This window comes from Nonomuraea sp. B12E4 (assembly GCF_039871825.1).
GTDB lineage: Bacteria > Actinomycetota > Actinomycetes > Streptosporangiales > Streptosporangiaceae > Nonomuraea.
On record NZ_JBDPME010000002.1, the window covers coordinates 112,358 to 168,772 of the forward strand.

Here is a 56,415-nt window from a genome sequence, read left to right on the forward strand (position 1 = left end):
AGCGCCAGTACGGCGGCCACGACACCGGCCAGTGCCTTGGCGCTGTAGACGACCGCGTGGATCTCGCCCGCGCGCTCCGCGCCGAAGAACTCCCGCACCAGGCTGGCGAGCAGCGGGTAGAAGGCGCCGCCGCCCAGCCCCGTGAAGAGGGCCCCGAGCCACACCAGCAGCCCGCCCGCCCCGAGCCACACCAGCGGCTCTCCGGGTACGGCGCCCGCCTCCGCGAGCGGGGTCGTGGCTGGGGCGTTCTGCGCGGCGGCCGCGAGCAGGAGCTGGCCGATCGCGAGCGAGGCCAGCACGGCGGCCAGCACCCGGCGGCGGCCGAACGCCTCCGACGCGCGCATGGCGACCGACCGGCTGGCCCCGTTCAGCGCCACCAGCAGGGCCAGCGCGCCCCACGAGCCGGTGCCCGCCACCACGATCACGTCGAAGACCGACACCGCGCCCGCGCAGGTCAGGATCAGCGCCAGCGCCGGCAGCGTACGCGTGCGCAGGGCCTGGCCCAGCAGGAACTCCTTGGCCGCGTCCGGGGTCGTGCGCAGCCTGGCGGCGTCCAGCGCGTGCGAGCGCGGGTCCAGGTCGCCGGGCCACCACTGGGCCGGCGGCAGCCGCAGGTAGCGGGCGGCGGCCCCGATGACCGCCACCGCCAGCACGGCGGCGACCAGGAAGGCGGTGCCGGTGGCCGCCGGGGCGATCCCGGCCCAGAGCAGCAGGGGCACCGCGCCGTAGCCGAAGGCACCGGTGATCAGGCCGACCCGGGCCGCGGGCCGGTCCGGGTACCAGGAGGAGACGACCTCGCCGCACACCCCGTAGACGAGGCCGGCGCCCAGGCCGCCGAGCAGCGCGTAGCCGACGAGGGCGACCGACGGTGCCGGGCCGGTGAAGGTCGCGGTGGCCAGGCCCAGGCCGCTCAGCGCGGCCCCGGCGGCCAGGCAGGCGCGGACGCCGAGGCGGCCCCGGCGTACGAGATGGAGGGCGGGCAGCGCGCCCGCGGCCTGGCAGGCGATCCAGACGGCCAGCAGGGTCGGGCCGCCGGGCTCGGTGGTCAGCAGGGCGGCGTAGCCGTACTGGAGGGGGCTGATCGCGGCCATGGCCGCCAGGGCCAGCCAGAACATGCGGGAACGGTCGGCGGGGACGGGTCCCGGCAGGTAACAACGTCCCCGCCAGTCCCTGATTGCATTCTCCATACCGTATGGAATATCCAGAAGACAGGGCCCTGTCGAGACCCTAGACGACGAATATTCCATACGGTATACCGTCTACAAAGAGGAGGCTCGAATGGACCTGTACGAATACCAGGCGAAGGAGCTCTTCGGGCGTCACGGCATCCCGGTCCCCGCCGGCCGGGTGGCGGCCACCCCCGCCGAGGCCCGCGCGATCGCGGCCGACCTGAACGCGCCCGTTGTCATCAAGGCCCAGGTGAAGACCGGTGGACGCGGCAAAGCCGGCGGCATCAGGACCGCCGCGGGGCCGGTGACCGCCGAGCAGGAGGCCGAGCGGGTCATCGGAATGGACATCAAGGGGCACGTCGCCGACACCGTGCTGGTGGAGGCGGCGACCGTGCCGTTCGAGGAGTATTACGCGGCTTTCCTGGTGGACCGGGCTGAGGGCGGGTTCCTGGCGATGGTGTCCGGCCAGGGCGGCATGGAGATCGAGGAGCTCGCGGCCAACAACCCCGACGCTCTGGTGAGATTGCCGATCGACCCGGTGGCGGGCGTCGACCCGGACACCGCCCGGGTGCTCGCCGCCAAGGCGGGGCTGCCCGAGCAGGCGGCCGAGGTGCTGGAGAAGCTGTGGCGGGTGCTGGTCGCCGAAGACGCGGTGCTGGTCGAGGTGAACCCGCTGATCTGCACCACCGACCAGCGCATCGTGGCGCTCGACGGCAAGGTCACCCTGGACGACAACTCGGCGTTCCGGCACTCCTGGGACTATGCGGAGGAGTCCGACAGCCTGGAGGCCCGCGCCAAGGCCAAGGGCCTGAACTACGTCAAGCTGGACGGCACGGTCGGCGTGATCGGCAACGGCGCCGGGCTGGTGATGAGCACTCTTGACGTGGTGGCCGGGGCGGGCGCCGCCCCCGCCAACTTCCTGGACATCGGCGGTGGCGCCTCCGCCCAGGTCATGGCCGACGGGCTGGAGATCATCCTGGCCGACCCCGACGTGCGTTCGGTGCTGGTCAACGTCTTCGGCGGCATCACGGCCTGCGACGCCGTGGCCAACGGCATCGTCACCGCGCTCGGGCTGCTCGGCGAGCGCGGCCACGGCACGCCCATCGTCGTACGGCTGGACGGCAACAACGCCGAGGTGGGCCGGCGCATCCTCAGCGACGCCCGCCATCCGGCGGTCCGGCAGGTCTCCACCATGGACGGCGCCGCCGATATGGCGGCCAGACTCGCGGTAGGTGCTTGATGGCGATCTTTCTGACCAAGGACAGCCGGGTGCTCGTACAGGGCATGACGGGCTCGGAGGGCAGCAGGCACACGGCGCGCATGCTCGCCGCGGGCACCGACATCGTGGCCGGGGTGACCCCGGGCAAGGGCGGGCGGTCCGTGGACTTCGGCGACCGCACGGTGCCCGTGTTCGGGTCCGTGGCCGAGGCGGTGTCGGAGACCGGGGCCGACGTGTCGGTGATCTTCGTGCCGCCGCGGTTCACCGGCGGGGCGGTGGAGGAGGCCGTCGCGGCCGAGGTGCCGCTGTGCGTGGTCATCACCGAGGGCGTGCCGGTGCACGACGCGGTGCGCTTCCGCGCCCTGGCCGCCGGCCGGACCCGGATCATCGGTCCGAACTGCCCCGGCCTGATCAGCCCCGGCCAGTCCTCCGCCGGGATCATCCCCGCCGACATCACCTCCGCCGGGCGCATCGGGCTGGTCTCGAAGTCGGGCACGCTGACCTACCAGCTCATGTACGAGCTGCGCGACATCGGCTTCTCCACCGCCGTCGGCATCGGCGGCGACCCGGTCGTCGGGACCACCCACATCGACTGCCTCAAGGCGTTCCAGGAGGACCCGGCGACGGAGGCCATCGTCATGATCGGCGAGATCGGGGGCGACGCCGAGGAGCGCGCCGCCGCCTACATCGCCGAGCACGTCACCAAGCCCGTGGTGGCGTACGTGGCCGGGTTCACCGCGCCCGAGGGCAAGACCATGGGGCACGCGGGCGCGATCGTGTCCGGCTCGTCCGGCACCGCGCAGGCCAAGAAGGAGGCCCTGGAGGCGGTCGCCGTCCGCGTCGGCCGCACCCCGTCGGAGACGGCCCGCCTCATGCGCTCGGCCCTCACCCGCGAGGGCGCGGCGTATGGCGACTGAGCCCGCCTCACGGAGTGAGGCCATGAGAGCCAGATTCGATGTCAATCTGTCCATTCTGTTCACCGACCTGCCACTCCTGGAGCGACCGGCCGCGGCGGCCAAGGCCGGGTTCGACGCGGTCGAGCTGTGGTGGCCGTTCGGCGGGCCGGAGCCGGCGAGCGCGCGGCTCGGGGAGCTGCGGCAGGCGATCGAGGACGCCGGGGTGCGCCTGGTCGGCCTGAACTTCGACGCCGGCGACATGGCCGCGGGCGAGCGCGGCCTGGTGGCCAGGCGCGACGGCTCCACCCGGTTCCGGGCCAACATCGACGTGGCCGTGGAGCTGGCGGGCGGGCTGGGCTGCCGGGTGCTGAACGCCCTGTACGGCAACGGGCCGGACACCGACCGCGGGCTGGCCGTGGCCAACCTGCGGCGGGCGGCGGACGCGGCGGCCGGCATCGGCGCGACCGTGGTCGTCGAGGCCCTCAACTCCCACGAGAACCCGAAATATCCGATCACGTCGTCTCAAGCGGCGTTCGACCTGATCGACGAGGTCGACAGGGAGAACGTGGCCTTCCTGGCCGACCTGTACCACCTGCACCGGATGGGGGAGGACGTCCTGAACCTCATCGACCGGCACGCGGCCCGGTTCGGCCACGTGCAGATCGCCGACGATCCCGGCCGCGGGGCACCGGGCAGCGGGCGGATGCCGTACGAGGAGATCTTCACCCGGCTGGCCGCGGCGGGTTACGGCGGCCACGTCGGCCTGGAGTACCGGCACGAGGGGCCGGGCGCGTTCGACTGGAGGCGATCATGAACATCGGGTTCGTCGGCTTGGGGATCATGGGCAGCCCGATGGCGGCCAACCTTCTCAAGGCAGGACACGCGGTGACCGGCTACGACGTGAGCGCCGAGCGGGTCGAGCAGCTCGTCGGCCTGGGCGGCAAGGGCGCGTCGAGCGTGGTCGACGCGGTGGGCGGCGCCGAGGTGGTCATCTCCATGCTGCCCGACTCGCCGCAGGTCGAGGAGGTCGCGCCGCTGGTCGTCGAGTACGGCAAGCCGAACCTGCTCTACATCGACATGAGCACCATCAAACCGGAGACCTCCCGCTGGGTCGCCAGGCAGGCGGCGGCCGTCGGCGTACGGGCGCTGGACGCCCCCGTCAGCGGCGGCGAGCGCGGCGCGATCGACGGCACGCTCTCGATCATGGTGGGCGGCGAGCAGGAGCACTTCGAGGCGGCCAGGGCGGTGCTGGGCACGCTCGGCACGACCGTCGTCCACGTCGGCCCGGCCGGCGCCGGCCAGACCGTGAAGGCGGCCAACCAGCTCGTCGTCGGCGGCATCTACGGGCTGGTGGCGGAGGCCATCGTGCTGCTGGAGGCCTCCGGCGTGGACCCGGCCCCCGGGCTCGACGTGCTCGCGGGCGGCCTGGCGGGCTCCCGGATCCTCGACCTCAAGCGGCACACCATGGTCAGACGGGAGTTCGTCCCCGGATTCCGGATCGACCTGCACCACAAGGACATGGGCATCGCCGTCGCGGCCGCCCGCGAGGCCGGCGTCAGCCTGCCGCTGACCGGCCAGGTCGCCCAGCTCGTGGCCGCCGCCAGGGCCCAGGGCCACGGCTCGCTCGACCACTCCGCCCTGCTCAAGGTCGTCGAAAGGCTCAACGGATGAAGCGAATTCCCTGCATGGAGGCCGTGGTCTCGGTGCTGGAGTCGGAGGGGGTGGACACCGTCTTCGGCATCCCCGGCGCGGCGATCCTGCCGCTCTACGCCGCGCTCCAGCACAGCTCGATCAAGCACATCACGGTACGCCACGAAGAGGGCGGCACCCACGCCGCCGACGGCTGGGCCCGCGTGACGGGCAACGTCGGCGTCTGCATCGGCACCTCCGGCCCGGCCGGCACGAACATGATCACCGGCCTCTACACCGCGCTGGCCGACTCGATCCCGATGATCTGCATCACCGGCCAGGCCGCCACCAGCAAGCTGCACCAGGAGGCGTTCCAGGCGGTCGACATCGTGGAGATCGCCCGGCCGGTGACCAAGTGGGCGGTGCAGCTCAAGGAGCCCGCCCAGGCGCCCTGGGTGTTCCGGGAGGCGTTCCGGATCGCCCGCTCGGGACGGCCGGGGCCGGTGCTCATCGACCTGCCGATCGACGTCCAGCGCGGCTCGTGCCTGTACGACCGGGACGTGGACGCGCCGCTGCCCGTGGACGTGCCGCAGCCGCTGCCCGCGGCCGTGCACAAGGCCGTGGACCTGCTGGCCGCGGCCAGGCGGCCGATCATCCTGGCCGGCGGCGGCGTGATCATCGCCGAGGCCGCCGACGAACTGCGCGCGCTGGCCGAGCACCTCCAGGTGCCGGTGCAGGTGACGCTCATGGGCAAGGGCGCCTTCCCCGAGGACCACCCGCTGTTCGCCGGGATGGCCGGCACGCAGACCCAGACGCGCTGGGGCAACGCCGCGTTCCTGGAGAGCGACCTGGTGCTCGCCGTGGGCGCCCGGTTCGGCGACCGGCACACCGGCGACCTCGACGTCTACCGCAGGGGCCGCAAATTCGTCCACGTGGACATCGAGCCCATGCAGATCGGCCGGGTCTTCGAACCCGACCTCGGGATCGTCGGCCACGCCAAGCCGGTGCTGGCCGACCTGCTCACCGAGGCGCGCCGGCGCGGCGGGCCGCAGGAGCCGGGCAAGTGGGTGCGCAAGGTCGGCGACCTGCGGCGCACGATGGCGCGCCGGGACGACTTCGACGACGTGCCGATCAAGCCGCCCCGGGTGTTCAAGGAGATCAACGAGTATTTCGGCAGGGACACGACGTTCGTCACCGCGATCGGGCTCTACCAGATCTGGTCGGGGCAGTTCCAGACGACGTACCTGCCGCGCCGCTACCTGGTCTGCGGGCAGGCCGGGCCGCTGGGCTGGGAGGTGCCCGCGGCCATGGGCGTCAAGGTCGCGCACCCCGAACGCCAGGTCGTGGCCGTGGTCGGCGACTACTCCTTCCAGTTCCTCATGGAGGAGGTCGCGGTCGCGGCCCAGTACCGGATCCCGTTCGTCATCGTCATGATCAACAACGAGTATCTGGGTCTCATCCGGCAGGCCGAGCTCCCGTACGACATGAACTTCGCCGTGGACCTGCACTACGGGGAGGGCGGCATCGACCACGTCAAGGCCATGGAGGCGTTCGGCTGCCCGGCCCGCAGGGTCGAGCAGCCCGGCGACATCGCCGGCGCGCTGGCCTGGGCCTCGGCCGAGTCCGCGCGGGAGCGGCTGCCGGTGCTCGTGGAGGTGATGGTCGAACGCGAGGCCAACGCCGCCATGGGCCCGTCGCTTGAGGCGATCAAGGAGTTCGAGCCGCTGCCCGAGCTCATCACAGCCGACTGGTCCGACTGAGAGGAGCACTCATGCAGCTCAAGCCGGGTACGGCCTGGCGGGACGCCTACAACGGATGTTGCACGGCGGCGCCCGAAGCCTTCCACGACGACCGGGTGCTGAACCACTGGGGCGGCATCTGGCACCGCGACGGGCGTCCCGTGCCTGGCTTCTCGCCCCTGGACGGCACCGCCATCGCGGGCCTGCCCAGGCTCGACAGGGCGGGCGCCGGGCGGGCGGTGGCGGGAGCCGTCGAGGAGCACCGGCGGTGGCGCTACCTGCCGCTCGCCGACCGTAAGGCGATGGTCGCGGCGGCCGTGGAGTCCATGGCCGAGCACCGCGACCTGCTGGCCCTGCTACTGGTGTGGGAGATCGGCAAGCCGTGGAAGACGGCCTGCGCCGACGTGGACCGCTGCCTGGACGGGGTCCGCTGGTACCTGACCGAGATCGACCGCATGATGACCGGGCGCATGCCGCTGCCCGGCCCGGTCAGCAACATCGCGAGCTGGAACTATCCGATGAGCGTGCTCATGCACGCCATGCTCGTGCAGGCACTGGCCGGGAACGCCGTGATCGCCAAGACGCCCACGGACGGCGGGCTGTGCTGCCTGACCCTGGCCACCGCCCTCGCCGTGCGGGAGGGGCTGCCGTTCACGCTGGTCAGCGGGGGCGGGGCGGACCTGTCGCCGGTGCTGGTGTCGGGCAAGTCCCTGGGCTGCGTGTCGTTCGTGGGCGGCCGGGACGCGGGGGGCCAGGTGGCGACCTCGCTGGCCGACCTCGGGCGACGGCACGTGCTGGAGCAGGAGGGGCTCAACTGCTGGGGTGTGTGGGAGTACGGCGACTGGGACCTGCTCACGAGGCAGATCCGCGCCTCCTTCGACTACGGCAAGCAGCGCTGCACCGCCTACCCGCGGTTCGTGGTGCAGCGGTCGCTGTTCCACGAGTTCCTGGGCGCCTATCTGGAGGCGGTCGGCTCGTTGCGCTTCGGGCACCCGCTGGCGGTCGAGGACCCGGAGGATCCGCTGCCGCAGCTCGACTTCGGGCCGCTGATCAACGCCTCGAAGGCCAAGGAACTGGCCGACCAGGTGGACGAGGCGATCGGGCGGGGCGGCGTGCCGGTGCACCGGGAGTCGCTTGCTGACGGACATTTCCTGCCGGGGCAGGATATGTCGGCTTACTTCGCTCCGACGGCCCTGCTCAACCCGCCCCGGTCCTCACCCCTCTTCCACGCCGAGCCGTTCGGCCCGGTGGACACGTTCGTCCTGGTGGACACGGAGGCCGAGCTGCTGGCCGCGATGAACGCCAGCAACGGCGCCCTGGTCGCCACCCTGTCCTGCGGCGCGGAGGAGACCTTCCAGCGGCTGGCCCCCGAGGTGCGGGCGTTCAAGGTGGGCCACAACAAGCCGCGCTCGCGCGGCGACCGCGAGGAGCTGTTCGGCGGGCTCGGCGCGTCCTGGCGCGGCGCCTTCGTCGGCGGCGAGCTCCTGGTGCGGGCCGCCACCTCGGGACCCGAGGCCGAACGCCTGCCGGGCAACTTCCCGCACTACACGCTGCTGCCGTAACAGCCTCACCCGGGCACGGGGCTCACGGGGCCCACCAGACGCGCGCCTCACCCGGGCTGCCGCACCGGGCCCACCAGATCGGGGAACGGCTCACCAGGCCCCGAAACGGCTCACCAGATCCCGAAGCGGGTCGCCATCAGCAGCACCAGAAAGATCAGCACGGCGATCCGCAACACCTTCCCGCTGATCCCCAGCGACGGCCACGACAGGAATGCCAGCCACCCCACGAACGCGAGCACCAGCAGCGCGGCCACCCCACCCAGCCAGTTGGCCACGGCGAACCCGGCCAGCAGCAGGATCACCAGCACGACAGGTGCCACCCACCGGGGCACCTGCGTGAACAGGAACGTCATCGGGACCGCGCTGCGCCGCTCGACCGCCTTGCGCAGGCCGGTCGCGCCCGGCGTGAAGAACCGCTCCCCCTGGGGAAGCGGACGCTTGTTGTCAGGGGCCACAGACAGAGCCTACGGGAGTTTGCCGTGACACCCGGGCACGACGGGCGAGCGGAAGCGGGTGATCGGGCGACTGGAGCCCCATCCGGGTGATCGGGCGGCTGGAGTCCCATCGCGGGCAGGCATACCTGCCCTGTCCGCCCGTGACGACACTGCGGCCCCTTTAGGCTGGTCACGTGCTCGCCGTCATCCGATACACCGTCCCAGAGTCCCAGTCCCAAGATTTCGTCAAGCAGGGCCACGCCATCCTCGACACGCTCGCCGCCCAGCCGGGCTACCGCCGCGGCAGGCTGGCCCGTTCGGTCGATGAGCCCAATCTGTGGGCACTGGTCAGCGAATGGGAGGGCGCCGGTTTCTACCGAAGGGCGCTCTCCGCCGCCCGAATGGTGATGTATCCACTGATGATCCTCATGGTCAACGAACCCAGCGCGTTCGAGGACGTCTACACGCAGGACGGGACGTAGGAATACTGGCGCGCGAGAGCCGCCGCGCGTCCCCTAAGCTGGGAGCTCACCAATCACACTCGCCGACCTCCAGCCGGAAAGAGAATCAACCAAAATGGCACGACGCAACGACGTCATGGACACCATTGTCAGCCTCGCCAAACGCCGCGGGCTGGTTTATCCGTCGAGCGAGATCTACGGCGGACTGCGCGCGTCGTGGGACTACGGTCCACTGGGTGTCGAGCTGAAGAACAATGTCAAGCGGCAGTGGTGGCTGTCGATGGTCCAGTCGCGCGATGACGTGGTGGGCCTCGACTCCTCCGTGATCCTGGCGCCCGAGGTGTGGCGGGCCAGCGGCCACGTCGACACCTTCACCGACCCGCTGACCGAATGCCTGTCCTGCCACAAGCGCTTCCGGGCCGACCATCTCATCGAGGCCTACGAGGAGAAAAACGGCAAGGAGCCCGAGGGCGGCCTGGCCGACATCACCTGCCCCAACTGCGGCAACAAGGGCACCTTCACCGAGCCCAGGCAGTTCAGCGGCCTGCTCAAGACGTTCCTCGGCCCGGTCGAGGACGAGTCGGGCCTGGCCTACCTGCGGCCCGAGACCGCGCAGGGCATCTTCATCAACTACCTCAACGTGCAGCAGTCGGCCCGCAGGAAGATCCCGTTCGGCATCGGCCAGATCGGCAAGTCGTTCCGCAACGAGATCACCCCGGGTAACTTCATCTTCCGCACCCGCGAGTTCGAGCAGATGGAGATGGAGTTCTTCGTCAAGCCGGGCACGGACGAGGAGTGGCACCAATACTGGATCGACGAGCGTTTCCGCTGGTACTCCGATCTCGGTATCAACAAGGACAACCTGCGCCTCTACGAGCACCCGAAGGACAAGCTGTCCCACTACGCCAAGCGCACGGTCGACGTCGAATACCGCTTCAACTTCACCGGCTCGGAGTGGGGTGAGCTGGAGGGCATCGCCAACCGCACCGACTTCGACCTCACCGCCCACTCCAAGGCCTCGGGCGTCGACCTGAGCTTCTTCGAGCAGGACACCGGGGAGCGTTACGTCCCCTACGTCATCGAGCCGGCGGCGGGTGTCGACCGGGCCACGCTGACGTTCCTGCTGGACGCCTACAGCGAGGACGAGGCGCCCAACGCCAAGGGCGTCATGGAGAAGCGCACGGTCATGCGGCTCGACCACCGGCTCGCGCCGGTCAAGGCCGCGGTGCTGCCGCTGTCGCGCAACGCCGACCTGTCGCCGAAGGCCCGCGACCTGGCCGCGCAGTTGCGGCGCAGGTGGAATGTGGAGTTCGACGACGCGGGCGCGATCGGCCGCCGCTACCGCCGCCAGGACGAGATCGGCACGCCGTTCTGCATCACGGTCGACTTCGACACGCTCGAGGACCAGGCCGTGACGATCCGGGAGCGCGACTCGATGGCCCAGGAGCGCATCTCGATCGAGGGCGTCGACGCCTATCTGCGGCAGCATCTGAACGACTAGTTCGTCCGGGCCGCTCGCCGTCGGTTCGCGGGCGGCCCGTTCAAACCATGGTCTCTTACGGCGAGGCCAAGTGCGCTCCAGCCGCCGTAAGGTCGTGGTCTTTTACGGCTGAGCCAAGTGGGCTCCAACCGCCGCACTCCGCTGAGGGCCTTCCAGGGAGACGCTCCTCCGCTTCACCGCCGCGCCGCCGTTACGCGCGCAAGCTTCACGAGGTTGGGCGGACTTTGGCCGGATGTGGCCGTCCTGATTGACAATTCCCGCGCGCACACCGACATTGCGGGCATCCCTAGCGGCAAATCGGGGGCTGATTTTTCGGAGGCGCGATGAAGCGCGCGTTAATCATGTTCGCCGGCACACTCCTGTTACTAAGTTCGTTCACGATCCCGCCCGCCTCGGCGGTGCCGAAGCCCGCCGCGGGCCCTGACGGGGTTTTCGTCTACACGGGCGAGCTCACCGCGGACCAACTCGCCCAGCTCGTCGCGGCAGGGGTGGACCGCGAGGAGATGCGGATCGTCAAGCGCACCGACGGCAAGGTCACCATCGAGGTGATCCTCGCCTCCGCGCTGGCCGACTCGCTCACCCAGCAGGGCCTCGCCCTGCGGGCCCAGACCGTCGCCGCCGCCAGGTCGGCGCAGAAGGCCGACGGGGTGTTCAAGCGTTACGCGGGCGCCGGAGGCATCCGCGAGGAGATCATCGCCGCGGCGAACGCCGAACCCGGCATCGCCAAGGTCGTCGAGCTGGGCAACACCCTCAACGGCACGCCGCTCACCGCGATCAAGGTGACCAAGGACGCCCGTAAGCTGGGCGACGGCAAGCGCCCCGCCATGCTCTACCTGGCCGCGCAGCACGCCCGCGAGTGGATCACGCCCGAGATGGTACGGCGCCTGCTGCACCACTATCTCGACGGCTACGGGACCAACGCCGAGCTGACCCAGATCGTGAACACCACCGAGCTGTGGTTCGTCCCGGTGGCCAACCCCGACGGCTACGACCACACCTTCACCCCCGACAACCGGCTGTGGCGCAAGAACCTGCGCGACAACGACGGTGACGGGCAGCTCACCAGCAACGACGGCGTCGACCTCAACCGCAACCTCGCCTACAAGTGGGGTTACGACGAGGAGGGCTCGTCGAGCCTGTTCTCCAGCCAGACCTACCGTGGCAGGTCGCCGCAGTCCGAGCCGGAGACCGTGGCGATCGACAACCTCGCCAAGCGGGTGCGGTTCACGTACCTGCTGAACTACCACTCCGCCGCCATGCTGCTGCTGTACGGCATCGGCTGGCAGCAGGCCACCCCGTCGCCCGACGACCTGATCTTCGAGGCCATGCTGGGCGACGACGCGACGCCCGCCGTACCGACCTATGACCCGGACATCGGTGCCGAGCTCTACACCACCAACGGCGAGACCGACGGGCACATGACCAACCGGCGCGGCGTCATGTCCATCACGCCCGAGATGTCCACTTGCGAAGCGGCGGTCGAGAAGGATCCGAACGACGAGTGGACGCTCGAGGACTGCGCGGGTGGCCAGGGGTTCACGTTCCCCGACGACGAGGAGCTGATCCAGGGCGAGTTCGCGATGAACGTCCCGCTGGCGGTGGCCGCCGCCAAGAGCGTGCACTCGCCGGACAAGCCGGTCTCCGTGCTCGGGCGGACGGTGCCCGACTTCGCGCCGGACTCCTTCCGGGTGTCGTACGGCGACCCGCAGCCGGTGGCCGTCACCGCGCGACGGTCGCTGCAGTCCAAGGTGATGCGCTTCCGCATCAACGGCGGCCCGACGCAGACGCGGTCGCTGTCGGAGTGGAAGGGTGGCGAGCGCTACGGCGACGAGAACGACCTGTACTTCGCCGAGTACCGCGCCACCGTCAGCGGCGCGAAACCCGGAGACCGGGTCCAGGTCTGGTTCCAGGGCGTCAAGAAGGGCGCCGGCGTCGTCTCCAGCGCGCCCTTCACCTACACCCTGGCCAGGGACTCCAAGGCCAAGGTCCTGGTGGTGGCGAACGAGGACTACACCGGCTTCAACCCCGACTACCCACCCTCGGTGGCGGCGCCCAAGTACGCCGCCAAGTACCGGCAGGCCCTGCAGACCGCCGGCTACGCCTCCGAGACGTGGGACGTGGACGCCCAGGGCGTGCCGCACCACCTCGGCGTGCTGTCGCACTTCCAGGGCGTGGTCTGGGAGCTGGGCGACAACCGGCTGTCCATGGACCAGCAGGACCTGGTCACCGTGACCCCGCTCGGCAACCTGCCCGACGCGGACGTCAAGCGGTCGCAGCAGGACCTGACCATCGCCATCCGCGACTTCCTCAATGAAGGAGGCAAGCTTCTCTACACCGGCGAGACCGCCGCGTACTACGGCATTCTCGACACGATCGTCGGCGGCATCTACTACGGCATCGACGGCAACCCCGACGGCGACTGCGTGGTCACCACCATCCAGGGCCTGTTCGACGAGTGCCTGCTGCTGGCCGACGACTTCACCCAGTACTACATGGGCGTCGGCGGCCGCATCGCGCGCGAGAACCCGACCGGCTTCACCGGCACCGGCCGGCTGGCCGGGGTGGGCGGCACGTTCGGCGGACCGGCGGCGGCCGGCAACCCGCTGGACGAGGCGGGCGCGCTGCTGCCCATGGGCTCGGACTTGCCGCTGTTCACCGGCACCCCCGCCGCCGACTACCAGCTCGGCCCGGGCGGCCCGTTCGACCCGGTCGAGGGCCAGTGGTACATCGCGGGCGCGCACGCCGACGACTCCTACATGCGGCTGACCAGGAGCGTCGATCTGAGCTCCGTGACGGCGGCGCAGCAGCCGAGGCTGGCGTTCCAGCTCTCCTTCGACACCGAGCCCGGTTACGACAACGTCATCGTCGAGGCGCACACGGCCGGCCAGGACGACTGGACCACGCTGCCCGACCTGAACGGCGGCACCGACACCGGGGTGCCGGCGGAGTGCGAGGTCGGCTTCTACCTCGACGAACACCCGTTCCTGGAGCACTACCTGACGCCGGGCAACCCGTGCCAGCCGACCGGGACCACCGGGTCCTGGAACCGGTTCACCGGGAGCTCGGACGGGTGGCGGCAGGCGGCCTTCGACCTGTCCGCGTACGCGGGCCGGCAGGTCGAGCTGTCGATCAGCTACGTGACCGACCCGAGCACCGGCGGCGTCGGCGCGTTCGTCGACGACACCAGGATCACCACCTCGGCCGGCACCCTGGAGGCCGAGGGCTTCGAGACCGGCCTCGGCCCGTGGGCGATCCCCGGATCGCCTCCGGGCAGCCCGACGGGCGCCGGTGACTACGCCCGCGCGCAGGCCGACAAGACGGCGGCCGTGACCACCAGCGACACGGTGCTGGTGGGCTTCGGGCTGGAGCAACTGGCCGGCGACAACGAGAGGAACGCGACGGTCAGGAAGATCATGAAGTATCTGATCGGCTGACCTCACCACTCCGGACGGCCACCCTCCGCCGGGGGTGGCCGTACCGGGTCCGTACGAGCGGCAGCACCCGGCCCGCGTCAGGCCAGGTGGCGGCCGACGCTGGATAGGCGTCATGCCGGTGGTGTAACTCCATCCACCGAAAAATCGCGTAAAGGGCGGGGTTACGCGGCTTTTCGCGGTGGCTTGATGACATACCCCCAAGCCGATACGAGGCTCAACGACGAGGGGAACACCAATGCCCATACGACGTCTGGCTCTGGCGTTGCTGGCCACCGGCGCCGTGCTCATGACCGGCAGTGCCGCGTTCGCCGATCCCGAGCCGACCGCGCTGGAGCTGCGGGTGGTCGTGGACGACTGCCCGGACAAGGATGTGCGGCCATGACCGACCCCGCCCTGCTGGAGCGGGCGCTGTTCGAGGTCAAGCGGGTGATCGTGGGCCAGGACCACATGGTCGAGCGGCTGCTCGTGGCGGTCCTGGCCAAGGGTCACTGCCTGCTCGAAGGGGTGCCCGGCATCGCCAAGACGCTGGCCGCCGAGACCATGGCCAAGGTCGTCGGCGGCACGTTCGCCCGCATCCAGTTCACGCCGGACCTGGTGCCCTCCGACATCGTCGGGACCAGGATCTACCGGCCGTCGATGGAGACGTTCGACATCGAGCTGGGCCCGGTCATGGCCAACCTGCTGCTCGCCGACGAGATCAACCGGGCGCCCGCCAAGGTGCAGTCGGCGTTGCTGGAGATCATGGCCGAGCGGCAGGTCAGCATCGGCGGCGTCACCCATGACGTGCCCACGCCGTTCCTGGTGCTGGCCACGCAGAACCCGATCGAGTCCGAAGGCGTCTACCACCTGCCCGAGGCGCAGCGCGACCGCTTCCTGATGAAGATCGACGTGGACTATCCCAGCGAATCGGAGGAGCTGGCGATCGTCTACCGGATGAGCGTGGACCCGCCGGTGGCCCAGCCCGTCCTCGACCCCGCCCGGGTCGTCGCGCTGCAGCGGCGGGCCGAGCAGGTGTTCGTGCACCACGCCGTCGCCGAGTACGCCGTCCGCCTCGTCTACGCCACCCGCGATCCCGACCGGTACGGGGTGGCGGACCTGAGGCGCTGGCTGGCCTTCGGCGCCAGCCCCAGGGCCACGCTCGGCCTGCTGGCCGCCGGGCGGGCGCTGGCGCTCATGCGGGGGCGCGACTACGTGCTGCCCGACGACGTACGGGACCTGGCCCACGACGTGATGGCGCACCGGCTGGTGCTCTCGTTCGACGCGCTGGCCGACGGGGTGCAGCCCAGGCAGCTCGTGGACCGGGTGCTGGCCGCCGTGCCCCTGCCGGTCATCGCCCCCCAGCAGGAACGGGAAGCGGTGGCATGAAGCCGTACCTGATGGCCGAGCCCGCGCTGCGCAGGCTTGAGCTGACGATCACCAGGAGGCTGGATGGACTGCTCCAGGGCGAACACCTCGGCCTGGTTCCAGGTCCCGGCAGCGAACCGGCGGAGTCCCGGCCGTACCAGCCGGGGGACGACGTGCGGCGGATGGACTGGAGCGTCACCGCCCGTACCAACGAGCCCCACGTGCGCGACCTGGTCGCCGACCGGGAGCTGGAGGTCTGGGCCCTGCTCGACGCCACCGCCAGCATGGACTTCGGCACCGTGGCGATGGAGAAGCGGGAGCTGGCCGTGGCCGCGCTGGCGGCGGTCGGCTTCCTCACCCAGCGCACCGGCAACCGGGTCGGCACCCACCTGCTGCACGGCGGCGGTGTGCGGACGCTGCCCGCCAGGACGGGCCGGCCGCACCTGATGGCGCTGCTGCAGGCGGCCTTCGCGCTGCCCAGGACCCCGCCGGGGGTGGCCGAGCCGCTGCTCGGGGTGGCCGCCGAGCAACTGGGCCGGGTCGTACGGCGCCGCGGACTGGTCGTCGTGCTCTCGGACTTCCTCGACGAGCCCGGAACCTGGGAGCAGCCGCTGCGGCGGCTGGCCGCCAGGCACCAGGTGCTGGCCGTGGAGGTGCTCGACCCGCGCGAGCTGGCCCTGCCCGACGTGGGGATCCTGACACTGGTCGACCCGGAGACCGGGCGGCGGCGCGAGGTCGCCACGGGCAACGCGCGGCTGCGCCGCAGGTACGCGGAGGCGGCGGCCGGTCAGCGCGCGGCCATCGAGCGGGGCCTGCGCCGGGCCGGGGCGGCCCACCTGCGGCTGAGCACCGACCGGGACTGGGTGCGCGACCTGGTCCGGCACGTCATGCGGCAACGCCGCCTGGCCCGGCTGGCCGCGAGTCCCACCTACGACCGGCCGCCCGGGGGAGGAGGTGACGTGGCATGACCCTGCTCTCGCCCGGCTGGCTGCTGCTGCTCGTCCCGGTGGCGCTGCTGGCCGTCGCCTACGCGGTCATGCAGGCGCGCCGCAGCTCGTACGCCATCCGCTTCACCAACCTCGACCTGCTCGACAAGGTGGCGCCGCGGCGGCCCGGATGGCGCAGGCACATTCCCGCGGCGGCGCTGCTGCTCATGTTCGCGCTGCTCGTCGTGGGGTTCGCCAGACCCACGGCCGAGGTGCGGGTGCCGCGGGAGAGGGCGACGATCATGGTGGCGTTCGACGTGTCCGCGTCCATGGGGGCCACCGACGTCTCGCCCGACCGGTTCACGGCGGCCCGGCAGGCGGCCAGGCAGTTCGTGCGGGGGCTGCCCGAGCGGTTCAATCTGGGCCTGGTGTCGTTCTCCTCGGCGGCCTCGGTCGCCGTGCCGCCCACCACGGACCGGGAGGCGGTGCTGAGCGCGCTCGACCGGCTCAGCACGGCCTCCGGCACCGCCATCGGAGAGGCGGTCTACTCCTCGCTGGAGGCCATCGCGTCGCTGGACACGGCGGAGGAGACGCCGCCCGCGCACATCGTGCTGCTGTCCGACGGCTCGAACACCACCGGCCGCACCGTGAGCGAGGCCGCCACCGAGGCCGCGAACCGGGGCGTACCGGTCACCACGATCGCGTACGGCACGGCGGACGGCACGATCACCCTTTCCGGCCGCGAGGTGCCGGTCCCGGTGGACGGCCCCGCCCTGCGCGACCTGGCGGACCAGGCAGGGGGTGGCTTCTACGAGGCGGCCACCGGCGACGAGTTGCAGGCGGTCTACCAGGACATCGGGACCTCGGTCGGCTACCGGACCGAGGTACAGGAGGTATGGCAGTGGTTCGTGGCGGCAGGGCTGGTCTTCGCGCTGATCGCGGCGGTGACGTCGATGTTGTGGTTCTCGAGGCTGCCGTGAGGGGCCTCGGCAGGCCGAACGGGCCGGAGTTCCTGACCTTGCCGCTGGGCGCCCGCCAGGAGCCGGCCGACCCCCGCCCCCAGGGCCTGTTCCCCCTGGGCACGCCTCCCCTGGGCACGCCGCCTCCAGCACCCAGGACTCCCACAGCGCCGCCCAAGGGGCGCCTGCTGGTGGTCGCCGCGCTCGTCGCGGCGGTCACCGGCGCGGCGGCGGGCGTGGCGGGGGCCCGGCTCACTGAAGGGTCCGAGCCGGCCCCCGTCACCGCTCTGCCCAGGGTGGCCCCCGCCCCGTCGGCCTCCCTCACCGGCATGAGCGCCACGGCGGCCCGGGTGCTGCCCAGCGTGGTCTCCATCGAGGCCGGCCGGGCGGGCGGGTCGGGGTTCGCGGTGGACGACCGGGGCCACATCCTCACCAACGCGCACGTGGTCAGCGGCGAGCCGGAGGTGACCGTGGTGCTCAACGACGGCCGCCGGCTGAACGCCCGGGTGATCGGCGAGGACGACGGCGAGGACCTGGCCGTGCTGGAGGTCGGCTACCCGGAGGATCTGACGCCCGCCACCCTCGGCCGGTCCTCGGACCTGGCCGTGGGCGACCAGGTGCTCGCGATCGGCTCGCCCCTCGGCCTGACGGGCACGGTCACCGCCGGCATCGTCAGCGCCACCGACCGGGAGGTGCGGCTGGGCGGCCACCAGCGGACCGCCGTGCAGACGGACGCGTCCATCAATCCCGGCAACTCGGGCGGCCCGCTGGTCAACACCCGGGGCGAGGTCGTCGGGGTGAACACGGCCATCGCGGCCAGCCGGGGCGGCGGCAACATCGGCATCGGATTCGCCATCCCCATCGACCGAGCCGCGCCCATCGCGGAACGCATCATCCGAAACTAGGGTCCAGAGCATGCGACTGCTCGTGGTTGAGGACGAGGAGGACCTGGTCGACGCGTTACGGGTCGGCCTGGTCCGGGCGGGATACGCGGTCGACGTGGCCTACGACGCGCCCGCCGCGCACGAGAAGTTACAGATCAACACCTACGACCTGGTCCTGCTCGACCTGAACCTGCCCGGCGGCGACGGCTTCCAGCTCTGCCGGGCCGTACGGGCGGCGGGCAAGGGGGTGCGGATCATCATGGTGACCGCCCGCGACCGGCTGGACGACCGCGTACGCGGGCTCGACGAGGGGGCCGACGACTACCTGGTCAAGCCCTTCGCGTTCCCCGAGCTGCTGGCCCGGGTGCGGGCGCTGCTGCGCAGGGAAGCAGGCGGCGGCACCGCCGTGCTGGAGGTGGGCGGGCTGCGGATCGACACGGCCCGGCTGGAGGTGTCTCTGGACGGCAGGTCGCTGGTGCTGACCCCCAAGGAGTACGGGGTGCTGCACTATCTCATGACCAGGCCCGGCCACGTCGTCTCCAGCGAGGAACTGCTGGAGCACGTCTGGGACGAGCACGCCGACCCCTTCACCAACACGGTACGCGTCACGGTCGGCAACCTGCGCCGCAAGCTGCAGGAGGACGGCCTGATCGAGACGGTGATCAGCCGCGGCTACCGACTCAAGGAACCGACATGATCCACACCATCCGCTTCCGGATCACCGTGCTCTACTCGGGCCTGCTGTTCGTGCTGGCCACGCTGGTGCTCGGGGGCATCTATTTCGCGGTCTCCAAGACCACCGACCAGCGCCCGTACGCCACCGAGTTCGCCAAGACCTACCGCGGCGGCCAGTACGTGGGCAAGCAGGAGGTGGTCTTCGTGGAGGAGGTCGAGAACGCCATCAACGTCAGGACGATGGCCACGCTGCGCGACTACTCGCTGGTCACCCTGGCCGGCCTCTACGTCGCCAGCCTGGGCATCGGCTGGGTGCTGGCGGGCCGGGTGCTGCGGCCGGTCCGGTCGATCACCCGTACGACGGAGGACATCCAGGCCACCGACCTGACCCGGCGCATCAGGCTGGCCGGGCCGCGCGACGAGCTGAAGGACCTGGCCGACACCATCGACACCATGCTGGACCGGCTGGAACAGGCCTTCAGCGCGCAACGCCAGCTCATCGACGACGCCTCGCACGAGCTGCGTAGCCCGCTGACGATCATCCGGGCGAACGTGGACGCCGTGCTCGCCGCCCCCGACGCCAGCGAGGAGGAGCGGCTCAGGGCCGTGGCCGTCGTGGACCGCGCCACCACCCGCATGACCAGGCTCGTGGAGGACCTGCTGGCCAGCGCCAGGCGCCAGGGCACCGCGTTCGCCGACACCGAGCTCGACCTGGCCCGGGTGGCGGGGGAGGCGTGCGAGGAGTACGCCACCCCGGCCGCCGCCCGCCACGTGACGATCGTCCGCGACCTGGGACCGGGCCTGGAGATGACCGGCGACGCCGACGCGGTGCGCCGCGCCGTGGCCAACCTGCTCTCCAATGCCGTGCGCCTGTCGCCTCCCGGCGGCACGATCCAGGTCGTGGCCGGCCGGTCGGCGGGCTGGCTGTGGGTGGCGGTCCGCGACGACGGACCGGGGCTGGGGGAGGCCGACCAGGACCGGGTGTTCGACCGGTTCTGGCGTGGCGAGGTCAGCCGCCGCGACCGGCACACGGGCCTGGGCCTGGCCATCGTGCGCCAGATCGTGGAGTCGCACGGGGGCCGGGTGTCGGTCTTCTCCAGGCTCGGGGCAGGGGCGACGTTCGTGCTCTGGCTACCGCCGCGCGAGGGCGCGCCGGGCGCGCCGCCCGAGGGCAACCCGCTCGCCTGAGACGCCGCCGTGCCAGGAGGCGCTCAGGAGACCCTCAGGAGGCCGACCGCCGCCGGCAGATCGCCCGGGTGAGGAGGAAGGCCACCACCGGCAGCCCGAACACGGCCACCCGCAACCCCAGGACGACCGCCTCGTACGTGCCGGCCGGAACCGTCAGCAGCGCCGCCGGAGCCGCCCCCGGCGCCGGGAACCCGCCGGCCGAGTGCATCTCAGGCGGGCTCTGCGAGACCCACGTGCCCGCCCACAACACCGTGAAGAACGTGATCACCGCCACGCCCAGCGCCGTCCGCACCGGAGCCTGCGACGGCCGGTCCAGGAGCTGGTGGTGGTCACCGTCCCCGGTGAAGCGCCGCTCCAGGAACGGATAGAGGAAGAGCACGCCGAAGAACACCAGCAGGATCAGCGGCGGTATCCACAACCCGAGCTGCAGCACGTAGCCGCCGACCGGGATCTCCCACGCCGGGACCAGCCGCTGCGCCCCGTCCAGCACCCCGTAGTACCAGAACGGCTGCGCCGACGGCGGATGACCGCCCTGCGTGTACGCCCCGTGCTCCCACACCGGGTTGACCCGGACGAACGTGGCCAGCGCGGCGATGGCTCCGATCGTGAACAGCGCCGTGGCACCGTTCTTGATCGCGAAGTAGGGGAAGAACGGCCCGCCGGTCACCTGCCGCTGCCCAGCCGCTGTGTTGTGCCGTCCGCCGGCAGCTGCGGCACGTCGCTCAGTGTGCTTCTGCCGCCAGGTGAGGATCAGCGCGTGCAGCGGCACCACCGCCAGCAGGATGCCCGGCACCAGCAGCACGTGCATGACGAAGAGGCGCGGGATCACCTGCCCCGGGAATCCCCCGTCGAACACGAACGCCGACAGGTATGTCCCGACCAGCGGGATCGACAGCAGCACTCCCTGCGCCTGCCGTAGCCCGGTCATGGCGAGCTGGTCGGAGGGCAGCGAAACCCCCAGGAACGACTCGAACAGCGCCAGCGCGAACAGCACCACGCCGAGCATCCACGTCAGCTCGCGCGGTTTCCGGAAAGCCCCGGTGAAGAAGACCCGGCACATGTGGGCCACGATCGCCAGCACGAACACCGTCGCCGACCAATGGTGCAACTGCCGCATCAGCAGCCCCCCGCGTACCTCCAGGCTGATCTCCGTCACGGAGGAGAAGGCCACGTCCGGGTTGGGCTTGTAGAACAGCGTCAGGAACGTCCCCGTGAGCACCAGCAGCACGAACGCGTAGAGCGCCAGCTCGCCCAGCAGGAACGACCAGTGGCTGGGGAACAGCTTGCGCAGTTGCGGCCGCAACCACTGGGCGAGGGGAAGGGTGGCGTCGAGATAGGTCGCCGTATCGGCGGCCATCTTGGCGGATCCCGCGACAGCCTTGGCACGCCGTCTGGGCTTGGTAGGAGTGGCCATGGGCGCCTCCCGCTGGGGGTGTGATCCCGATTCTGCACCCACCTGCCGCGTTTCTCAAGAATTGGTGTAAACCAATTGGTCTAATCCAATTTTCCGCTTCGTAGGTCTATAATTGGATTAGACCTCTTGTAGGCCGTTTACCAGGACAAACGGACAATTACGCAGGGAGTGCAGTTTCATCATCAATTTCGCCGGTAGAGTCCGGGCAGAGGCGTTGGATTGGAGCGTGTGGTGGCCAAGTACGTTTACGACTTCACCGAGGGCAACAGGAATCTAAAAGATCTTCTCGGCGGTAAGGGTGCGAACCTCGCCGAAATGACCAACCTCGGGCTCCCCGTTCCCCCCGGCTTCACGATCACCACCGAGGCGTGCCGCCACTACCTGAAGGAGGGCAGTGAGCCGGACGGCCTGGAGCAGGAGGTAGCCGGGCACCTTGAGGCGCTGGAGGCCCAGATGGGCCGCCGCCTCGGGCAGGCCGACGACCCGCTGCTGGTGAGCGTGCGTTCGGGGGCCAAGTTCTCCATGCCGGGCATGATGGAGACGGTGCTCAACATCGGGCTCAACGACGAGTCGGTGCACGGCCTGGCCAAGCAGGCGGGCGGCAACGAGCGCTTCGCCTGGGACTCCTACCGCAGGCTCATCCAGATGTTCGGCAAGACCGTGCTCGGCATCGACGGCGACCGGTTCGAGGAGGCGCTGGACACGGTCAAGGGCGAGCGCCAGGACACCGACCTCGACGCGGGCGAGCTGCAGCGCCTGGTGGAGACGTTCAAGGGCATCGTGCGCGAGGAGACCGGCAAGGACTTCCCCGCTGACCCGCGCGAGCAGATGCGGCTGGCGATCATGGCCGTCTTCGACTCCTGGAACGCCCCGCGCGCCATCCTCTACCGCCGCCAGGAGCGCATCCCCGCCGACCTCGGCACCGCCGTCAACGTCGTGGCCATGGTCTTCGGCAACGTCGGCAACGACTCCGGCACCGGCGTCGCCTTCACCCGCGACCCCGGCTCCGGCCAGCAGGGCATCTACGGCGACTACCTGCAGAACGCCCAGGGCGAGGACGTGGTGGCCGGGATCCGCAACACGATCCCGCTGGAGGAGCTCGAACGCCTCGACAAGGAGTCGTACGACGAGCTGCTCACGATCATGGAGACCCTGGAGAACCACTACAAGGACCTGTGCGACATCGAGTTCACGATCGAGCGCGGGAAGCTGTGGATGCTGCAGACGCGGGTCGGCAAGCGTACGGCGGCGGCCGCGTTCCGCATCGCCACCCAGCTCGTGGACCAGGGCCTGATCACCCTCGACGAGGCCGTCACCAGGGTCACCGGCGACCAGCTCGCGCAGCTCATGTTCCCCCGATTCGACGGCGGCGCGACCAAGGACAAGATCGCCAAGGGCATGAACGCCTCCCCAGGCGCGGCGGTCGGCAAGGCCGTGTTCTCCTCGGCGCGCGCGGTGGAGCTGACCGAGCGGGGCGAGGACGTCATCCTCGTCCGCCGCGAGACCAACCCCGACGACCTCGCCGGCATGATCGCCGCCAGGGGCATCCTGACCAGCCGTGGCGGCAAGACCTCGCACGCGGCGGTGGTGGCCCGCGGAATGGGCAAGACGTGCGTGTGCGGGGCGGAGGAGCTGGAGGTCGACACCCGCCAGGGCAGGTTCACCGCGCCCGGCGGGGTGGTCGTCTCGGAGGGCGACGTCATCTCCATCGACGGCACGTCCGGGGAGGTCTACCTCGGGGAGGTGCCGGTGGTGGACTCGGCGGTCGTCGAATACTTCGAGGGCGCGCTGGAGGGCTCGCACGACGACCTGGTCGGCTCGGTGGACCGGATCATGAGGCACGCGGACCAGGTCAGGCGGCTGGGCGTACGCGCGAACGCCGACACCCCAGAGGACGCGGCCCGGGCCCGGCGCTTCGGCGGGCAGGGCATCGGCCTGTGCCGTACGGAGCACATGTTCCTGGGCGAGCGCCGCCAACTGGTGGAGGACCTGGTCCTGGCCACGACGGACGAGGCCCGCCAGGCGGCCCTGGACGCGCTGGAGCCCCTCCAGAAGTCCGACTTCATCGGGATTTTTGAGGCTATGGACAGCGATCCCGTCACCATTCGCCTCATCGACCCGCCCCTGCACGAGTTCCTGCCCGACATCGTCGAGCTGTCCATCAAGGCCGCCACGGACACCGCCACGGACAAGGACCGCCGGCTCCTGGCCGCCGTCAAGCGCCTGCACGAGCAGAACCCGATGCTCGGGCTGCGCGGCGTACGGCTGGGCCTGGTCATCCCGGGCCTGTTCGCCATGCAGGTGCGGGCGATCGCCCAGGCGGCCAAGGAGGTCCCCGGCGCCCACCCGGAGATCATGATTCCGCTGGTGGCCGCCGTACAGGAGCTGGAGTCGGTACGCGAGGAGGCCGTCAAGATTCTCGCGGAGACGGGGGTGGAAGCCCTCGTCGGCACCATGATCGAGGTCCCCAGAGCTGCCCTCACGGCGGCCCAGATAGCCGAGGCCGCCGAGTTTTTCTCGTTCGGCACCAACGACCTGACCCAGATGGCCTGGGGCTTCTCCCGGGACGACGTGGAGGCCTCCTTCTTCTCCCGCTACCTGGACCTGGGCATCTTCGGCGTCAGCCCCTTCGAGACCCTCGACAGGGAGGGCGTGGGCCGCCTGGTCGAGATCGCCGTGCAGGAGGGCCGATCCGCGAGACCGGACCTCCACCTGGGCATCTGCGGCGAACACGGCGGCGATCCCGACTCCATCCACTTCTGCCACGAGGTGGGCCTGGACTACGTCTCCTGCTCCCCGTTCCGCATCCCCATAGCCCGCCTCGAAGCAGGCCGAGCCGCCCTGGCAGAAACCGACTCAGACACCCGCTGACCTACCAGCCGGCCCCGCCCGAGCGGCCCCCACCAGCCGCTCGGGCACCCTCCCCAAAGCGCCCACCCGGTCGTCGGCCGGATCCGGCTCCCGCCCGACCCCTGGGAGACGCCGACTCTCACCCGCGACCATGAGTGCAAGACTGGGCCGCCCTCACCCGCGACCATGAATGCAAGAGTGGGTCGCCGGCAGCGGTCGCCCGCACAGGCCCGGCATTTGTCACGATCACCGGCATCACCGTCACGGTTACGACTGCAGTTGGGATGACATCCCTCGCATCAGCGTGCCCTGCAGACCGATGCCGGTTTTTACGGGCGCTTCAACCTCAAAAGCAGCTTCTCCCCCCGCTTCGACGCCCGCAGCAAGCGCTGAACCCGGGGGCCACAGGTAAAGAGGCCGGTCGGCAAACCCACGGGGAGTTCGGCCGGCCTGGTTCGAAGCGAACGCCGACAGCGCTGCGATCACTGCTCGTCAGGTATGTCAGCAGGTCCTCTTCGGTAGAGGATCGCGCCGGTCGTCTCGTCCCGGCGAACTCTGAGCAGCACCATCCCATGCAGATAACTGGGCGCCCGAGCGGTCCTGTCCGGCGCCACCCGTACAACGGAACCGTCAGCTCCGGGCGACAGTTGGACGAGCGCGTTCACGAGCCGGACGGCAGCCAGATTGCCGGAAAAGGTCACGCCGCCCGCGCCTCGATCGTCGCTTTCGCATGCTTTCCACCAATAAAGGATTTCCCCACGAGGCAGGACGTCGTCCATCCAACTGGACAGGTCGGGAAATGCGCGTTCGTGCATGGCGGCTTCTCCGTGGTAGCGGAATCTCACTGGGAGGGTTGTTTGTGATCGCGTGGCGGTTGCGGTCGTTTCGGGCGCGCTTTTTCGGGTGCCCAGGAGTAGCCTGGCCAGCGCGCAGCGTCATATCCAGAGACGCGGCATCCGCTGACGTCGGCTGACGTTCGCGGCGTACGACGGCAAGGCGGGTGGGCGTTCATGGACGGCGAGACGTTCGGCCAGATCCTCTGCCGCCTACGGGGAAAGCGGTCGCTGAGCGCTGTCGGCCGACTGGCCAACATCAGCAAAGGCCACGTCCATGACTTGGAGAATGGGCGGAGAATGCCTTCCCGGTCCGTGGCACTGAGGTTGGATGAGGTGCTGTACGCGAACGGCGAGCTCGTCGCGGCATTTGAGTCCCACACAAATGCTGGAATGGCCGACTTTTGTCCGACCGTTGCCGAGACGGGCCCAGTACGTACTCTGAGGATGACTGCCCAGAACGATGACGGGGAGGACGCCACGAATCGCCGACGGTTGCTGCGGTTGGCCGCGAGCGCCGGAGTCCTCGGGTACGGGGAATCGGTCCGGCAGGTGCTCGACCTGGCGACGGAGATGCGTCGCAGTGTCGAGGAGTGGCACATCACGGCCGCCGATCACCTTCATGCGCTCAGGACGCGTCCGCCCGCCCAGGTCGTAACGGATCTGGTCATCGACGCGCATGCCTTGGCGGAGCAGATGTCGACGGCTGCTGCTCGGGAGTTGCCGGAGCTGCACCGGGTGGCCGCGATGCTCTCGTCCGTGCAGGCCAATGCGCTGACCCGCGAGGGTGATCACGGGGCGGCCATCCGATGGTGGCGCACTGCCCGCCGGTCCGCTGACGCCTCACGGGATCTCGACCTGCGGCTACTCGTCCGCGCCGAGGAGGCGGCGCACGGTCTCTACGGGCAGCGATCGCCAGAGAGCGTGCTGCGCCTGATCGAGGACGCTCGACGGCTGGCCGGGCAGCGGCCGGTTCTGAAACTCCTGACCGCTGAGGCCAAGGCGTTGTCCATGATCGGTCGCCATGACGAAGCCACTGAGAGCCTTTATGCGCTGCTCGCCCTGACTGAGGTCGCTGAGGGGGATCGGCTCGGGTTCTGGAAAACCGACCAGATCTATTTCGCGGCGAGCTGGGTGCACGCCGCCGCCGGTCGGGAGGACCTCGCCGACCAGGCTTATGAGCAGGTACTTCGCCTCGCGGGCGACTACCTTTACCCCGTCAACGTGAACCTGCATCGGGCGATGTGCACCGTGCGGCTCGGCGGAGTGGACGAGGGCGTGCGGCGGGCCGCCGACGTGGTGGACGCGTTGCCGGTCCGATATCGCAGCACCCACGTCATGGAGACGGCGCGGATGGTGTTGCGTGCGGTGCCGATCGAGAACCAGACCCGCCCGGTTGCGCGTGACCTGCGGGCGATGTTGACGATCGAGGCGTGACCGAGGCGAACTCTTCTCGCCGTCGAACGCCGCCATCGGCGACCGGACATGTGCCCAGTGGCGGTTGGTGACCCGTACGGGACAGAGCTTCAGAGTGCCCGAGGCGCTGAGCGTCTACAGCGAGCAGAGCCGCGAGAACTACATGAACACCGGTGCTCCGCTGGTGATCACCCCCGGCGGGCGGCGGATCGCCTACTACAGCGACAAGGACCAGCGGTTCGCGGTCCGGGACCTGGCCAGCGGCCAGATCTTGCTCTCGCCGCAGGCCGTCACCCGTGCGACCCTGGTCAAGGAGGGCGGGGTGCTGCGAATCTCGCCGGACGGCCGCTTTCTCGGCATATCCGGCGCAGGCTGGCCGGACGCGGTCGTTGACATGGAGACCGGGCAGGCGACGGAGGTTCCTCAGGGCTGGGTCGTCCAGCAGGTGCCCGAAGGCGGCACCCCGGCCATCGTCACGCGGGACGGCCGGCTCGGCTTGCTGGCCGACGGCGAGGTCAAGCCCCTCACCACCGGTACGAGCATGCTCGCTGCCAGTCAACTCTCCCCGGACGGGCACACGGTGGCCTACGTCGGCTCCGGCACGGCCGGTAACCGTCCGACGATCAACGCACACTTCACCCCTGCACACCATCGACATAACGACGGGAGACGTCTCGGGCAAGATCGAGTTTCGCGGGGCGCCGAAGAACTTCATGCCCATGCATGTCGGCCACTGGTTGAGCCCCACAGAAGTGATCGCCACTTACGCACACGGGACGCCCGGTAAGGCGGAGGAGGTGCCGACCTTGGAAGACACCACCTACGCCATCGACATCACCACCGGCCGGGTCCGCAAGCTGGCGGACTACACCTATCGCGCATGGGCGGGCAATCAATCGCTCCCGGGCTTCTGACCCGGTGCGCGCACAGCCGGACGGGGCCTGGTGTTCGACAGGCACCGTACGCGACACCGGGAAGGGAGCGGTGCTTCCGCCGGCTGCGCAGGCATCGGTCATTTCCGCGCCGCAGTTCAGCGGGCCTCGAGCGGGCGTGGCCGATCGCCTCCGGGGGCGCGCCCTGGGCCATACGCCGGTTCCTCGCGCCGAGCGGGCATCGTGATTGCTCAGGCTTGCCGACAAACCAGCGCATTCCACCGAACCTGATTCTTACTGCACCCTCGCCCATTACTCTGAGTCGCCACTTGGAAGGGATCGGTTATGCGAGGGCTTTATGGCTTCGAACTTGGACTCGAAGTCCGGGAGTGGCTTGACAGCCTCGGGGCCAGCGACTTCAAACGAGTCGATGAAGTCGCGGGCCTGCTGGCGGAAAAGGGAACCGAACTTGGCGGACCCTGGTCGGACCACTTGGACGGACCGGTGTGGGAGTTGCGGGTCCGGCTTCGTGATGTTGCTGCTCGGGTAACGTACTGGTGTACTACGAACAAGACGATCGTGTTGCTCACGGTTTTCCGCAAGACCCGACAGCATGATCAAAGGCAGATCGATCGAGCGGTTCGAGCTCAAAAGATTTGCGAGCGTGATCATTGGGGCCTGGTGACCGAGACCTATGAGAGGCACGTGTGATGGCTGGCTACCACACCCGCTGGGAGCGCCCACCCGTACAGGAGGAAGACCCCGAACGCATCGCGATCCGCGAGGCGCTGGCCCTGGGTAAGGCTCTGTATGATCGGCGCGTCGTTCTCGGCCTGAGCGTGGCCGAAGTCGCTGGTCGGGCGGGAATGACCGTGGACGAGATCGAGTGCATCGAGGAGGGCGGGACCGCGCCGACCGTGGCACTGCTGCGTCGCTTGGCCGCGGTGCTGGACGCCGATGTCCGTCTGACTTCGGGGCACGACCTCGGATCGGTCTGGTTCGAGGCTCACGCCGCCTAGCATTGCTGTCGCCGCCCTCCACGCCGATGTGGGGCCTTCTCGCCTGTGAGGGTGCGCGGCACGCGGTTTCGACGCCCTTGCATGACCAAGGCGAACCCGTCTCGCCGTCGAACCGTCTGCTTCAGGTGACGAGATTCGTACCAGGATCAAGTGCTGGGGGAGAGCCAGCGCTCGGTCGGCCAGGGCTCGCGGTGCCAGGCGCTGTCCCAGAACATCCACTCGTACGCCGCCGCCCGGCAGTAAGCCTCCTCCATGGCCGCGCGGGTCGCCGCGTCGGTCGCGGCGGCCAGCCGGTCGGCGATGGACTTGGCCTGCTCGACCGAGGTCACGAAGTCGGGGTCGGCGTAGGTGGAGATCCACTTGTGGTACGGGTGGTCGGGCCCGGACCTGCCCACCAGTGTCGTACCGACGTCCTGGTAGATCCAGAAGCACGGCAGCACCGCGGCCGCCAGCACCGGATAGGGCGCGGTGAGCGCCGTGGCCTGCAGGAACGAGGCGTAGGCCAGGCAGGTCGGTGAGGTGGCGATCCCCGCCAGCTCGTCGGCGGTCAGGCCGAACTCCTGGATGTAGCCGGCGTGCAGCATGCGTTCGGCGGCCAGGGCGGTGTGCGCGCTCTGGGCGTAGAAGGCCGCGTCGGCGGGGTCGGTCGCGCGGGTGGACGCCGTGGCCAGGGCCTTGGAGAAGGCCGCCAGGTAGCGGCCGTCCTGGACGATGTAGAAGGCGAACCGGTCGCGGTCCAGGGTGCCGTCACCGAGGGCGGCGTTGAAGGGGTGGTCGTGGATGGCCCGCACCAGATCGGAGGTGCGCTTCCACACGTCGTCGCAGAAGGTCATGGGAACATCGGTCACCGATGACGTCCCTTCGCTAGTTCTAACTAGATCAGGTTCAACGGGTGTGATCTCAGCCCGGATCGCCGGGCACCCCGCGTCGGCGCCTAACATAACAGACTTCTGCCGACGCACCGGATGCCGGCCCCGGCCTACCGGGTGCCGGCCCGGAGGGCCTTCTGGTAGCGATCGACGGCGTCCTCGATGACTCCCGTGTTGTATCCGAGGCCGCCGGGCTCCGGCTCGCTCACGAACAGCTTCAGGACATGCAGGGGAGCGGCGATCTCCTCGAATGCGTCCGGAGTGTTGGACCGTATCACCGGGAGGTCGTCGTACGGGCGCCAGCCCAGGAACGCCCAGCGGGACGGCCACGCACGTAGCGTGGCCTCGCCGAGGTACCGTACGGCGCCCTGGACGAACTCGTCATCCGCCCGCACCGAACGGGGGTCGTCGAAGCGTTCGAGGACAAGGGGTTCGAGCGCCGAGACGGATTCGATGGTGAAGTCGAACGGGAAGTCACCGGGCAGGTAGCGGGCTCGCCAGCGTTCCAGAACGGTGTCCAAGGCTTTGGCTCCCGTCCTCGTCCTCGACGAACTCGATGTCGTCGATCACCACCGAGCCTCCGGAGCAGGCCGCCGCTTCGTTCAGGATCGCTTGATAGGCCTCTTCGAGGTCGTCCACCTTGTCGGGCACCAGGACGGCCATGGGGAGGGCGGAGAAGAGCGAGACCAGGTCGCGCACGCCCCGTTCCTCATCAAGATCGGATGCCCACCGGCTGATCTCGGCCAATGCGGCGTCTGCCTGAGCGGGGGTGAGCGCACCCAGTTGTGCCAGTCCTTCCGCCAGCCGCCGGTACGAGCGATTCGTCATCCCGGAATCATGGCAGGGAGTGCTCACCCCGTGCGGGAGCGCGGCCGGACCCCTCGGTCGGGTGGGCGCGGTTGCCGGGTTCCCTGGCTTCTGATTCCATGATCACCCATGAACGCTGCCGAAACGACCATGCGGAGAAGATGGCTCAAGCTTCTCATGGCGCTTCTCGTCGTCCTCCTCCTTGGAGCGATGGGCCTGTACCAGCTGATGAATGCCCGGACCTTCCAACTGGCGGGAGAACTGACCGACCGCGTGGCGACCAACGAGAAGGTCGTTGCCCTGACCTTCGACGACGGCCCTGACGAGCACACACCCGAGATCATCGACATTCTCGCCGAGCACCGCGTTCGCGCGACGTTCTTCGTCATCGGCTCTCATGTCGAGGCCCGGCCGCAGGACGCGCAGGCGCTGGTCGCCGCAGGCCATCAGCTCGCCAACCACACCTACACCCATCGGCGAATGGTCTTCGTTTCCCCCGCCACCGTGGCGAGTGAGGTTGAACGCACCGATGCGGCCATCCGGATGGCGGGGCAGCGCGGCGAGATCCTGTTCCGTCCGCCGACGGGCAAGAAATTGCTGGTGCTACCGCTGTATCTGGCCGACACCCACAGGCACACGGTGATGTGGGACGTGGAGCCGGACTCGGGCAACATTCCAACCGCCTCCGAGATCGTCTCGGCTGTGCGCGAGGAGGCGAGGCCAGGATCGATCATCCTGCTCCACCCCTGGTACGCGAGTGGGCGGAACACTCGCGAGGCCATCGAAGCCCTGATCACCGGCCTCCGTGACCAGGGATACCGATTCGTCACGGTCTCAGAGTTGCTTGCTTCGCAACAACGTTGACATGGGCCTGACCCCCCGTCTCATTGTGTTGGGGGTCCTAACGAGGTGTCCGCGATGCGGTCGAGCCATTCCGCGAACATGAGGCTTTCCGTGGGGGTCAGGGCACTCGTGCCGTCCCGTCGCAGTGCCTCGCGCAGGGCGATGGCCCGGATCGTCATCGTTCCCGCCGCGGTGGGCGTGTCGCCGGTGCTGATCGTCCGCAGCACGTGTTCGAGCGCCACCGCCGGCAGTTCCGGGTCGCGTTCGGCCTCCGGTGGCGCCAGGAGGGACAGGACGGTTCCCATCGCGTTGGCGTGCACCAGGCGGGTTTGGACAGGCCGAAGTCGATGTGCAGGTCCCAGGCCCGGCGCAGGTCGGCGATGAGGTCCTTGCCGTGGCCGAGGAGCGCCTGCTTGTCGGCCAGGTAGTCCTGGAAGCCGTAGGAGGCGAGGGCGTCGAGCAGCCCTTCCTTGTCGCCGAACGGCCGGTAGAGGGTCGGCGCCTGGATGTCGGCGGCCGTGCACACCGCCCGGGTGGACACCGCCTCGCACCCGCCGCCGACCAGGAGGTCCGCGGCGGCCGCCAGGATCTGCTCCCGGATGATCGGCATGGTTCCCACGATGGCAGCCGGTGATAGCGTCGCTAATTATCTGTGATAGGCGGTGACGTTTCGTCGTCCCAGTCGGGGAGGGTGACCGTGCCGGACAGCCAGTCGCGGCGCAGGATCGTGTACGCGACGGATCGCGGAAGAGCCACTCTCCGACCGGCGAACGTGGACAGCATCGGCGCCGCTGGATGGAAAGATCTCGGTATGGAGTTCAACGACCCCGCCGGGATGCTCCGAGTTTGCACCGAACGGCTCGGTGAGAAGGCCGGCCGGCAATTCGCGGCCCTGGCCCGACGCGGCTTCCGGCTGGAACCTCTGGCGGACGACGCCCAGGCCACCGGCCGTTGCCGGCTCGGCGGCCCCGCCCTGCTCGACCCGGGCACCCCCTGGCCCGAATACGGCGGCTTCCCGCTGTCCCTGCACGCCGTGCTCGACACCGATGCCCTCGCCCCCTGGCTCGGGGACGAGTTGCCCGTGCGACCAGGCCTGCTCAACGTCTTCTATCTCGATCCGGATGTGCCCTACCAGGACTATCGGCACCTGGAGATATCCGGGACCGAGGTGTGCCGGGTGATTCCCGCCGATCCGGCACGCGCGGTCGAGACGGCCGCGCCCGAACCGGCGAGGAGCTATCCGGCCACACCCGTTCACGCGGCCGATGTGATCATGCTTCCGGACAGCTGGGACGTCGAGAACAGCGACGTCGAGTTCGACGAGGACGAGCACTGGGGCGCTTCGTCGCTCATCCTCGACACGATGGGCGGCTTCGACGCGAACACTGCCGGCAATCACTGTGCCTTCGGCTGGCCCGACACCTCGTACGCGTCCGCAGTGACCGACCGCGACGCCGACGGCCCCGCGATCCATCTGCTCCAGCTCGCGGAGGACGGGGAACTTGGATGGGGTTGGGGCGACGCCGGGACGATGTACTTCACGATCCCGGCGAAGGCGTTCGCGGCGGGCGACTTCAGCAAGGCCAAGGCGGACATGCGCTGCTGCTGAGCCGTCGCGGCGGCTGCTGCGCGCGGCTGGGTGGTCATCTTGAGTGGCCGCCCGGTGGGCATAATGTCGCAGATCGCACCGCTTGGCCACGTCGATGGGATTGTGTGTAGGAGCATGCCTGAGACATCTCTTCCCGGTGGCTTTGTCAATCTGATCTGCGACGCCTACGGGCTGGTGGATCGCGGCGCCGTGGTGGAGACGATCCTGTGGTGGCAGGACAGGTGCGCGAGCGGCATCGAGGCGGACGCGGCGGCAGGGCTGCCGCACGCGATCGGGTTGCGCGCGGACGGGGTGGTGGAGCGGGTACGGGCCGCGCGCCGGTGGGTGGCCGGGCACCGCGCCGACCTGGAAGCGGCGCTGCGCTAGCCGGCGCGAGCCGAACCCAGCTCCTATGCATCCTCCTTCAACGCGCACTCAGCGAGGTGGTGGGGCCGGAGCGGGATCCGGACCTGGCGCCGGGACCGGGCCAGGGGCCGGGTCCGGCGCCCCGATGACACCGGGCGCCACCGGATCGCTGGGCGGCATGAAGGCACCGGGACCCGCCGGGGCGTCGGGTGACATCCACGGGCCGGGACCCGCCGGGGCGTCGGGTGACATCCACGGGCCGGGACCCGCCGGAGCGTCGGGTGACATCCAGGGGCCGGGCTCCGTCGGGACACCGGGCGGCATGGGGGTGCCGGATGGCGTTGGGTTGCCCGGTGGCATCGCGGCGCCGGGCGGCATCGCGGGACCCGGCGTCGTCGGGTTGCTCGTTGGCATCGGATCGCCCGACGGCATCGGGGTGTCCGGTGGTGCCGGAGTGGCCGGTGACGATGGGGTGGTAGCGGGTGGTGGCGGTGGGGGTGGGGTGATCAGGGTTGTGGGGACGTAGTCGTGGCGCATGCCGTGGTCGCCCAGCCACTGCCGCAGGCCGCCCACCGCCGCCGGATTCGCCGCCACCTGCGCCGCGTACTCCGTCAGTGCCACCTCCTCCCCGTCATCGAACAGCAGCCGCGCCGGCCCCGCCCACGACAGCGTCCACCTGGCCTGGCCGAGCTGGATCAGCACCGCCTCCAGCGCCTGTCCGAGCACCCCGGCCAGCAGCGTGTCCGACGGCTTCCAGCCGCGCTCCAGGAGCCTGGCCTCCAGGTCGGCCTGCCGCCCCCGCGCGATCGCCTCGAAGGCCGCGTCCAGGTACGGCTGCGCGGCCCCCATCACCTGTTGTCCGGCCAGCGCCAGGTCGTGCAGGGCCTCGGCGTTGCGGCCGGCGTACATGCCGTCCGCCACCAGCTCCTCCCACGGAACCGGCCGCAGCGTCGCCAGGGCCTCCGGCGTCCACATGGACTGCTCCACCGCCTGCACCGCCACGTTCGCGTCCTGTAGCAGCGTCAGCGCGGAACGGGGGTCGGGAACATGCTGCGGCTCCGGCAGGTGCTCGATCGCGGCCAGGCGTTCGGCCAGGCCGGGATGGGAGTCGTACGGCGAGGTCTCCTCCGGCTGCGCCCCGAGCTCGGCGATCTCCGCCTGCCGGTCGGGATCGCTCATGAGGGCGTGGAACCCGCCGAACACCGCCGCCGGCCTGGCCCCGCCGGCGCCGGTCAGGGACAGGTAGCCGGCGACGTACAGGTCCCAGCCCGTCGCGGTGGAGTGGATCTTGCGCAGGGCGCCGGACATCGCCTGCCGCCCGCCGATCGCGACGGCGAACCGGTCGGCCTCCAGCTCCTGGTTGCGCGAGACGGCCTGCGAGATCCGGAGGTACAACTTGGCGTACCAGGTGAACAGGCGCTGGATGAGCGGGTGGCTGGACAGTCCCTGCACGGTCGCGATCAGGGAGACCCGGCCCCGGTAGACCGGCGCGCTCAGCCGCGTGTGGGCGCCGCTGTAGTGGCCGAGCTCGTGCCCGAGCACCGCGCGCATCTCGTCCACGGTGAGCGTCTGCAGCAGCGGCAACCCGATGAACATCCGCCGTCGCGTCGCCTTCAGCCCCAGCCAGCGGGTGTCCTCGGAGACGGCGGCGTTCGCCTCCGCCACCAGGCGGATCTCGTCCGGGGGCGCGGTGCGTACGCGCTGGGCGAGCTCCTCGACCGTCTGCCAGAGCATCGGCTCGTGCTCGCGCCCGACCGGCACGCCGGGTTGCTTGCCGCCACTGCGGCGGCTCACCATGAACAGGGCTCGCAGGAGCACGGCGGCGGCCAGTGTGAGGACGATCGCGCTCTTGACGGCGTTGGCGTGGAAGTCCACGAGGAGCAGGACGTCGAAGAAGACGGCGGCGGCCACGATGAGGCCGACCAACACGTAGAAGCCGGCGAGCAGGCCGAAGGCCAACACTGCTCGGAACGCTGTGGTCATGGGGGAGTGCTCCCAGGGGAATGGGTTCTCGCGAGGCTCGACACTAGCGGAGACATGAAACTGGTTAAAATCACTGCACCGATGCCCCACTACGACGAGCACGACCAAGAGCGCTGGATTCCGGAACTTCCCGGCAATCCGGAACGCGCCGCGTTCGAGCGAGACCGGGCCCGGGTGCTGCACAGCGCGGCACTACGCAGGCTGGCGGCGAAGACGCAGGTCGTGGGTCCGGGAGAGTCGCTCGGCGGCGGCCAGCACATCCCGCGTACCAGGCTCACGCACTCGCTCGAATGCGCCCAGGTCGGCCGGGAGATGGGCGCCACCCTGGGCGTCGACCCCGACCTGGTGGAGACCGCCTGCCTGGCGCACGATCTGGGGCACCCGCCGTTCGGCCACAACGGGGAGCTGGCGCTCAACGCGCTGTCGGCCTCGTGCGGCGGCTTCGAGGGCAACGCCCAGAGCCTGCGCCTGCTCACCAGGCTGGAGGCCAAGGTGCTCACCGAGGACGGCCGCAGCGCCGGGCTGAACCTGACGCGGGCGGCCCTGGACGCCTCGATCAAGTACCCGTGGACGTGCGACAAATCCCCAAAGTTCGGCGTTTATGACGATGATCTGCCGGTGTTCCGGTGGATCAGGGACGGCGCCCCGGAAGGTCGGGTCAGCTTCGAGGCGCAGATCATGGACTGGGCCGACGACGTCGCGTACTCCGTCCACGATCTCGAGGACGCCCTGCACTCCGGCCACGTCACCCCGGAGGCCCTCCACTCGCCGGCCGAGCGCCGCGACGTGTGCGAGACCACCCGCACGTGGTATGCCCCCGGCGCCGACCCGAACGAGCTCCAGGAGGTCTTCGCCAAGCTGATCGGCGACCCGCTCTGGCCGCGCCACTTCGCCGCCACCCTCGCCGACCTGGCCGGGCTCAAGGCCCTCACCAGCGGCCTCATCGGCCGCTTCTGCCGCTCCGCCCAGGCCGCCACCAAGGAGGTGTACGGCTCCCGCCACCGCGCCGACCTCGTCGTGCCGCCCGCGACCCGGCTGGAGTGCGCCCTGCTCAAGGGCGTCACCGCCCACTACGTGATGACCACCACGGACCACAACGTCAACCAGGCCAGGCAGCGCGACCTCATCGCCGAGCTGGCCTCCCTCATCACCCTCGGCGCGCCGGGCACGCTGGAGCCCGCCTTCCGGCCCGCGTACCTGGAGGCGCCCGACGACCCGGCCCGGGTGCGCGTGGTCATCGACCAGATCGCCTCCCTCACCGACACCTCGGCCGTCGCCTGGCACCGCAGGCTTTCGCGATGACCAAGCTTCCGCCAACGAGCCAGGTCACCTGACTCAACCCGCTTTCGTCGCGGCCCGCGGGGGCGGATACTGCGCCCATGGCCACATATGTGATCGTCGGCGCCGGGCTGGCCGGAGCCAAGGCGGCGCAGACCTTGCGCGAAGAGGGCTTCGACGGTGAGGTCGTGCTGATCGGCGCGGAGAACGAACGGCCCTACGAGCGACCGCCCCTGTCCAAGGACTACCTGCAGGGCACGAGCGAACGAGAGAAGATCTTCGTCCACGCCCCCGAGTGGTACTCGGACAACGGCGTGGACCTGCGGCTCGGCATGCGCGTCACCCGCATCGAGCCCGGCAACCACCTCGTCAGGCTCAGCGACGGGTCACGCCAGCCCTACGACAAACTGCTGGTGGCGACCGGCGCCACCCCCCGGCGCCTGCCCGGACCCGCCTACTACCTGCGTACCGTCCAGGACAGCGAGGCGCTCAAGGAGCGCTTCGCCTCGGCGGGCAGCGTGCTCATCGTCGGCGCGTCCTGGATCGGCCTGGAGACCGCGGCGGCCGCCCGGGCGGCGGGCTGCGCCGTCACCGTCGTCGAGCCCGAGCCCACCGCCCTGAACGGGGCCCTCGGCCCCGAGCTCGGCTCCCTGTTCGCCCGCCTGCACGCGAGCAAGGGCGTCGACCTGCGCTTCGGCACCGCCGCCGCGGAGATCACCGAGACCGGCGTGCGGCTCAGCTCCGGGGAACGGCTGACCGCCGACCTCGTCGTGGTCGGCATCGGCGCCGCCCCCGAGATCGGCCTCGCCCGCGACGCCGGGCTCGACGTCGGTCAGGGCATCCTCACCGACGCCGCGCTGCGCACCTCACACCCCGACGTGTTCGCGGCGGGCGACGTGGCCGAGCCCTTCCACCCCCTGTACGGGCGGCGCCTGCGCGTCGAGCACTGGGCCAACGCCCTCAACGGCGGCCCCGCCGCGGCCAGGTCCATGCTCGGCCAGGACGTCGTCTACGACGCGATCCCGTACTTCTACACCGACCAGTACGAGCTCGGCATGGAGTTCTCCGGTGACATCGAGGGCTACGACGAGCTCGTCTACCGCGGCGACCCGGAGAGCCTGGAGTTCATCGCCTACTGGCTGCGCGGCGGCCGGGTGATCGCCGGCATGAACGTCAACACCTGGGACGTCGTGGACGACATCCAGGCGCTCATCAAATCGCGCGTCATGGTTGACCAGAAGGATCTATCGGGGAAAGGGTGATCACCGCGTCGTCCTGGTCGCGCCGGGGCCGCGGCCGCTTGGTCCTGCCGGGTGTCGGCTGCGCCTGCGGGACCTGCTTGACGACCGCGCACTGAACCGTGCAGGACGGGGTCTCACCCAGCTTGGAGCGCAACGCCTGCGTCTCCTCCCTGGGCGAGAGCGTACGGTTGCCCTTCCGCCACGCGTCCAGATAGTCCCACGGCTTCACCATGCCCCGCCGTACCCACCAGTAGGCCGGGCCGGCCTTCCACGAGATCGCGAAGTAGAGGTTGGTCGCGGTGTCGCGGGCGTTGCCCGTGTTGCCCACCCGCCCGAGCACCTGCCCGGCCTTGACCCGCACACCCGGCTTCAGGCTCTTGGCGACCGAGTCGAGATGACCGCCGAGGTAACGCACGCCGTCCTCGCCGATGATCGAGACGAACCTGCCCTCGCGCTGCGACCCCTGGTCGGTGGCCGGATTCCACAGGTTCTGCGTGCTGACCTCGTCCACGACCCCGCCGATGGGCGCCACGAACGCGCACCCCCGCTTCGCCCAGATCGTCGTCTTGGGCAGCACCAGTAACTTCCGCTGGTACGTGGTCTTGCAGTCCTTGACCGGGAACGTGTACGTGTACTTCGACAGCTTCGGCGGCGGCACCTCGACCGGGTCGTCGCCCTTGGGCTGCTGCTCGGCGGCCTGCGACTCCGGCGACGGGCCGGGCTGCGCGTCCGTGGCGCCGGGCGGTGAGGTGACCGCGGCCGGAACGCCGGCAGGGGCCGTGGCGCTGACGCCCGCCAGGCCGGACACCTGGCTGCAGGCGCCAGTCAGCAGCACCGCACCCGCGACGGCCGCCCAACGCCCGATAAGCCCCGTTTGCATGTTCTCCACCCGTGTCACCGTTTCCACCGACAACCTTTACCTTTGTAGCCGACTGCCGGACCCGGTAGAGCCGGTTTCCCCCTGTTGCAACCCACAGGTAACGTCGGCCTTCCCGTACGTACCGTGCCGGGCTCTTCATGCCGGCCATGCACGCGCGGTCGGGAACCGTCGGTGGGGCGGAATAGACTCACCGGCGTGGCTGGCCGGATCCGTGATGTCGACATCGCGCTCGTACGCGAGCGCTCACCCATAGCCGACGTGATCGGCGAACACATCCAGTTGCGCAACGCGGGAGGAGGCAACCTCAAGGGGTTGTGCCCGTTCCACGACGAGAAGAGCCCGTCGTTCAACGTCACCCCCGAGCGCGGGATGTATTACTGCCTGGCGGCGGAGACGCAGGTCATGACGTGGGAGGGCGTGCGACCCATCGCCGAGCTTGCGGGCGGGGTGCACCGGGTGCTCGCCGCCGACGGGACGTGGGTGGACGCGCCGTTCATGTCCTTCGGGGTCCAGCGGCTCATGAGGCTCGTGGTGAGCCGCAACGGGCAGAAGAAGGAGATCTTCGCCACGCCCGAGCACCGCTGGTTCGTACGGTCGGGGCGGAAGCAGGACAAACGGGCTGAGGTCATCACTAAGGACCTGAAACCGCGCCAGCGGCTGGTGACGGTGTTCCCCGGTTCCCGCATCAAGCGCACCACGCCGTCGCCCTTCGGCGTCGCACACGGGATCACCTTCGGTGACGGCACCCGAGCGGCCACAGGAAGCAGAGCGACGCTCGACAGTGTCAAGGACGCGCAACTGCTCAAGTGGTTTCCCCTCAGCTATGTGACGGAGTGCTTCGGCGGGACTTCAGGGACGGCCAAGCAACTGCTGGTCCACCATCTGCCGCGGTTCTTCAAGGAGCTCCCTCCGCTGGATGAGTCCGTCCCGTATCTCTACGGCTGGCTCGCGGGCTATCTGGCTGCGGACGGGCATGTCTCCAAAGACGGCACGATCATGCTGAACTGCGCGGACAAGGCGACCCTGCAATTCGTCCGCGCCGCCTGCACCAGGCTCGGGATCGGCACGTACGGCATCACCGAGCAGGTCAGAGTCGGCTTCCCGGGGAGAGAGCCAAGCTCGATCTTCCGCATCCACTTCGTCAACGAGGACTTGACGGAGGACTTCTTCCTGATCGATGAGCACAGGCTGCGCTTCACCACTGCGAACAAAGCCTTCGCTCGCCGCGGCTGGGTCGTCGAGTCCGTCGAAGAGACGGAGCGCGTCGAAGAGGTGTTCTGTGCCACTGTCGACCACGGACATGCTTTTGTCCTGGAAGACAACATTTTGACGGGGAACTGCTTCGGCTGCTCCGAAGGTGGTGATGTGATCACCTTCGTCGAGCGGATCGAGCACCTGACGTTCGGCGAGGCGGTCGAGCGGCTGGCGCAGCGGGCCGGGATCCAGCTCCACTACGAGCAGGGCGGCTACGTCCCCAGGCGTGATCACGGTGAGCGGGCCCGGCTGGTGGAGGCGCACAAGGCGGCGGCCGAGTTCTACGCCGACAAGCTGCTCGTGCCGGAGGCGTCGGTGGGGCGGCGGTTCCTGTCGGAGCGGGGGTTCGAACGGGCCGACGCGGAGGCGTTCGGGGTGGGCTACGCGCCGGCCGAGTGGGAGGCGCTGACCCGCCACCTCCTCGGCCGTGGATTCACCGCCGAGGAGGTGGTCCGGGGCGGGCTCGCCAAGGAGGGGCGGCGGGGGCCGATCGACCGGTTCCGGGGGCGGCTCATCTGGCCGATCAGGGACGCCACCGGGGACGTGATCGGATTCGGGGCGCGGAAGTTGCTTGATTCCGATGATGGGCCGAAATATCTGAATACGCCTGACTCGCCGCTTTACAAGAAGAGCCAGGTCCTTTATGGAATTGATCTTGCTAAACGGGAGATCTCCAAGCGGGCCCAGGCGGTGATCGTCGAGGGCTACACCGACGTGATGGCCTGCCATCTCGCCGGGGTGCCGACGGCCGTGGCCACCTGCGGCACCTCCTTCGGCGAGGAGCACATCAAGATCCTTCGCAGGTTCCTGCTCGACCAGGCGGAGTTCCGGGGTGAGGTGATCTTCACCTTCGACGGTGACGCGGCAGGGCAGAGGGCGGCGCTGCGGGCCTTCGCCGACGAGCAGAAGTTCGTCACGCAGACCTATGTCGCGGTGCAGGGCGACGGGCTCGATCCTTGCGATCTGCGGGTCAAGCAGGGTGACGCGGCCGTGCGTGATCTGATCGCGAGCCGGGAGCCGCTGTTCCAGTTCGCGATCCGGAGCACGATCTCCCGCTACGACCTGCGCAGCAACGAGGGCAAGATCGCCGCGCTGGACGCCGCCGCGCCGATCGTGGCCGGGATCAAGGACGTGGGGCTGCGCAAGCGCTACGCCATCGACCTGGACCGGTGGCTGGGGTTCATGGACGAGCGGTTCGTCATGCAGCGCATCGCCGACGTCTCGCGTACGCAGCAGGGCCGCCCGCAGCCGGTGTCCCGGGCGGCGCCCGTCGATCCGAGCGTGCGCGTCGAGGGGGAGTTGCTCAAGCTGGCCGTGCAGCGGCCGGCGCTGCTCGGCCCCCGCTTCGACGCCCTCGACCCGCAGGCCTTCACCGCCCCCGACCACGTGTCCCTGCACAAGATCATCATCGACGCCGGCGGCCTCGCCGGGGCCGGGCCCGGGGGCCGGGAGTGGGTGGATCACCTGCTGGAGCACGCCCACGAGGAGGGAGCCCGGGGCCTGGTCACCCGCTTCGCGGTGGAGTCCATCCAGGCCGACGCGCACGCCGAGGAACGCTACGCCGGGGCCATGCTGGCGGCGATCGAGGCCATCGCGGTCGACCGGGCCATCGCGCAGGTGAAGTCGCGGATCCAGCGGCTCAATCCGGTGGAGGAGCAGCAGGAGTACAACAAGCTGTTCGGGGAGCTGGTGGCCCTGGAACAACAACGCCGCGTCCTCCGCGACCGCGCCGCCGGCAGCTAGCCTTCGGCGTCCCGGCCCCGTGGGCCACCGTGAACCGCTGGTCCTCGGCCGGTTTCGGCCTGCCCGATGACCTGGGCGGCGCACCCGCCCGAGCCCCCACACCGCCGCACACCGCCCACACCGATGTCACGGCCCTGCCACAGCGTCCCAACGGCCTCAAGCACTCGGACCCCACCCAAGGGCGTCCGTCCCACACCTGAGGGCGTCTGCCGCACCCGAGGGTGTCCGACCCGCACTCCACAGAGCCTCGGGCTTGTGGCTGAGTGGGCGTCGGCCCGTGGGGTCGGACGCTGGGTGACACCCTCACATCAGCCGCCTCACGGACGGCGGTTGATAACAGTTCGGCTGCGGTCGCAAGCGGTATATCCGGGTGGTTGACCGGGGAACTTGGCGCGGTCCAAAGTGTGACAAAACGGAAGGGCAACGACATCCAGGCAGCGAAAGAGTCGCGTCCGGCCTGAGGGCGGTGCCGGACGCGCGAAACAAGACCGCGTAATTGACTTTACTTTCCTGATCAAACTTGCGCTAAACCTTTAGGCGATCTCAATTCGGTAAGGACGCCCGTCTTACCTTGGGTGACAAAAATGGGTCTGCCATTTGCTGGAACCAATACTGCAGACTGTCTCCCGTGGGTGCATCGGTGCTGCCAAGTGGACCGCCATCGGTAGATCAGGTGGCGGACCTCGTCGCGAAGGGAAGGGAGCGCGGAAGCGTAACCGTCGATGACGTCGCAGCCGCGCTTGACCGATCCGAGTTGCCGTCCGACGCGCTGGAACGCGTCGTGCGGATGCTCGCCGAGAACGGCGTGGAGGTCCTTGAGCCCCAGGGCGACGAGGAGTCCACCCGCGCCGATGAGGAAGACGTAGGCAAGCGGGCTCCGACCAGCGATCTGGTCCGTATCTATCTGCGGGAGATCGGGCGTGTGCCCCTGCTGACCGCTGAGGAGGAGGTGGAGCTCGCCAAGTCGATCGAAGCCGGCCTGTTCGCCGAGGACAAGCTGGCCAACGGGGTCTCGCGTCTGGCCTTCCCGGAGTTCAGGGAGCTCGTCTGGCAGGGCACCCGGGCTAAACAGCGGCTCATAGAGGCCAACCTCAGGCTCGTGGTGTCGATCGCCAAGCGGTACGTGGGCCGCGGCATGCTCTTCCTGGACCTGATCCAGGAGGGCAACCTCGGGCTCATCCGGGCGGTCGAGAAGTTCGACTATACGAAGGGCTACAAGTTCTCCACCTACGCGACCTGGTGGATCAGGCAGGCGATCACCCGGGCCATCGCCGACCAGGCGCGTACGATCCGCATTCCGGTGCACATGGTGGAGACCATCAACAAGCTCGTACGCGTGCAGCGCCAACTCCACCAGGACCTCGGCCGCGAGCCGATTCCCGAGGAGATCGCCAAGGAGATGGACCTCCCTGTCGATCGGGTGGTGGAGATCCAGCGCATCGCCCAGGAGCCCGTGTCACTGCAGTCGCCGATCGGCGAAGAGGACTCCGACCTCGGCGACTTCATCGAAGACGCCGACGCGGTCGTGCCCATGGAGGCGGCGGCCTTCATCATGCTGCAGGACCAACTCGACGACATCCTGGCCACGCTGTCGGACCGCGAGCAGCGCATCATCCAGTTGCGCTTCGGTCTGGCCGACGGGCATCCGCGCACGCTGGAGGAGGTGGGCAGGGAGTTCGGGGTCACGCGGGAACGCATCCGCCAGATCGAGTCGAAGACCCTCGCCAAGCTCCGCCACCCGACGCGCGCCCAGATGTTGCGCGACTACCTGGATTGAGCCGACCAGTCGATCATGCCGGCGACCCACCTTCCGAGGGGTCGCCGGCATCGTCACGTCAGCCGCCCGCCGCAACGCGGCGGCCCTGGTCCCGAGCCCGGGGTCACCGTTGGGGCCGGGGTCATGAGCAGCCCTCGAACTGGGGCACTGCGATCGTGGTCAAGTTCAGGCCCGACTTGCCGAACCACTTGCGCAGCAGCTTCTCCGCCGTCCCGTCCTGATACATGTCGGTGATCGCCCGGTTCACCGCCTCGCATCCGGGCACGTCCCCCTTGTGCAGGCCCACCCCGGTGCGCTGCTCGTTGAACTGGGCGTTGGCCAGCCGCAGCCCCGACCCGTCCTGGGCGGCCAGGCCCGCGAGGATGACGTCGTTGGTGGTGACCGCGTCCACCCGCTTGTCCTTCAGCGCCGCCAGGCACTGCCCGTAGTCCTCGAACGGCACCACCTGCGCCGCCACCTTCCGCTCCTCCACCACCCGCTCGGCCGCGTTCGAGCCCTTGACCTCGCAGATCTTGCGCCCCTTGAGGTCGCGCACGTTCGCGATCGTCTCGTCGGGCCGGATCAGGATGTCCTGATAGGAAGTGTGGTACGGCCCCGCGAACAGCACCCGCGCCTTGCGGTCCTGGCTGATCGTGTACGTGGCCAGCACCATGTCCGCCCGCTCGTTCACCAGCACCCGATCCCGATCGGCGGCCAGCACGGGAATGAAGGTGTAACCCTTGCGCAGCTTGCCCGCCAAGTAACGGGCCACGTCCACGTCGAAGCCCTCGTACGTGCCGTCGGGCCTGCGGAAGCCGACCGACGGCAGGTCGGGGCGTACCCCGATGATGATCTCGTCCTTGTCCACGATCGACTCCTGGCCGCTCATGCCGCAGCCCGCGACGACCGCCGCGGTCAGGGCCAGCACCACCGCCAGCACCCGTTTCACCGGTACTCCTTGAGTCGTGGCCACACCCCGGCGATCACCAGCAGGCCGATCACGCCGATCGCGTAGGGGAGCAGCCGCCACAGGTTGTTCAGGGCGCTCTCGCCGGTGGCGATCGCGGCGGTGAACACGCCCTGGTGCGAGTCGGCCAGCTTCACCAGCGCCTGGTCGTAGGAGTCGAACGCCGAGGTGACGGGCCCGAGCCGGGCGGCGACCGCGTCGTTGGCCCGGCCGTCCAGCACGAGCCCGCGGAACGTCCTGTCGGCCGCCTGGAAGGCCCGGTAGGCCGCCATCACGTCGTCGCCCTGCTGGCCGACGAGTTCGGGCCCGAGCAGGCCGAGGAAGTCGTCCGACCCCTTCGCCACCTTCTCGTGGTAGACGTCCAGGTTGCCGGCCTCGAAGTAGATGATCGACAGCGACTTGTCGAGGTAGGTGTGCTCGTAGGTGTCGGCCCGGTCCTTGTCCAGCAGGTAACGGCTCTGGTCGCCCTGCATGCTGTTGCTGATGGCCCGCGCTCTGGCCAGCGTCAGCACCGAGTCGAACCCGGCCGACTTGGCCCGCAGCAGCGCCTCCTCGTCCTGGCCCAGCACGTTGACCCCGAAGAACAGCGCCAGGGCCGTGGTCACCGTGGCGATCAGCAGCGCCGGCGCCAGCACCCGGCGGAAGCGCCGGGTCAGGAAGACCTGCAGCCAGATCAGGCAGCCCAGCGCGAGCAGCCCGGCGACCAGCACCGCGCCCCGCACGAGGGGCACGATGAGGGCCTTCTCGTCGTAGGTGCGGCGCACGATCGTGCCGGTCTCCAGGGTCAGGTTGTAGGCCTGGGGCAGCAGTTCGAGCCGCATCAGATCGGTGGCGGCGCGATAGGTCTCGACGACCTGCGCGGGCGGCGGGCCGGGCGCGTGGCCGGAACGCTCGTCGAGCAGCAGCGCCTGCCCGGCCAGCCGCTCGTACTGTCCGAGCTTGTCCAGCACCGACTCCACGGTCCTGCGCTCGGCCGGATTGTCGCCGGACAGCTCGAACGCCTTCAGCAGCGCCCGGTTGGCCTCCGCGCGCCGCCGCTCGTACCGGTCGATCGCCGCCGCGCGCTGCCGCTCGTACTGGTCGCCCATCACGAGCACGTTGGCGACCTGCGCGTCCATGTCGCTCAGCGCCAGGTAGAGCCCGGCGGTGGCGACGACCTGCGGGCCCGCGTCCCGCCCGATGACCCGCAGCCCGTCGCGCGCGGAGGAGCTGCCGACCGCGAGCGCGGCGAACAGCAGGGCCAGCGTGGCGACGGTGACGCCGGAGATGACCCGGATCCTGCCGGGCACGCCGCGACGGACGGGCGGCGGGGCGCCCCGGGTCTGTACGAGGGTCACGGCGCGCCCTCCCTGAGGGTGATGACGGTCCACGCGCCCAGGTGGATCCGGTCACCGGCGCCGACCCTGACGGGGACGTTGACCCTGACGGGTTTGCCGTTCACTTGGGTGCCGTTGGACGAGCCGGGGTCCACGATCGTCCACGAGCCGTCGGGCTGGGCCAGCAGCACGGCGTGCAGGTGCGACACGCCCGGGTCCTCCGGTGGCCCGGTCAGGTCGATCTCGGGGGCCAGGTTCCTGGCCTTGCTGCGCCGCCCGATGCGTACCTGCTCGCCGTGGAGCGCGAAGGAGCGCTCGGGGCAGTACGGCGGGAACGCCACCGAGCCGGCGTCGGGCCCGCCCTCGGCGATGACCTTCTCGTAGTAGGCGCGGTCGGCGGCGGTGACGGCCTCCCAGCGGGCGCCTGAGCCCAGATCCCGCACGGGGGTGGCGCTCCCGGCGGGACCGCTGTAGTCGTGGCCGCACACCTCGCAGAACTGCCCGGCCCGCGGCGTCTGGCAGATCGGACACCCTTCCTCCGCCGGGGTCGCGGTCGCGGGCTGGGGCGCGGCGGGCTGGGGGGCCGCGGCCATCTGGGTGCCGCACACGTCGCAGTAGTCGTCCGCGCCGGACGCATGCCCCTGCGGACAGGTCGTCATCAGCTTCCTTCGTTTTTCATCGTTCGTTCACCGCTCCTTCATTCACCGCGTCGGGTTCACTCGTTGCTCATTGGTCGTTCACCGCTCCTCGTTCGCTGTGCGGAGTGCTTCGTTCCTCAGCCCTCCACTCCGCTCACTCCGTCGGGTTCACTCCTTGCGCAGCCGGCTCGTTCGCACCGAGCCGGTGTCCAGCTCGATCTCGTCGGCCTTCTCGACGTTCCGGCGCAGTCGCGCGGTGCCGGTGGCCGGATCGACCTCGACCACCTTCTCCAGCAGCCGGGCGGTGTCCTCGCGCCCCGACTCGTCGGCCAGTGTCTTGGCCTTGGCCAGGCGGGCGGTCGCGGTGTCGACGTCGCCCATCGCCCGGGCGCTGAGCCCGTCCTGGATGAGCTCGTGCAGCTCGGCCTGGCCGGTGTAGTGGGCGACCTTCCGGTTGATGTGCGTGGACTGGGCCAGGTCGTCGGTCCACTGGGCGAGCACGTTTCCGCTGGCCACGACCTCCTGCGTGGCGGGGCGTACGAGCTTGACCCAGCCCGCCCTGATCTCCTGCCCGATGCGGCCCGGCGGCACCTCCACGCAGAGGTGGTATTCGCGATCCTCCGCGCCCCACGAGCCGGTCGGGTAGTCGCCGGTCAGCGGGTTGACGTCGGTACGCTTGCCGGTCAGGTCGAGCAGCGTGGGGGAGACCTGCTTGACGAACTTCAGCGTCGCCGTCTGCGGCACCCACACCCGCAACGACAGCTCGGCCACGGTCTTGCTCATCGACGTCTGCGTGAGCTTCCGGAAATATTCCGACAAATCCCCCTGATTCCGTACGAAGTCGAACGTGCCGAGCATCGCCTCGGCCACCCTCCGCAACTCGGCGGGCACCCAGTCGTCGCCCACCCCCAGGCAGTCGCACACGAACGAGCCGCTCCAGGCCGACAGCACCGAGCCGAACACCTCGGCGCGCTCGTTGTTCTGGCCGTCGGTCATCAGCAGCGCGTGCTTGATGGCCGACGGGTGCGCGGTCAGCAGGTTTCCGGCCAGCTTGAGCCACTCGCCCATCGCGGTGCCGCCGTGCGCGAGCAACCGGCTGATGGCCCGCTCCGCCTCCTTCCTGGTCGCCGGGCCGGCCTTGACCAGGTGCGGGTCGCCGCTCGGATAGACCATGACGGCCTTCTCGGTGCCCGCGATCACCGCGAAGTGCACGCCGTCGCGCAGGGTCTGCACGGCGGTCGCGGCCGCCTGCCGGGCCTCGCGGATCTTGCCGCCGCTCATCGAGCCGGACGTGTCGATGATGATCACTTCGGCGGCTTCCGCGGTCGTCGGCTGTGTGGTGACGGCTCCGCCGGTCGAGCCGACACTGAGGATGGCGTGCACCTCGCGGCCGTCGATGGCCAGGTATTTGTTCTGATCGATGGTCAGCGTGAACGTGGGCTGGTCACTCATGCGAGTCTCCTAGGGGGATCACCACAATGGTCACGTTGTCCTGGCCGCCGGAGTTCAGCGCGTGGCGCAGCAGCTCGCGGGCCAGCTCCAGCGGAGTGCCGGTGCCGGAGAAGGCGTATCCGTCCAGATATCGCCACAGGCCGTCGCTGCAGATCAGCAGCGTGCCGGGCTCCGTCGGGGTGAGGGTTCGTACGTGGGGCGGGACGTCCTCGGCGTCGGCGCCGAGCCAGGCGGTGATCTCGCCGGTCTCCACGGCGTCGTCCTCGGTCAGCGGGACGCCTCCGGCCCACTCCCCGGGGGGCGGGCGGGGCACCCAGTAGGCACGGGTGTCGCCGGCCCAGCCGAGCGTCACCCGGTCCGGCTCGGCGACGGCGGCGATGTAGGTGCAGGCGGGGGCGTCGTCCATGGACGTCGCCAGCTTCGACACCGCCCGCCCGGCCAGCTCGAACGCCTCCTGCTGCGGCAGCCCCCTGGCCAGCGCGGCGGCCGCGGCCTCCACGGCGGCCGCCGAGGCCTCGTCGGCCCGGGGCGAGCTGCCCACCCCGTCGCAGACCACGGTCACGATCGCGTCGCCGGCGGCGAGCAGGGCCATCGCGTCCTCGTTGCGGCTGCGGCGCAGGCCCCGGTCGGTGACGGCCGCCGCGCCGCCGTCGAGCACCGTCTCCTGGTGGTCCCTGCCGGTGGGCTGGCGCAGGCCGCACCGCTCGCAGTAGCCCTCCGCGTCCACCGCCGCCGCGCCGCAGGAGGCGCAGGCCGGGGAGCCGAGCGCGTGACCGCACGCCTCGCAGTAGGTGTCGCCGTCCAGTACGGGCGCCGTGCACACGGGACAGCTCACGGGGTCCGACGGCCGGTCCGCTTCGTGCCGCGGGTTCGGATCCATCACACCCACGTCCTCGGCCGTACCGCGTTCGCCTGGTCGATGAGCGCGTGGCGCTCGTACTTGGAGTCCGCCGCGACGGCGAGCCTGCGGAAGATGGACTCCAGCCGGCGCCGCAGCCCCGGCTCGGTGAACGGCGCGCCGGCCAGCGTCAGATCGGGTGGCGGCATGCTGGTCTGCAGCCACGCCAGGGCGTGCCGCAGCAGCTCCGCGGTGAGCAGGTCCCGGCGGCGCGGGTCGAGGTCGGACAGGTTGGCCAGCCGCTCCGCCGCGCCCACCAGGTCGGTCGCGGCCAGCGCGCCGATGTCGGGCCGCCGCACCACGGAGGCCGACAGCGCCACCTGCGCCGCCACCCGGTAGCTCGACGTGGGCGGCACCTCGTCGAGCACGCCCATCTTGCCGCTCCTGGCCAGCCCGAACGCCGCGCTCACGAAGGAGTGGTCGGTCCGCCAGACGGATTCGTACCAGCCTGCGGCCGGCTTGCCGGCACACTCCAGCGCCAGCGCGAGCGCCAGCTTGGGCGCCTGCTCGCCCGGCAGCTCCGACAGGCACCGGTCGAACATCGGCACGGCCTGGTCCGGCTGCCGCGTCGCCATCGCCAGCACCCCGCGGTACCAGGTGACCCGCCAGTCGCCCGGCAGCGCCCTGGACAGCTCGTTGAGCGCGACGGTCGTCTCCGCCGCGCCGTCCTCGGCCAGCAGCCTGACCCGCATCAGCCTCGTCTCCGGGCTCGGCTGCATCGCGGCGAGCTGCTCCAGCAGCGCCCCGCTGTCGTGGCCGGCCAGCCCGGCCAGCGCGCCCGCGGCCGGGTCGGCCGGGTCGACCAGCGGCACCGGCAGCCTGCCCGCCACCGTCACCGGGTCGAGCGCCCCGAACACCACCCGGTCGTCGTCCTCCGACAGTGCCGTCCCCACCGCTGTCCGCTCCGGCCCGAACATCGTCGAAGGTGCGGGGTAGGGCACCTTGTCCTCAAGCGCGCACACCTCGCGCAGCACCCCGACGAGCTGCTCCTCCATCTCCCACGCGCTCTGGAACCGGTCGGCCGGATCGGCGGCGGTGGCCTTGCGCAGCAGCCGGGTGAACGACGGGTGCCCGCAGTCCTGCGGCAGCGCGGCCGCCACCCCCTTCGCGGCCGGGCTGAACCCGGGGATCGCCAGCACCGCCAGCGTCCTGGCCACGGTGTAGAGGTCGGACGTGACCGACGACGACTGGGTCTCCAGCTCGGGCGCGTGGTAGCCGACCGTCGCCCAGGACGTGCCCGGCGGCGAGCCGATGGGCTGCACCGCGCCCAGGTCGATCAGCTTGAGCCGCTTGCCCACCCTGATCACGTTGGCCGGCTTGAGGTCGCAGTAGACCAGGCCGTGCTCGTGCAGGTAACCGAACGCGTGCAGGATCTCCCGGCCGTACATGAGGGTCTCGCGCAGCGGCAGCGGGCCCTGGCGGCGCAGCTCGTGCAGGGACTGGCCGCCGATGTACTCCATGACGATGTAGCCCAGCCCGGCCGAGCGCTGGAAGTTCAGGATCTTGACGATGTTGGGGTGGTCGACCGTGGTGAGGAACTTGCGCTCCGCCTCCGCCGCCGCCAGCGCCTCGGCGTCGTTGGTGTTCAGCAGGCCCTTGAGCACCACCCACATGCCGTCGAGGTTCTCGTCGGCGGCCAGGTAGATCCAGCCGAGCCCGCCGTGCGCCAGGCAACCCAGCACCCGGTATTGACCGGCCACCAGGTCCCCCTTGCCCAGCTTGGGGGTGAAGGAGAACGGGGTGCGGCAGTGCGGGCAGAACCCGTCGGTCAGCCCGGGCCGCCCCTGCCGGGAGCGCCCCACCTTCTCCCCGCACGCCGAGTTGGCGCAGAACCGTTTCTCCTCCGGCACCTCGGGATCGGCCATCACCGCGGCGGCGGGATCGCGGGCGGGCACCGCCGGCAGGTCGGCGATGGTGGCCAGCACGCCGGCCCGCGACCTGCCGCTGCTCACGGGCGAGCTCACCGAGCGGCTCACCGGCTGGGTCACCACCGGAGCGGACGAGAGAGCCGCGGAGGGAACGGACGCGGGCACGGGGGGCGAGTTCTCGGCGGTGCCGCACAGGTCGCAGTAGCCTTCTTCGATCGACCCCGTGCAGTCGGGCTGCGCGCAGCGGGTCATCAATTACCTCCGTGGATCGCGCGCTGGTAGGTCTCGACGGCCGCCGCCGCCGACGTCAGGTCGCAGGGGGCGCTCCACAGCAGCGCGCGCGCCCGCTCGAACAGCTCGGAGGTCACCGGGTCCTCCGCCAGGCCCTTGCGGACCGCCATCATCTGGCAGGCGCCGAGCCGGCCGCGCAGCTCGTCGCGCCGGCTGATCAGGCCGTACATGGCCCGCGCCGTGGTCCGCGCCTGCTCGGCGGCCGCACGGACCGCCTCCTCCAGGGCCGCCAGCCGCCGCGCCCGCAGCACCCAGGGGGTCGCCGTGACGTCGAGCGCGTCCAGCTCACCGGTGAGCGCCTCGACCCGGGTGCGCGGCTGGGCCCGCGGCGGCAGGGCGATCTTGACGACGACCGTGCCGTAGGCCAGCCGGGCCTCGCTCTCGGCCGCGCGCACCTCGTCCAGCGCGGCCAGCAGGTTCTCCCGGCGCCCGGCGTACTCGTCCTTGACGGCGACGGCCAGGTCGAGCTCCGCGCGGGAGCCGGACAGCAGCCGGGCCATCCGGTCGAGGTCCGGCTCGACGGCCGCGCCGAGCGGATCCGCGAGCGCCGTCGCCCGCATCTCGCTCAGCTCGGCCTCGGGGGCGTCGAGGGCGGCGCTCTCGCCCAGCTCGCGTTCGAGCTCCCGGATGCGGCGCAGGTCGGTGCCGGCGGCGTCGAGGCGGGGCAGCAGGGAGTTCCAGACGGCGTCGATGTCGTTGAGGGTGGCCGTGACCTCCTGGAAGGCGGCGTCCATCCGGGTCACGGCCTGGTCGAGGGTCAGCCTCTCGTCCGCCTGCGGGAGCAGCGAGCGCTGCTCGACCGGTTTGGCGGCGGCGCGCAGCACGACGGACGCGCCGGCCAGCAGCTCGGTCAGCGCGGCGAGCTGCTCGGTGCCGAGCCTGCCGCGCGCGGCCCTGACCTGCTCGGCGTCGCGCAGCACCGCCCGGTAGGCGTCGTTGAGCCGCCAGACCGTGGCCAGGGACTCCTGCGCCGCGGCCCATCGCCGTGCGGTCGCCCCGCGTAAGGAGGCGCCCTTGAGTAACTGGTAAGTGGTGTGGGATTCGAGGTCGAGCAGGTCGCCGGAGATGCGGTCGCGTTCGTCGGCCCGAGCGCGCAGTTCGTGCTCGGCGCCCTCCCTGCTCATGGGTGGTCCCAGACTCATCACGCTCCCCGTGAAGAGGGCCCCCGATGCCCCTGACCGGCACAACGGGGGGTCGACCGGTTGGTTCCAAGGGTAGGGGGGACCCCTGACTTGTCCCTGATTCAACCCTGTCCCGCCTGCAATTCACTTAAAGGATCTCTTACCGTCGTAGCCATGGGACGCATTCTTCTGGTCATCGCGGCGATCATCGCCGCGCTCGTTCTGCTCGGCCCCGTCGTGGGGCTCGTGTTCACGCTGCTCAAGTGGGCTCTGGTCATCGGCGCCGTGGTGTTCGGCGGCATGCTTCTGGCGAAGTGGGCGAAGAGGACATAGCTTCCTGCGGCATCCGCAGTCATAGTTGGGTGATGGAAGCGCGGCCCGCGGTTGACGATGCCGCGCTCGGGCGCGAGGCGCTGGGCGTGCTCGAGGCGAACTGGACGGGCACCGGGACCGTGCCCGCGCCAGGTCTCTACCCGCACCAATGGAGCTGGGACTCGGCGTTCGTGGTCATCGGGCTGGCCAGGCACTGGCCGGACCGGGCCAAGGACGAGCTGCTCAGCCTGCTGCGCGGGCAGTGGGCGACCGGGATGCTGCCGCACATCGTCTTCCACACCCGCGAGGCCTACTTCCCCGGGCCCTCCGTGTGGCGCTCGGAGGAGCACGCGGACGCGCCGCGGGTGGGCACCTCGGGGCTCACCTCGCCGCCGCTGCAGGCGCTCGCGCTGTGGTGGCTCTACCGGCACACCGGGGACGTCGCGTTCGTCCGCAGGGCCTACCCCGCGCTGGTGGCCCAGCACGACTACCTCGCCACGGCCCGCGACCTCGGCGGCGCGGGGCTGGCCGCGATCGTGCACCCGTGGGAGTCGGGCATGGACGACTCCCCGGCCTGGGACGAGCCGCTCGACGCGCTGCCGATGATCAGGTGGGGCTATCACCACGTCGAGCTCGAAGAGCGCCATCCGGCCAGCGACCACGACCGCTACGTCTGGCTGGCCATGCGCTACCGGGACGCCGGATACAGCGCCGGCTACCTGCGCGACGAGCATCCGTTCGCGATCGAGGACCCGATGTTCAACGGGATCTGGCTGGCCTCCTGCCAGGCCCTGGCGGAGCTGGCGCCGCTGGCGCGCGCGGATCCCGAACCGCATGCCGAGCAGGCGGAGCGCATCAGGCAGGCCATGCTCGACCGGCTCTGGGACGGCTGCTTCTACGCCCGGGACCTGCGGACCGACCGGCTGATCAAGGTCTGTACGGTCGGCGCGTTCGGGCCGCTGCTGGATCCTGGGCTGCCCGCCGACCACGTGCACACCGCGGTGGCGATGCTGGAGTCGGCCCGGTTCATGGGGGCCGCGGGCTATCCGGTGCCGAGCTGCGAGATCCGGGCAGCCCAGTTCGACCGCACCCGTTACTGGCGCGGGCCCTCGTGGGTGAACACCAACTGGCTGCTCCGCAGGGCCGCGGCCGTGCACTCCCTTGACCAGCTCCGCCAGCAGCTCACCAACGGCACCCTGCGGCTGGTGCGGCAGGCCGGCTTCCGCGAGTGCTTCGACCCCTTCGACGGCAGCGGCCGCGGGTGCCGGGACTTCTCGTGGAGCGCGGCTCTCACTCTGGACATGCTCGCCGATACCGTGGGGGAATGAGCATCTTCCGCCGCCTGCCCGCCGACGTGCGCAAGTCCCTGATGACCGAGCCGGGGGAGCGGGTGCTGACGTTCGCCGTCTCCGACCTGGGTCACGTCGTCGCCACGAACCTGGCGTTGCACCTGTCAGACGGGACGCGGGTGCCGTACGAGAAGGTCGACAGGGCGGGGTGGGACGAGGAGGGGCTGCGCGTCCAGACCATGGACGGCACCCGGCACTTCGAGCGGATCGCCGAGCCGCGGATGCTCCCCGAGACCGTACGCGAGCGCGTCAACGCCACGATCGTGGTCAACAAGCACGTCAGCCTGCCGGGGCGGGGCGGTGTGCGGTTGGTGGCCAGGCGTCGGCCGGGCGGCGAGATACTCGGCTGGACTTTTGTCTTCGACGAGGGCCTCGACCCCACCGACCCCGGGCTCCGGGCGCAGGCCGAGCAGGCCCTGGAGGGCGTGCGGCGCAGCATGGGCGTGTGAGGGCGGCCCGGGCCGGGTCCGGAGGGGTGCGTCCCGCCCGCCCGGAAGGGGCGTGGTGGCGGGGGGCCGGGAAGGCCCAGCCTGAAGGGCGTGACGGCGAGAAGCCGGGAGGGAGACCGCCCTGGGGGGTGTGGCGGCGTGGCGGGAAACGACCGCGCTGGAGCGTGCGGCCGAGAGGGACCGCCCCTGGGGGTGTGGCGGTGGCAGGCCGACCGGTTGATCAGTATGGGATGCCGGTCTCGTGGGCCTTTCGGTCCATTTCATCCTCTTCCGGCCAGCCCGTTCCGGTGTCGGCGTCGTGCTCGCCGCGGTGCAGGAACGGGATCCGCTGCTGCAGCGTGTCACCGACCTTCGTCCTGGCCATCCCGGCGACCTTCGACGCCTGCGCGCCCATCACGCCCGCGACCTCCTGGACCCGAGGGCTGTCGGCGACCCGCTGGGCCGTCCGTTTGATCTGCTCGTACCGTTCGCGTCCGGCCCGGCTGCCCAACACGTAGCCGACCGCCAGGCCAACAGCGAATGTCATCCGATAACGCATTTTGCACCTCCGCTGTCTGCGGGCTACCCCGCTTGCGATGCGACACGCACTCCCGGAGTGCGCTAATCTATTCCTGCGCACGACGGAGGGGCCCAAACGGCCCCGGCGAAATGCGCGGACGATCCGATCCCGCGTAGCTCAACGGCAGAGCAGCCGGCTGTTAACCGGCAGGTTATAGGTTCGAGTCCTATCGCGGGAGCAAACGATCGAAGGCCCCTTCCGGGTTCCGGGAGGGGCCTTCGTGCGTGTGGATCAGGGGGCGCTGCCGGACCTTTTGGTGAGGACGCCAGTGAGGGCCCAGCCGAGGCCGACGACGATTCCCCCGGCGACGGCGGTGATGCCGAGGCTGCCGGCCCCGAGCAGCGACGAGCACGGTGATGAGCGCTCGCCGTCGCTGGCGGCCCGGTCGGCCGGGCGGGGGGGAGGTTTCCGCGCCGGCGGCGCTGGATCCGGGGCTGGTGCGGCGGCGTACCTGAAGATCACTTCGGGTGTCTTCAGGGGAGCTTCAGGTGCGGGGGGCCACTCTCGGGGCTGTCACATTCACCTCGGAGAGGGAGATCTCATGTTCAAGCGACGCGTCGTGATCGTCGCCACCGTCGCCGCGCTCGGCGTGGCGGGCATGGCGGGCATGGCGGGGTCCGCGCTGGCCGACGACGGGCCGGTCAGGGTGCACGGCGGCGACGCGGCCGTGGCCGGCGTCCGGCTGACGTGCTGGCTGGCCGACGGCGAGGTCGTCAAGTTGTCCAAGGCGAAGGTTGCCGAGCTCGCCAAGGAGGACTTCGTCAAGCCGCCGTTCGTCAAGAAGGGCAAGGCCGTCGCGCGCGGTGGCCGGGTGGCGATCAGCGTTCCGGCCGGGAAGCTGCCGCCCAAGGTCAAGGACGGCAAGAAGGTCAAGGACGGCAAGCAGGTCAAGCCCGGCAAGCGTGCCCGCGTCGTCCACCTCACCTGCGTGTGGGACGGGGCCGAAGGTCGTGCGGACAAGATCAAGGGGGTGGACAAGCTCAACCCGGCATATGAGTAGCGCCCCACAGAGGGCGTTCCTTTCCGTTTGGCGGGACAAATGGGGGTTCGGCGGGGAAAGATATGTGGGCCGGTTCATGAGACCGGAGCCGCGGGAATGTTGTGACGGAGGCGGGGAGAAGGCGCCACCACCAGGACGTGCCGCCGACCCGGAATCGGCGGGGCGATCCGACGACGGAGAAGTGCTGGTTGCCACGTGCCTTCATGGATCATGTCTCTGCGCCCCTTCGACGCCCTCGCCGCGCCCGGGGTGATCGAGCGAACGACCGATTTCCGCGAGGCGGAGCGCTTCATCAGGCTCTACCACGCCGAACATCCCTCCGCCGGAGGACTGTCCGCCCGCCTGCGCGACGTCGCCAGGGGAGTGGCCCGCTCCGGGACCTACACGCACACGTACGAGGAACTGGAGTTCGGCGCCCGGGTGGCCTGGCGCAACAGTACCCGGTGCATCGGGCGCCTCTACTGGCGCTCGCTGCGGGTACGTGACCGCAGACACGTGGACACGGCCGAGGGGGTGGCCCTCGAATGCGTCGCCCACCTGCGCGAGGCCACCGGGGACGGCAAGATCAGGCCCACGGTCACCGTGCTGCCCCCCGACACCCCGGCCCGGCGTGGCCCCCGGGTCGTGAACGACCAGCTCATCCGCTACGCCGGGTACCGGACCCGCGAGGGCGTCGTCGGCGACCCGCGGAACGTGGCACTCACGGACTCGGCCAAGGCCCTGGGGTGGCAGGGCGGGCGGGGCAGGTTCGACGTGCTGCCGCTGATCATCCGGCCCGGCATGGGGGACACGCTGCTGTGCAACCTGCCGGGGGACGCCGTGCTGGAGGTGCCGCTGGTTCACCCGGAATATCCCTGGTTCGCGGATCTCGGGCTGCGCTGGCACGCCGTACCGGCTATTTCGGATATGTGCCTGGAGATCGGCGGCATCTGCTACCCGTGCGCGCCCTTCAACGGCTGGTACATGGGCACCGAGATCGGCGCCCGCAATCTCGCGGACGCCGACCGGTACGACCAGCTCCACATCGTGGCCGAGCACCTCGGGCTGGACACCTCCACCGAGCGCACCCTGTGGCGCGACCACGCGCTGGTGGAGCTGAACGTGGCCGTGCTGCACTCGTTCGAGCGGGCGGGGGTCACGATGACCGACCACCACACCGAGGC

The 56,415-nt window shown here is 70.2% G+C and carries 51 protein-coding genes, 1 tRNA gene and 1 riboswitch (2 of these 53 only partly in view); of the genes, 34 read left to right on the forward strand and 18 right to left on the reverse strand.

The window, feature by feature from the left end; genetic code table 11:
- A protein-coding gene (locus tag ABGB18_RS06355; protein WP_347694409.1) for an MFS transporter crosses the window boundary here: on the reverse strand, positions 1–1,187 show its 5' portion. Its footprint begins 118 nt before the window's first position; only the first 1,187 of its 1,305 coding nucleotides appear in the window; its start codon is at positions 1,185–1,187; the stop codon falls past the left edge of the window.
- Between the two features lie 91 nt (positions 1,188–1,278).
- Between ABGB18_RS06355 and sucC the strand changes: the two genes are divergently transcribed.
- Genes sucC through ABGB18_RS06385 form a run of 6 tightly spaced genes read left to right on the forward strand, consistent with a single transcriptional unit; the run spans position 1,279 to position 8,214 of the window.
- On the forward strand, positions 1,279–2,409 hold the full coding sequence (sucC, locus tag ABGB18_RS06360) for an ADP-forming succinate--CoA ligase subunit beta (RefSeq protein WP_347694410.1): 1,131 nt from the start codon (positions 1,279–1,281) through the stop codon (positions 2,407–2,409).
- A complete protein-coding gene (sucD, locus tag ABGB18_RS06365; RefSeq protein WP_347694411.1) occupies positions 2,409–3,305 on the forward strand; it encodes a succinate--CoA ligase subunit alpha in 897 nt (298 codons plus the stop codon). Before sucC ends, sucD begins: the two co-directional genes overlap by 1 nt.
- A 22-nt stretch (positions 3,306–3,327) precedes the next feature.
- The gene (locus ABGB18_RS06370; protein ID WP_347694412.1) at positions 3,328–4,098 is read left to right on the forward strand and encodes a TIM barrel protein; all 771 of its coding nucleotides are present in this window, start codon (positions 3,328–3,330) and stop codon (positions 4,096–4,098) included.
- Positions 4,095–4,955, forward strand: a complete 861-nt coding sequence (locus tag ABGB18_RS06375; RefSeq protein ID WP_347694413.1) for an NAD(P)-dependent oxidoreductase — start codon at positions 4,095–4,097, stop codon at positions 4,953–4,955. Before ABGB18_RS06370 ends, ABGB18_RS06375 begins: the two co-directional genes overlap by 4 nt.
- Complete coding sequence (gene gcl, locus ABGB18_RS06380; RefSeq protein WP_347694414.1) at positions 4,952–6,673, forward strand: glyoxylate carboligase; 1,722 nt, start codon at positions 4,952–4,954, stop codon at positions 6,671–6,673. The genes ABGB18_RS06375 and gcl overlap by 4 nt, the downstream gene beginning before the upstream one ends.
- An 11-nt stretch (positions 6,674–6,684) precedes the next feature.
- Entirely contained in the window at positions 6,685–8,214 is a 1,530-nt protein-coding gene (locus ABGB18_RS06385; RefSeq protein ID WP_347694415.1) for an aldehyde dehydrogenase family protein, read from the forward strand.
- 110 nt (positions 8,215–8,324) lie between these two features.
- On the opposite strand, the gene ABGB18_RS06390 is transcribed toward ABGB18_RS06385, so the two are convergent.
- The gene (locus tag ABGB18_RS06390) at positions 8,325–8,669 is read right to left on the reverse strand and encodes a DUF6703 family protein (protein WP_347694416.1); all 345 of its coding nucleotides are present in this window, start codon (positions 8,667–8,669) and stop codon (positions 8,325–8,327) included.
- Positions 8,670–8,842: 173 nt separating this feature from the next.
- Here ABGB18_RS06390 and ABGB18_RS06395 point away from each other — a divergent pair, with 173 nt between their 5' ends.
- The 10 genes from ABGB18_RS06395 (at position 8,843) to ABGB18_RS06440 (ending at position 20,020) form a co-directional block, all read left to right on the forward strand.
- Positions 8,843–9,130, forward strand: a complete 288-nt coding sequence (locus ABGB18_RS06395) for an antibiotic biosynthesis monooxygenase family protein (protein WP_347694417.1) — start codon at positions 8,843–8,845, stop codon at positions 9,128–9,130.
- Between the two features lie 94 nt (positions 9,131–9,224).
- The gene (locus tag ABGB18_RS06400; protein ID WP_347694418.1) at positions 9,225–10,610 is read left to right on the forward strand and encodes a glycine--tRNA ligase; all 1,386 of its coding nucleotides are present in this window, start codon (positions 9,225–9,227) and stop codon (positions 10,608–10,610) included.
- A gap of 323 nt (positions 10,611–10,933) precedes the next feature.
- Complete coding sequence (locus ABGB18_RS06405) at positions 10,934–14,044, forward strand: M14 family zinc carboxypeptidase (RefSeq protein ID WP_347694419.1); 3,111 nt, start codon at positions 10,934–10,936, stop codon at positions 14,042–14,044.
- Positions 14,045–14,279: 235 nt separating this feature from the next.
- Positions 14,280–14,426, forward strand: coding sequence for a hypothetical protein (locus ABGB18_RS06410; protein WP_347694420.1), 147 nt, complete (start codon positions 14,280–14,282; stop codon positions 14,424–14,426).
- Positions 14,423–15,409: a MoxR family ATPase gene (locus ABGB18_RS06415; RefSeq protein ID WP_347694421.1), complete on the forward strand. Its 987-nt coding sequence runs from the start codon at positions 14,423–14,425 to the stop codon at positions 15,407–15,409. Before ABGB18_RS06410 ends, ABGB18_RS06415 begins: the two co-directional genes overlap by 4 nt.
- Positions 15,406–16,356, forward strand: a complete 951-nt coding sequence (locus ABGB18_RS06420) for a DUF58 domain-containing protein (RefSeq protein ID WP_347694422.1) — start codon at positions 15,406–15,408, stop codon at positions 16,354–16,356. The genes ABGB18_RS06415 and ABGB18_RS06420 overlap by 4 nt, the downstream gene beginning before the upstream one ends.
- A complete protein-coding gene (locus ABGB18_RS06425) occupies positions 16,353–17,294 on the forward strand; it encodes a VWA domain-containing protein (protein ID WP_347694423.1) in 942 nt (313 codons plus the stop codon). Before ABGB18_RS06420 ends, ABGB18_RS06425 begins: the two co-directional genes overlap by 4 nt.
- Positions 17,291–18,178, forward strand: a complete 888-nt coding sequence (locus tag ABGB18_RS06430; RefSeq protein WP_347694424.1) for a trypsin-like peptidase domain-containing protein — start codon at positions 17,291–17,293, stop codon at positions 18,176–18,178. The genes ABGB18_RS06425 and ABGB18_RS06430 overlap by 4 nt, the downstream gene beginning before the upstream one ends.
- Positions 18,179–18,188: 10 nt before the next feature.
- Positions 18,189–18,854 (forward strand): response regulator transcription factor, encoded by a 666-nt coding sequence (locus ABGB18_RS06435; protein WP_347694425.1) that lies wholly within the window; start codon positions 18,189–18,191, stop codon positions 18,852–18,854.
- Entirely contained in the window at positions 18,851–20,020 is a 1,170-nt protein-coding gene (locus tag ABGB18_RS06440; protein WP_347694426.1) for a HAMP domain-containing sensor histidine kinase, read from the forward strand. The genes ABGB18_RS06435 and ABGB18_RS06440 overlap by 4 nt, the downstream gene beginning before the upstream one ends.
- A 34-nt stretch (positions 20,021–20,054) precedes the next feature.
- Here the strand turns inward: ABGB18_RS06440 and ABGB18_RS06445 are convergent, their stop codons facing one another.
- Positions 20,055–21,434, reverse strand: a complete 1,380-nt coding sequence (locus ABGB18_RS06445; protein WP_347694427.1) for a cytochrome b N-terminal domain-containing protein — start codon at positions 21,432–21,434, stop codon at positions 20,055–20,057.
- A 231-nt stretch (positions 21,435–21,665) separates the two neighbouring features.
- Between ABGB18_RS06445 and ppdK the strand changes: the two genes are divergently transcribed.
- The gene (gene ppdK / locus ABGB18_RS06450; protein ID WP_347694428.1) at positions 21,666–24,305 is read left to right on the forward strand and encodes a pyruvate, phosphate dikinase; all 2,640 of its coding nucleotides are present in this window, start codon (positions 21,666–21,668) and stop codon (positions 24,303–24,305) included.
- A gap of 461 nt (positions 24,306–24,766) precedes the next feature.
- Here ppdK and ABGB18_RS06455 read toward each other — a convergent pair whose 3' ends face one another.
- Positions 24,767–25,099: a hypothetical protein gene (locus ABGB18_RS06455; protein ID WP_347694429.1), complete on the reverse strand. Its 333-nt coding sequence runs from the start codon at positions 25,097–25,099 to the stop codon at positions 24,767–24,769.
- A gap of 195 nt (positions 25,100–25,294) precedes the next feature.
- Here ABGB18_RS06455 and ABGB18_RS06460 point away from each other — a divergent pair, with 195 nt between their 5' ends.
- The 4 genes from ABGB18_RS06460 to ABGB18_RS06475 all read left to right on the forward strand — a co-directional run bounded on the left by ABGB18_RS06460 (position 25,295) and on the right by ABGB18_RS06475 (position 28,424).
- Entirely contained in the window at positions 25,295–26,554 is a 1,260-nt protein-coding gene (locus ABGB18_RS06460) for a helix-turn-helix transcriptional regulator (RefSeq protein ID WP_347694430.1), read from the forward strand.
- 94 nt (positions 26,555–26,648) lie between these two features.
- Positions 26,649–27,320 carry a hypothetical protein gene (locus tag ABGB18_RS06465; protein ID WP_347694431.1) on the forward strand — a complete coding sequence of 224 codons (672 nt, stop codon included), beginning with the start codon at positions 26,649–26,651 and terminating at the stop codon, positions 27,318–27,320.
- A 430-nt stretch (positions 27,321–27,750) separates the two neighbouring features.
- Entirely contained in the window at positions 27,751–28,116 is a 366-nt protein-coding gene (locus ABGB18_RS06470) for a type II toxin-antitoxin system RelE/ParE family toxin (protein WP_347694432.1), read from the forward strand.
- Complete coding sequence (locus ABGB18_RS06475; protein ID WP_347694433.1) at positions 28,116–28,424, forward strand: helix-turn-helix transcriptional regulator; 309 nt, start codon at positions 28,116–28,118, stop codon at positions 28,422–28,424. The genes ABGB18_RS06470 and ABGB18_RS06475 overlap by 1 nt, the downstream gene beginning before the upstream one ends.
- 146 nt (positions 28,425–28,570) lie before the next feature.
- Here ABGB18_RS06475 and ABGB18_RS06480 read toward each other — a convergent pair whose 3' ends face one another.
- From ABGB18_RS06480 to ABGB18_RS06490, 3 genes are all read right to left on the reverse strand, one after another.
- Entirely contained in the window at positions 28,571–29,272 is a 702-nt protein-coding gene (locus ABGB18_RS06480; RefSeq protein WP_347694434.1) for a TenA family protein, read from the reverse strand.
- Positions 29,264–29,359: riboswitch (TPP riboswitch) on the reverse strand. (Overlaps the previous gene by 9 nt.)
- 44 nt (positions 29,360–29,403) lie before the next feature.
- Entirely contained in the window at positions 29,404–29,814 is a 411-nt protein-coding gene (locus tag ABGB18_RS06485) for a hypothetical protein (protein WP_347694435.1), read from the reverse strand.
- On the reverse strand, positions 29,768–30,121 hold the full coding sequence (locus tag ABGB18_RS06490) for a hypothetical protein (RefSeq protein WP_347694436.1): 354 nt from the start codon (positions 30,119–30,121) through the stop codon (positions 29,768–29,770). Before ABGB18_RS06490 ends, ABGB18_RS06485 begins: the two co-directional genes overlap by 47 nt.
- A 108-nt stretch (positions 30,122–30,229) precedes the next feature.
- On the opposite strand from ABGB18_RS06490, the gene ABGB18_RS06495 reads away from it, so the two are divergent.
- Positions 30,230–30,964, forward strand: a complete 735-nt coding sequence (locus tag ABGB18_RS06495; protein WP_347694437.1) for a polysaccharide deacetylase family protein — start codon at positions 30,230–30,232, stop codon at positions 30,962–30,964.
- Positions 30,965–31,118: 154 nt separating this feature from the next.
- Here ABGB18_RS06495 and ABGB18_RS06500 read toward each other — a convergent pair whose 3' ends face one another.
- A complete protein-coding gene (locus ABGB18_RS06500; protein WP_347694438.1) occupies positions 31,119–31,553 on the reverse strand; it encodes a TetR/AcrR family transcriptional regulator in 435 nt (144 codons plus the stop codon).
- 201 nt (positions 31,554–31,754) lie between these two features.
- Here ABGB18_RS06500 and ABGB18_RS06505 point away from each other — a divergent pair, with 201 nt between their 5' ends.
- Both ABGB18_RS06505 and ABGB18_RS06510 read left to right on the forward strand, forming a co-directional pair.
- Positions 31,755–32,552: a YwqG family protein gene (locus ABGB18_RS06505; protein WP_347694439.1), complete on the forward strand. Its 798-nt coding sequence runs from the start codon at positions 31,755–31,757 to the stop codon at positions 32,550–32,552.
- Between the two features lie 114 nt (positions 32,553–32,666).
- Positions 32,667–32,918: a hypothetical protein gene (locus ABGB18_RS06510; protein ID WP_347694440.1), complete on the forward strand. Its 252-nt coding sequence runs from the start codon at positions 32,667–32,669 to the stop codon at positions 32,916–32,918.
- A gap of 48 nt (positions 32,919–32,966) precedes the next feature.
- On the opposite strand, the gene ABGB18_RS06515 is transcribed toward ABGB18_RS06510, so the two are convergent.
- Positions 32,967–34,880, reverse strand: a complete 1,914-nt coding sequence (locus tag ABGB18_RS06515) for a M48 family metalloprotease (protein WP_347694441.1) — start codon at positions 34,878–34,880, stop codon at positions 32,967–32,969.
- Between the two features lie 81 nt (positions 34,881–34,961).
- On the opposite strand from ABGB18_RS06515, the gene ABGB18_RS06520 reads away from it, so the two are divergent.
- Both ABGB18_RS06520 and ABGB18_RS06525 read left to right on the forward strand, forming a co-directional pair.
- Positions 34,962–36,182, forward strand: coding sequence for a deoxyguanosinetriphosphate triphosphohydrolase (locus tag ABGB18_RS06520; protein WP_347694442.1), 1,221 nt, complete (start codon positions 34,962–34,964; stop codon positions 36,180–36,182).
- 77 nt (positions 36,183–36,259) lie between these two features.
- Positions 36,260–37,420, forward strand: coding sequence for an FAD-dependent oxidoreductase (locus ABGB18_RS06525; protein ID WP_347694443.1), 1,161 nt, complete (start codon positions 36,260–36,262; stop codon positions 37,418–37,420).
- Here the strand turns inward: ABGB18_RS06525 and ABGB18_RS06530 are convergent.
- On the reverse strand, positions 37,383–38,279 hold the full coding sequence (locus ABGB18_RS06530; protein ID WP_347694444.1) for a M23 family metallopeptidase: 897 nt from the start codon (positions 38,277–38,279) through the stop codon (positions 37,383–37,385). The genes ABGB18_RS06525 and ABGB18_RS06530 overlap by 38 nt on opposite strands.
- A 195-nt stretch (positions 38,280–38,474) precedes the next feature.
- Between ABGB18_RS06530 and dnaG the strand changes: the two genes are divergently transcribed.
- Complete coding sequence (dnaG, locus tag ABGB18_RS06535; protein ID WP_347694445.1) at positions 38,475–41,276, forward strand: DNA primase; 2,802 nt, start codon at positions 38,475–38,477, stop codon at positions 41,274–41,276.
- A gap of 640 nt (positions 41,277–41,916) precedes the next feature.
- Entirely contained in the window at positions 41,917–43,053 is a 1,137-nt protein-coding gene (rpoD, locus tag ABGB18_RS06540) for an RNA polymerase sigma factor RpoD (protein WP_043627522.1), read from the forward strand.
- A 121-nt stretch (positions 43,054–43,174) separates the two neighbouring features.
- On the opposite strand, the gene ABGB18_RS06545 is transcribed toward rpoD, so the two are convergent.
- The 7 genes from ABGB18_RS06545 to ABGB18_RS06575 form a co-directional block, all read right to left on the reverse strand.
- Entirely contained in the window at positions 43,175–43,981 is an 807-nt protein-coding gene (locus tag ABGB18_RS06545; RefSeq protein WP_347694446.1) for a transporter substrate-binding domain-containing protein, read from the reverse strand.
- Positions 43,978–45,336, reverse strand: a complete 1,359-nt coding sequence (locus ABGB18_RS06550) for a hypothetical protein (RefSeq protein WP_347694447.1) — start codon at positions 45,334–45,336, stop codon at positions 43,978–43,980. The genes ABGB18_RS06545 and ABGB18_RS06550 overlap by 4 nt, the downstream gene beginning before the upstream one ends.
- Positions 45,333–45,974, reverse strand: coding sequence for an FHA domain-containing protein (locus tag ABGB18_RS06555; RefSeq protein ID WP_347694448.1), 642 nt, complete (start codon positions 45,972–45,974; stop codon positions 45,333–45,335). Before ABGB18_RS06555 ends, ABGB18_RS06550 begins: the two co-directional genes overlap by 4 nt.
- Positions 45,975–46,121: 147 nt before the next feature.
- A complete protein-coding gene (locus ABGB18_RS06560) occupies positions 46,122–47,405 on the reverse strand; it encodes a VWA domain-containing protein (protein WP_347694449.1) in 1,284 nt (427 codons plus the stop codon).
- Positions 47,398–48,285, reverse strand: coding sequence for a protein phosphatase 2C domain-containing protein (locus tag ABGB18_RS06565; RefSeq protein WP_347694450.1), 888 nt, complete (start codon positions 48,283–48,285; stop codon positions 47,398–47,400). The genes ABGB18_RS06560 and ABGB18_RS06565 overlap by 8 nt, the downstream gene beginning before the upstream one ends.
- The gene (locus ABGB18_RS06570; protein ID WP_347694451.1) at positions 48,285–50,423 is read right to left on the reverse strand and encodes a tetratricopeptide repeat protein; all 2,139 of its coding nucleotides are present in this window, start codon (positions 50,421–50,423) and stop codon (positions 48,285–48,287) included. The genes ABGB18_RS06565 and ABGB18_RS06570 overlap by 1 nt, the downstream gene beginning before the upstream one ends.
- Positions 50,423–51,586: a hypothetical protein gene (locus ABGB18_RS06575; RefSeq protein ID WP_347694452.1), complete on the reverse strand. Its 1,164-nt coding sequence runs from the start codon at positions 51,584–51,586 to the stop codon at positions 50,423–50,425. Before ABGB18_RS06575 ends, ABGB18_RS06570 begins: the two co-directional genes overlap by 1 nt.
- Positions 51,587–51,757: 171 nt before the next feature.
- Here ABGB18_RS06575 and ABGB18_RS06580 point away from each other — a divergent pair, with 171 nt between their 5' ends.
- From ABGB18_RS06580 to ABGB18_RS06590, 3 genes are read left to right on the forward strand one after another with little or no spacing between them, the layout of a single operon-like run.
- A complete protein-coding gene (locus ABGB18_RS06580) occupies positions 51,758–51,916 on the forward strand; it encodes a hypothetical protein (RefSeq protein ID WP_347694453.1) in 159 nt (52 codons plus the stop codon).
- Positions 51,917–51,948: 32 nt separating this feature from the next.
- Positions 51,949–53,223 (forward strand): hypothetical protein, encoded by a 1,275-nt coding sequence (locus tag ABGB18_RS06585; RefSeq protein ID WP_347694454.1) that lies wholly within the window; start codon positions 51,949–51,951, stop codon positions 53,221–53,223.
- Positions 53,220–53,693 (forward strand): hypothetical protein, encoded by a 474-nt coding sequence (locus ABGB18_RS06590; RefSeq protein ID WP_347694455.1) that lies wholly within the window; start codon positions 53,220–53,222, stop codon positions 53,691–53,693. Before ABGB18_RS06585 ends, ABGB18_RS06590 begins: the two co-directional genes overlap by 4 nt.
- Before the next feature lie 220 nt (positions 53,694–53,913).
- On the opposite strand, the gene ABGB18_RS06595 is transcribed toward ABGB18_RS06590, so the two are convergent.
- The gene (locus ABGB18_RS06595) at positions 53,914–54,231 is read right to left on the reverse strand and encodes a YtxH domain-containing protein (RefSeq protein ID WP_347694456.1); all 318 of its coding nucleotides are present in this window, start codon (positions 54,229–54,231) and stop codon (positions 53,914–53,916) included.
- Between the two features lie 127 nt (positions 54,232–54,358).
- On the opposite strand from ABGB18_RS06595, the gene ABGB18_RS06600 reads away from it, so the two are divergent.
- The 3 genes from ABGB18_RS06600 to ABGB18_RS06610 all read left to right on the forward strand — a co-directional run.
- Positions 54,359–54,430: transfer RNA gene (locus tag ABGB18_RS06600), tRNA-Asn, on the forward strand.
- Between the two features lie 363 nt (positions 54,431–54,793).
- Entirely contained in the window at positions 54,794–55,252 is a 459-nt protein-coding gene (locus ABGB18_RS06605; RefSeq protein WP_347694457.1) for a hypothetical protein, read from the forward strand.
- Between the two features lie 210 nt (positions 55,253–55,462).
- A protein-coding gene (locus tag ABGB18_RS06610; RefSeq protein WP_347694458.1) for a nitric oxide synthase oxygenase crosses the window boundary here: on the forward strand, positions 55,463–56,415 show its 5' portion. Its footprint extends 163 nt past the window's final position; 953 of the gene's 1,116 nt are visible here — the first part of the coding sequence; it begins with the start codon at positions 55,463–55,465; the stop codon falls past the right edge of the window.

Coding starts and splice junctions, on each gene's coding strand:
- gcl (WP_347694414.1), top strand. CDS start 4,952: ATGAAGCGAATTCCCTGCATGGAGGCCGTGGTCTCGGTGCTGGAGTCG.
- ABGB18_RS06425 (WP_347694423.1), top strand. CDS start 16,353: ATGACCCTGCTCTCGCCCGGCTGGCTGCTGCTGCTCGTCCCGGTGGCG.
- ABGB18_RS06575 (WP_347694452.1), bottom strand. CDS start 51,586: ATGAGCAGGGAGGGCGCCGAGCACGAACTGCGCGCTCGGGCCGACGAA.
- ABGB18_RS06470 (WP_347694432.1), top strand. CDS start 27,751: ATGCGAGGGCTTTATGGCTTCGAACTTGGACTCGAAGTCCGGGAGTGG.
- ABGB18_RS06605 (WP_347694457.1), top strand. CDS start 54,794: ATGTTCAAGCGACGCGTCGTGATCGTCGCCACCGTCGCCGCGCTCGGC.
- ABGB18_RS06525 (WP_347694443.1), top strand. CDS start 36,260: ATGGCCACATATGTGATCGTCGGCGCCGGGCTGGCCGGAGCCAAGGCG.
- ABGB18_RS06490 (WP_347694436.1), bottom strand. CDS start 30,121: ATGACGAATCGCTCGTACCGGCGGCTGGCGGAAGGACTGGCACAACTG.
- ABGB18_RS06440 (WP_347694426.1), top strand. CDS start 18,851: ATGATCCACACCATCCGCTTCCGGATCACCGTGCTCTACTCGGGCCTG.
- ABGB18_RS06460 (WP_347694430.1), top strand. CDS start 25,295: ATGGACGGCGAGACGTTCGGCCAGATCCTCTGCCGCCTACGGGGAAAG.
- ABGB18_RS06370 (WP_347694412.1), top strand. CDS start 3,328: ATGAGAGCCAGATTCGATGTCAATCTGTCCATTCTGTTCACCGACCTG.
- ABGB18_RS06520 (WP_347694442.1), top strand. CDS start 34,962: ATGCCCCACTACGACGAGCACGACCAAGAGCGCTGGATTCCGGAACTT.
- ABGB18_RS06375 (WP_347694413.1), top strand. CDS start 4,095: ATGAACATCGGGTTCGTCGGCTTGGGGATCATGGGCAGCCCGATGGCG.
- ABGB18_RS06570 (WP_347694451.1), bottom strand. CDS start 50,423: ATGACCCGCTGCGCGCAGCCCGACTGCACGGGGTCGATCGAAGAAGGC.
- ABGB18_RS06435 (WP_347694425.1), top strand. CDS start 18,189: ATGCGACTGCTCGTGGTTGAGGACGAGGAGGACCTGGTCGACGCGTTA.
- ABGB18_RS06530 (WP_347694444.1), bottom strand. CDS start 38,279: ATGCAAACGGGGCTTATCGGGCGTTGGGCGGCCGTCGCGGGTGCGGTG.
- ABGB18_RS06555 (WP_347694448.1), bottom strand. CDS start 45,974: ATGACGACCTGTCCGCAGGGGCATGCGTCCGGCGCGGACGACTACTGC.
- ABGB18_RS06560 (WP_347694449.1), bottom strand. CDS start 47,405: ATGAGTGACCAGCCCACGTTCACGCTGACCATCGATCAGAACAAATAC.
- ABGB18_RS06405 (WP_347694419.1), top strand. CDS start 10,934: ATGAAGCGCGCGTTAATCATGTTCGCCGGCACACTCCTGTTACTAAGT.
- ABGB18_RS06510 (WP_347694440.1), top strand. CDS start 32,667: ATGCCTGAGACATCTCTTCCCGGTGGCTTTGTCAATCTGATCTGCGAC.
- ABGB18_RS06415 (WP_347694421.1), top strand. CDS start 14,423: ATGACCGACCCCGCCCTGCTGGAGCGGGCGCTGTTCGAGGTCAAGCGG.
- ABGB18_RS06495 (WP_347694437.1), top strand. CDS start 30,230: ATGAACGCTGCCGAAACGACCATGCGGAGAAGATGGCTCAAGCTTCTC.
- ABGB18_RS06420 (WP_347694422.1), top strand. CDS start 15,406: ATGAAGCCGTACCTGATGGCCGAGCCCGCGCTGCGCAGGCTTGAGCTG.
- ABGB18_RS06590 (WP_347694455.1), top strand. CDS start 53,220: ATGAGCATCTTCCGCCGCCTGCCCGCCGACGTGCGCAAGTCCCTGATG.
- ABGB18_RS06410 (WP_347694420.1), top strand. CDS start 14,280: ATGCCCATACGACGTCTGGCTCTGGCGTTGCTGGCCACCGGCGCCGTG.
- ABGB18_RS06595 (WP_347694456.1), bottom strand. CDS start 54,231: ATGCGTTATCGGATGACATTCGCTGTTGGCCTGGCGGTCGGCTACGTG.
- sucC (WP_347694410.1), top strand. CDS start 1,279: ATGGACCTGTACGAATACCAGGCGAAGGAGCTCTTCGGGCGTCACGGC.
- ABGB18_RS06585 (WP_347694454.1), top strand. CDS start 51,949: ATGGAAGCGCGGCCCGCGGTTGACGATGCCGCGCTCGGGCGCGAGGCG.
- ABGB18_RS06400 (WP_347694418.1), top strand. CDS start 9,225: ATGGCACGACGCAACGACGTCATGGACACCATTGTCAGCCTCGCCAAA.
- ABGB18_RS06565 (WP_347694450.1), bottom strand. CDS start 48,285: ATGGATCCGAACCCGCGGCACGAAGCGGACCGGCCGTCGGACCCCGTG.
- ABGB18_RS06475 (WP_347694433.1), top strand. CDS start 28,116: ATGGCTGGCTACCACACCCGCTGGGAGCGCCCACCCGTACAGGAGGAA.
- sucD (WP_347694411.1), top strand. CDS start 2,409: ATGGCGATCTTTCTGACCAAGGACAGCCGGGTGCTCGTACAGGGCATG.
- ABGB18_RS06505 (WP_347694439.1), top strand. CDS start 31,755: ATGGAGTTCAACGACCCCGCCGGGATGCTCCGAGTTTGCACCGAACGG.
- ABGB18_RS06580 (WP_347694453.1), top strand. CDS start 51,758: ATGGGACGCATTCTTCTGGTCATCGCGGCGATCATCGCCGCGCTCGTT.
- ABGB18_RS06455 (WP_347694429.1), bottom strand. CDS start 25,099: ATGCACGAACGCGCATTTCCCGACCTGTCCAGTTGGATGGACGACGTC.
- ABGB18_RS06500 (WP_347694438.1), bottom strand. CDS start 31,553: ATGCCGATCATCCGGGAGCAGATCCTGGCGGCCGCCGCGGACCTCCTG.
- ABGB18_RS06445 (WP_347694427.1), bottom strand. CDS start 21,434: ATGGCCACTCCTACCAAGCCCAGACGGCGTGCCAAGGCTGTCGCGGGA.
- ABGB18_RS06385 (WP_347694415.1), top strand. CDS start 6,685: ATGCAGCTCAAGCCGGGTACGGCCTGGCGGGACGCCTACAACGGATGT.
- ABGB18_RS06515 (WP_347694441.1), bottom strand. CDS start 34,880: ATGACCACAGCGTTCCGAGCAGTGTTGGCCTTCGGCCTGCTCGCCGGC.